This is a genomic window from Buttiauxella sp. AC142, from assembly GCF_979253435.1.
The window spans coordinates 749,731-807,401 of record NZ_CEEDCH010000001.1; the positions used below are offsets into that span (position 1 = coordinate 749,731).

Sequence of the window (57,671 nt, forward strand, 5' to 3'; positions counted from 1 at the left end):
CCATGGCTGGCGCTGGATCCACTATCAAAACCTCGACGAAGCCACAGAGCGTCAGCACATGCACCAGGCGATAGAAATCCTCGAAGATTTGTTCGGCAACAAACCGCTGGGTTGGTACACCGGGCGCGACAGCCCTAATACGCGTCGTCTGGTGGCGGAGAATGGCGGTTTTCTTTATGACAGCGATTATTACGGCGATGATTTGCCATTCTGGAGCAAAGTCACCTGTAGCGACGGCAGCGTAAAACCTCATCTGGTGGTGCCGTATACTCTCGATGCTAACGACATGCGCTTCGCCACCGCGCAGGGTTTTAACACCGCCGAGCAGTTTTATACCTATCTTAAAGACAGTTTTGATGTGTTGTATGAGGAAGGGGAAACCGAGCCGAAAATGATGTCGATTGGTATGCATTGCCGCTTGTTGGGGCGCCCTGGTCGCTTCAAAGCGCTACAACGTTTTCTGGATTATGTGCAGCAACATGACGATGTGTGGATTTGCCGTCGTCAGGATATTGCCGAGCATTGGGTGAAGACGCATCCATTTAAGGAATGACTTGAGTGGCGGGTGCATTGACCCGCCATTCTCTTTAACTCATCAAGCTGACATGGGCTGCCACAATACGCCAGCCATAAGGGAATTTGACCCAGGTCTGCATCTGGCGGCCAATTTTATCGCAACCTTCGCGGGTAAATTCGGTACTGGCAACGGCCATATCATCGCCGTAGGTGGTGATCGTTGTGTTCTGTAAAAGCCGCTCTAACCCCTGTGATGAACGGGTATTTCGGAACGCTCTGATCTCATCGATCCCGTACAGGTTTTCACTGGCTCCGTAGCGCACGGTGCGCGGATCGGACCAGAATAACTCATCCAACACTGCAACATCGTTGCTGATCAACGCCTGTTCGTAGCGGTAAAAAGCGGCACTCACCTCATTGACGATTGCCGGGCGATCAATATTATCTCGCATCATAGTATTTACCTTACCTGGTGATTTTCCCTGCCAGCATACCCTGTATTTCAAGCCGATGGGCGGCTCTCAGGCAGATATCTTCTCGCCAGGGCGGCGCAATGAGCTGCACGCCAATAGGAGTGCCACTTGCGGTCATTAACGGCACCGTCACCACTGGTAAGCCGAGGAAAGAAATTGGCTGTGTCAGCATTCCCATGCTGGCTTTTACAGGAAGGTCTGTGCCGTTGATTCGCATGGTCTGCTGGCCGATAAGTGTTGCGCTGCATGGCGTAGCCGGGGCAATCAACACATCAAAATCGTCAAATATCGGTAGCATCTTATCGCGAAACCAGGTGCGGAAACGTTGCGCCTGCGTGTACCAGGCGGATGGCGTCATTGCGCCTGCCAATAAACGTTCGCGAGAATTAATCTCAAAACGTTCGGCCTGTTCGCGTAGTGCGGGAAGATAATGATTTCCTCCTTCAGCGGCAGAGAGTAAAAATGCCGCGGAGCGTGCTAATTCGGCTTGTGGCAGCGTGATGCATTCCAGCGCCTCGAGCGTGTGAGCCACTTGCGTCACGGCATTTTTGGCATCCACATCGCACCACTCCTCAAAAAAACCGCCGAGCACCGCGCAACGTAAATGTGTGGCTTGCTCTAGTTGATTGGCGACGGGTTCCATGCTTCGTGCAGACTGGAAATGATCGGCAGGATCAATACCCTGGAGCGCATCATATACCTGCGCCAGATCGTCCACGCTGCGTGCAAGGGGGCCGATATGATCGAGGCTGGCAACAAAAGGCTGGCTGCCGCTGCGTGAAAGACGCCCGAAGGTCGGCTTCAGGCCAAACACGCCGCACAGCGAAGCCGGGACGCGAATCGAGCCGTTGGTGTCGGTTCCAAGCGTAAAATTTACCATTCCAGCCGCGACGGCAGCGGCAGAACCGCCGGATGATCCCCCCGCAATGCGGGCAAAATCATGTGGATTTCGGGTCGCGCCGTAATGGCTATTTTCCGTGGTAAAACCGTAGGCGTAGGCATCCATATTCAGCGCGCCAGAAAGCATGGCTCCGGCGGCGCTTAATTGTTTGATGGCGAAGGCATCCACACTGGCAGGAGGTTGTGTGCTAAAAAGCTCGGCACCGGCAAGAGTTGTCACACCTTTAATATCAAAAAGGTTTTTTACCGCATAAGGCACGCCAGCTAACGGTGGCAGCGTTTCCCCGCGGGCGCGACGTTCGTCAATGTTCGCTGCTTCTTGCAGTAAACGCGGGGCGGTTATTTCAGTGAAAGCGTTAATATCAGGATTCGATTGCTCTATTTTTGCAAGCGTAAGGCGCGCCAGTTCCTGGGCTGAAAACTCACCGCTTGCTAATCCTTGCTGAATATCGCGAATGGAAAGCGCGTTCATAGTTTATAAACCCCCGCGACTTCCTGGCGTTCAGGCAAGGGAAAATCCATTAACGGCTCTGCCAGTTTCTCCATGCGAGTCAATTGCACTTCAAGTTCCTGGCGGCGTGGCTCATCAACGGGAACGTCGAGCAGTTGCTCCATGACTTTGATGTACGCGGGCCAGTCGATAGAATTTAATAGCATTTTGTTCTCCTTAGAATCCTGTGGCGCTGCCGTTACTGCGTGGGTCATATGCGCCTTCAAGCATGCCATTGATGTGGCGCACAATGGCTCCGGCGTGGCCGACGGCCTCACTAAAATCAGGCAACGCTTCCACGTCATGTCCCAATTCGCGTAGTGCTTTGAACGTTTCCGGGCTGTATCGGCCTTCTAATTTCAGGCTGTCGGAGGCTTGCCCCCAGGTTCTGCCTAATAACCAGCGTGGCGCGGTCACGGCTTCTTGTAATGGCATCCCCTGAATAACGTGGCGGGTAAAAATGGCGGCCTGAGTCTGCGGTTGCCCATCGCCGCCCATTGAGCCATAAACCATCGTGCGCCCGTCAGCCAGCCGTGCGGCGGCTGGGTTCAGCGTGTGGAACGGCTGTTTCCCAGGAGCCAGACTCAGCAAGCTTTCAGGTTGGAGGCTGAACGCCGCGCCGCGGTTTTGCCACAAAATGCCGCTTTTTGGCAGCACAACGCCGCTGCCAAACTCGTGATAAATGCTCTGAATAAATGACACCGCCAGTCCGCTGCTATCAATCACACCCATCCACACCGTGTCGCCTGGGCCTTTGCCGGTTCCCCATTCTGCGGCTTTATTGTCGTCAATTTCTGCGGCCAGTGCGGCAAGGGGTTCTGGCTCGAGCAGGCTTTGGATTGAGGTGGTAATGTGGCGAGGATCGGTAATGTATTTGTCTCGCAGAGCAAAGGCTTTTTTGGTCGCTTCAACGATGCGATGAACGGTTTGAGTTTCATCGGCTTGCGCCATATCCAGATTCTCGGTGATCCCAAGGATTGCCAACGACACCAGGCCCTGAGTCGGTGGCGTCATATTATAAACATCACCCAACTCATGGCTCAGATGCAGCGGAATGCGGCGTTTCGCACGTTGGGCGGCGAGATCTTGTAATGTGATGGGCATGCCTAAATCAGCAAGTTCTTTGGTAATCAGCGCGGCTAACGGGCCGCGATAAAAACTATCGAGTCCTTCAACGGTCAGGCGCGTCAATGTTTCAGCCAGGCGGGGTTGAGTGAAACGGCTACCTGCGCGCGGAATTTCACCCCGGTCCAAAAACGTCTCGGCAAACCCCGCGATATTGACCAGTTCGTCATATTTGCTGTGCGTCGCCTGCGCCTGGGATTGCGTGACCGGAATACCATCTGCCGCATAGCGAATGGCGTCGGCCAGTAAACGCGAAAGCGGTAATTGCCCGCCCCCAAGTTGTGCCGCAATCTTCAGCGCTTCATCCCAGCCGCTAAGGGTTCCAGGAACGGTCAGCGCCGCTTTGGGGCCACGATGCGGGATTGAGGAAGCGCCTGCATAAAATTCTAAAGATGCGAGAGAACCCGCAGCACCGCTGGCATCAATCGCAATCGGTTCGCCCTCTGGCGGAACAATCAGCCAGAAACCGTCACCGCCAATACCATTCATATGGGGATAAACAACGGCAATGGTTGCCGCTGCAGCCACCATCGCTTCGATAGCGTCACCACCATGGCGCAGCACGGATAACGCAGTTTCACTGGCTAAATGATGTGGAGTGACCGCCATACCGGAAGGAGCCATATTGCTTTGCATCATCGTTTTATCTCTCAGAATGGAAGCTCAGGGATCTCTCTAGCAAGAGATGTTCCAGGTTGACTCTGTTCGTTTCACTGTGCCAGGCTCGAGTGAAACAAAAGTTACAGAGGTCATAATGAAACAATTAGATGAGCGCTTAAGGGCGACATATGAACAGCTTTCCCCACAAGAACAGCGAGTTGCTGCATTTATTGTCGATCATTTTGATGACCTGATTAGCTACAACAGCGCCGAGTTAGCCCGCCTGTCAGGGGTATCCAAAGCGACGGTTAGCCGCTTATTCAAACGTCTTGGCTATGACCGCTACAAAGATATGCGCGAAGAGTTGCGTAACCTACGCCAGAGCGGGATGCCGCTCACCGAAAATCGCGATGCGGTACAGGGTAACACTTTACTTGCGCGTCATTACAAGCAGGAAATGGCCAATCTAACGCAGTGGGTTAGCCTGCTCGACACGCAGCAATTTGCCGACGTAGTCACAGCTCTCACGACGGCAAAACGTATTTTTATTATTGGGTTAAGAAACTCATGGCCGGTTGCGATGCACTTGCGCCAGCAGCTATTGCAGGTTCGTAGTGACGTCTGGCTATTGCCGCAGCCAGGGCAGACGCTGGCCGAAGAGGTGGTGGATATCAGTGAACAAGATTGTGTTATCGCCATCGCGTTTCGTCGACGCCCGCGCATTATCAAACCGCTGCTGGCAAATTTGCATCAACGCCAGGTGCCGCTGCTGGTGATGAGCGAAGCGCAGGGATCAGGCCTCACACCTTATTGCCGCTGGCATTTTGCCGCGCCGCTCGACAGTGTTTCGGCCTTTGATAGCTACAGCAGTGCGATGAGTCTGGTGAATCTATTATCCAACGCTGTACTCCACGAAGCGTTAACCACAGGCCGTCAGCGTATTCACCATATTGCTGAATTGTATTCTGAGTTTGATGAACTGGAACAACGTTAATGCACTTTAGTGGTGCGTTTGCACGCATCATGGGAACCATTCTGGTTCAGAGATGAAGAGTCAGTGAACGGGTTTTGTAGGGTGGATAAGTGGCAGCGTCATCCACCATTTTCGCCGCTTTTGTCGGATGACGCTGCTGCTTATCCGACCTACGAAGAGGTATGTCATCTGTCTCGTTTTCTTCTTTGTCTTTCGCGAAAATTGGTGGCACATTAGTTGCAGAATATTTTAATTAAGAATCTTTTGTTTCACGCAGAATAAAAGGAAATACCATGTTTGATATTCAGCACTTCTCACAAATCAATCCACCGCATCGCTTGTTAATGGGGCCGGGGCCAATCAATGCAGATCCCCGCGTATTACGCGCGATGGCGAGTCAGTTGATTGGGCAGTATGACCCGGTTATGACCGGTTATATGAACGAAGTGATGGTGCTGTATCGCGAACTTTTCCGCACGCAAAACCGCTGGACGATGCTGGTGGATGGGACTTCCCGCTCCGGTATCGAAGCGATTTTGCTGTCTGCCATTCGTCCCGGTGACAAAGTCCTGGTCCCGGTGTTTGGGCGCTTCGGCCATCTGCTGTGTGAAATTGCCCGTCGTTGTCGCGCAGAAGTTCACACCATAGAAGTGCCGTGGGGTGAGGTTTTCACGCCCGACCAAATCGAAGATGCTATTAAAACGGTGAAACCGCGTTTGCTGCTAACCGTTCAGGGCGACACGTCTACCACCATGCTACAACCGCTGGAAGAATTGGGTGACATCTGCCGTCGCCACGGCGTGTTGTTTTATACCGATGCCACAGCTTCATTTGGCGGCAACAAACTGGAAACCGACACCTGGGGTTTAGATGCGGTTTCTGCCGGTTTGCAAAAATGCCTCGGCGGCCCGTCGGGCAGCTCACCGATAACCTTGAGTGCGCAAATGGAAGAGGTTATTCGCCGTCGCAAATGTGTTGAAGAAGGGATCCGAACCACAGCCCATCAGGATGGCGATGACGAAATGATCTACTCGAATTATTTCGATCTCGGCATGGTGATGGATTACTGGGGACCGGAGCGACTCAACCACCATACTGAAGCCACCAGCATGTTGTTCGCCGCCCGGGAGTGCGCACGCATTATTCTCGAAGAGGGGCTGGACGTGGGCATCGCGCGCCACGAATTGCATGGCCGTGCGCTGGTGGCCGGAATTCAGGGCATGGGGCTGGAAACTTTCGGCAATCTACAACACAAAATGAACAACGTACTTGGCGTTGCGATCCCGTCCGCTGTTCACGGTGAAGAGGTGCGCAAAATGCTGCTCGAAGATTTCCATATCGAAATTGGCACCTCATTTGGCCCGCTACAAGGCAAAATCTGGCGCATCGGCACCATGGGCTATAACGCGCGTAAAGATTGCGTACTGCAAACCCTAACGGCGCTTGAAGCGGTGCTTAACCGCCTCGGTTTTAAATCGACGCAAGGGGCTGCAATGCAGGCCGCGTGGGATGTTTATGCGCAGGAAAGTCGCTGATGGTTAAACATGTCATGAACGCCATGCAGGCGAGTTTTGCCGCTCGCCGAATTATGCAGCGAGCAGATGAACTGGCGCAGGTTAGCGAAACGCCGGAACAACTTACTCGAGTCTATCTTTCACCTGAGCATCTGCGCGCCAATTATCTGGTGGCAAGCTGGATGGAACAGGTGGGAATGACCACCTGGCAAGATGCGGCGGGCAACATTTGCGGACGCTATGAAGGCGCAAGAGAAGGCGCTCAGGCTGTTTTACTTGGCTCACATCTTGATACCGTACGCAATGCCGGGCGTTACGATGGCATGTTGGGTGTCTTAACCGCGCTGGAAGTTGTCGCTTTTCTCCATGAACATAATCTTCAATTAGAGCAGGCGATTGAAATCGTTGGCTTTGGGGATGAAGAAGGTACGCGTTTTGGCATCACATTATTAGGCAGTCGTGGCGTGACCGGGACGTGGCCGGATAACTGGCTGGCGTGTGAAGATGCCGCAGGTATCAGCGTTGGGCAAGCACTGGTGAATGCCGGTTTTGACCCTTCGCGTATTCAGAGTGCGGCGCGTGGCGCGGAAGAGTTCAGTGCTTATCTGGAACTGCATATCGAACAAGGGCCGGTGCTGGAGCGCGAAAATCTGGCGCTCGGCGTGGTGACTGCCATAAACGGCGCTCGTCGTCTGAAATGCCGCTTTGTTGGCGAAGCAGGGCATGCAGGTACGGTGCCGATGACCATTCGTAAAGATGCGCTAGCAGCCGCCGCGAATTGGATGACTTACATCGAAAGCACGACTGCCAGTTACGCCCCAGATATTGTTGCGACTGTCGGCTCGCTGCAATGTTTACCGGGCGCGGCGAATGTGATTCCGGGGGAAGTCCTGCTCACGCTGGATATCCGCAGTCCGCGAGATTCAGATATCGAAGCGCTGCTTGAAAAACTCTTAAGCGAAGCGCTGCAAATCGCCGCTCAACGAGGTGTGGCGTTCGACTCTGAAATCTATTATTCGATTCCCGCCACGCCATGTGACGCGAGTTTGCAGCGCCAGTTAACATCAGCCATCACTTCGGTGCAGGGGCGTAGTTTATCGCTGCCAAGTGGCGCAGGGCATGATGCGATTGCCATCGCTGAACTCTGGCCGGTGGGCATGATGTTTGTGCGTTGCGATCGTGGGATTAGCCACCATCCGGCAGAATCTGTCACTGAGGCTGATGTGATGCAAGCGGTGCAGGCATATACACAAACGGTGGTGAATTTGGCTTCAATGAATCCACTGGCAGAGTTTAACCATGCAACGGAAAGCGAAGCGCTAAGCCTGATAACACCCTGTGTTGCGATACCCGCATGGGTTGAAAATCTGGTTGCCGCCCGGCCTTATGCGACCGTCAATGTGTTGCAGCATTATGCCTCGCAACTGACACTGGATTGGGGGCGCAATGAACTGAACCAGGCGCTTAGCGCGCATCCACGGATTGGTGAAAAAGCGCAGGGCAGCAGCAAAGAGGCGGCGTTGTCAAAAGGTGAACAGTCTGCTGTCGATACGCAAAACAGCGCGTTAACGCTCGCGCTGGCGCAGGGGAATGCTGATTATGAAGCGCGGTTTGGACGAGTATTTCTTATTCGAGCCAAAGGGCGCAGTGGCGAAGACATTCTCGGGGAGCTTAAGCGTCGCCTGAATAATTCGCCAGCCGAGGAAGAAGCTGAAGCGCTGGAGCAATTACGCCAAATCACGTTGTTACGCCTGGAAGGAGTGTTTGCATCATGAGCCAGTTGAGTACACATGTTCTTGATACTGCGCTCGGGAAACCGGCGACAGGTGTGGCGGTTTGCCTTGAACAGCAGCTTGGTGACACCTGGGAAACGGTGGCGCAGGGGGTCACTGACTCTGACGGGCGGCTGAAAGATTTCACACCTGCGGCATTGGCGGCGGGGCGGTATCGTCTGACGGCAGAAATCGGGCTTTATTTTGCCGCAACACACAGAGAAACACTGTATCCCACCGCGCAAATTGATTTTGTGATACCGCAAAACGGCGGGCACTATCACCTGCCGTTTTTGATTTCCCCGTGGTCGTGGTCGACCTATCGGGGAAGTTGATTACAAACTGAAGGGATCGGCATCCTGCCAGGCGGGGAATTTCTCGCGATATTCCTGTAATGCAATCAATGACAAATCGGCATCGAGGCGCATCGCCTGATGGGCTTCGCCATTCGCCAGGATTTCACCCTGTGGGTTAATAATTTTGCTGTCGCCACGGTAATGATGCCCGTTACCGTCGGTGCCGACGCGGTTGCAGCCTGCGACATACGCCTGGTTTTCAATGGCTCGAGCGACCAGCAGGCTTTGCCAGTGCAAGGAACGCGGTGCAGGCCAATTCGCAACGTATAGCGCCAAATCGTAATCGTTGCGGTTGCGCGAAAACACCGGGAAGCGTAAGTCGTAACACACCTGCGGCAGAATGCGCCAGCCACGCCATTCAACGATCACTCGTTCATTGCCTGCCTGATAATGATGATGTTCATCCGCCATGCGGAACAGATGACGTTTATCGTAGAAATGAACTTTGCCATCTGGCTGTACCAGCAAGAACCGGTTTACCGGCCCGCGATCGGTCTGGAGTGCGGCACTTCCGGCTATCATGGCCTGAGTTTGCTGGGCTTTAAACTGCATCCAGTCAATCACTTCTTCTTCAGCAAGCGATTGAATGGCGGCTTCCATCGCGAAACCGGTGGTGAACATTTCCGGCAAGACAATCAGATCGCGGCCATGAATAGCGTCCAACTGTACATCGAAATGGCGCAAGTTTGCCGCGCCGTCCATCCAGACCAGCGGTTGTTGTAGAACGGTAATTTTCAAACCAGACACAATCGGAAGCCTCGTGATAAGCAGTGTTCCATTCACTTTAGCATGAGTTCGCTGGCTTTTGTTGGGCAATAAAAAACCCCGCGAGCGGGGTTTTTAGAGCATAACTTGCTTATGCAGCTTCAATCTTACGATGCTTTTCCGGCACCTTTACTGGCATGGTTGCCAGCTCCTCCGGTTCAAACTCATCGACGTTGATACTGCGCAGACGGCTTGCTTCAGCTTTGGTCAAAATCGCCGCTTCTTCTGCGTTGATTTTCCCTTCAGCCAGCCACTGTTTCGCTTGCTCATCAAGTCGAGTGAACGACAGGTTACGCCCGGTTTCTTTGCAGATGCGCAGATGAATTGGCTCGGCGGCCATAACATCCATCAATGCTTCTTCCAACAGGCCCGCAGGGTTGAACTCGCTTGGCGTCAGATACTGACCACGGCCAATGCGTGAACGAGTCGCTGATGGGATCTGCATGATCTTCGCCAGTTTATGATCCAGCTTGTCTGATGGCGCGTCGTAGCGGCGGCCCAGCGGGAAGATCACCACACGTAACATGCCAGCCACAAACGCATTCGGGAAGTTACGCAGCAGGTCGTCAATCGCCTGTTCAGCCTGATACAGCGCATCCTGAACGCCCCAGTGAACCAGGGGTAAATCGGCTTCGTTACGACCTTCGTCGTCGTAGCGTTTCAGCACCGAAGACGCCAGGTACAGCTGGCTCAGAATGTCACCCAGACGCGCAGAGATACGTTCGCGACGCTTGAGACTGCCACCCAGAACCGCCATGGAAACGTCTGACAGCAATGCCAGGTTGGCGCTCAGGCGGTTCATATATTGGTAGTAACGTTTGGTTGAATCTTTGGTCGGTGTGGCGCTGGTCAAACCGTTGGTCAGACCGAGCCACAGGCTGCGCATTTTGTTGCTGCCGACGTGGCCGATATGCTTGAACAGCAGCTTATCAAAGGCGTTAACGTCATTGTTTTGCGCCGCATTCATTTCGTCGAGAACATACGGATGGCAACGAATAGCGCCCTGGCCGAAGATAATCATGCTGCGGGTCAGGATATTTGCGCCTTCAACGGTGATAGCAATTGGTGCACCCTGATACGCTCGCGCCACAAAGTTAGAATTACCCAGCATAATGCCTTTACCACCGACAATATCCATCGCATCCAGAATGGCGCGCTGGCCGCGGTGGGTACAGTGGTACTTCACGATGGCGGACAGAACAGCGGGTTTTTCGCCAAGCATAATCCCGTAAGTCACCAGTGATGCAGCTGCGTCCATTACATAAGCGTTACCGGCAATACGCGCCAGTGGTTCTTCAATCCCTTCCATTTTACCGATAGAGATTCTGAACTGACGACGGATATGAGCATAAGCGCCCGTAGCCATTGCGACAGATTTCAAACCACCGGTTGCGTTCGATGGCAGGGTAATACCACGACCAACTGACAGACATTCCACCAGCATACGCCAGCCCTGACCGGCCATTTTCGGGCCACCGATGATGTAATCAATCGGGACGAAAATATCTTTACCGCGAGTTGGGCCGTTCTGGAATGGTACGTTAAGCGGGAAGTGGCGTTTGCCGATTTCCACACCCGGCGTGTGTGTTGGGATCAACGCACAGGTAATACCGAGATCTTCTTCATCGCCCAGCAGTTTATCCGGGTCAGACAGTTTGAATGCCAGACCTAAAACGGTAGCGATTGGTGCCAGCGTTATGTAGCGCTTGTTCCAGGTCAGACGCATCCCAAGAACTTGCTGGCCCTGCCATTCGCCCATACACACGACGCCAGTATCAGGAATCGCACCCGCATCGGAGCCTGCTTCAGGACTTGTCAGAGCAAAGCATGGGATCTCTTGCCCACGAGCCAGGCGCGGCAGGTAATGATCTTTCTGTTCTTCTGTACCGTAATGTTGCAGCAATTCGCCTGGGCCTAATGAGTTAGGCACACCGACGGTAATGGCCAGAATCCCGGAAACACCCGACAGCTTTTGCAACACACGAGCCTGAGCGTACGCAGAGAACTCCAGGCCGCCGTACTCTTTCTTGATGATCATCGCGAAGAAGCGATGCTCTTTTAAATAGGCCCACAGCTCTGGCGGCAAATCTGCCATTTCGTGTGTGATTTGGAAGTCATTTGCCAGGCGACAAGCTTCTTCAACCGGGCCGTCGATAAAGGCTTGTTCTTCTTCAGTCAGTTTTGGCTGCGGATAGTTGTGCAGCTTTTCCCAGTCTGGTTTACCGCGGAACAAATCACCTTCCCACCACGTTGTCCCCGCGTCGATAGCTTCTTTTTCAGTACGCGACATTGGCGGCATGACTTTGCGGAAGCTGCGGAATACCGGGGCGGAAATCAAAGATTTGCGAATCGGGGTGAAGACAAACGGCACCAGAATAATCGCCAGTGGAACCAGTACCCAGATAGACCAGATACCAGCAAAACCAAGCGCGGCTGTCCACGCCAGTAGAATTGCGCTACTGAGCAGCAAATTGACCTGGTGATAGAAAAGCACACCGAGGAGAACAACGGTTGCGACAATACTCAAAATCAACATAAAGGAAACTCCCTTGCTTGTAGGAGGTCTGACCACTTGGATGTATTGGTTTTAGTTCATGTGGTTTTTTTTAGCAATATATTCACAAAATAATTACAACTCAGCTCACATTGTTACCGCACAGAACAGCAAAAGCAGGAGGATATGGCGCTTCTCGCGCTATCCGGTAAACTGCTTGGGTTAATCAATCAAAAAATGCTGAAGGACATCCTCATGTACCAGGATCTTATTCGTAACGAATTGAATGAAGCGGCAGAAACGCTGGCTAACTTCCTGAAAGATGACGCTAACATTCACGCAATCCAGCGTGCAGCGGTGCTGTTGGCTGATAGCTTTAAAGCAGGCGGTAAAGTACTTTCTTGCGGTAACGGTGGCTCACATTGCGATGCAATGCACTTTGCTGAAGAACTGACAGGCCGTTATCGCGAAAACCGCCCGGGCTACCCGGCGATTGCGATTTCTGACGTGAGCCATATCTCTTGCGTCGGCAATGATTTTGGTTACGACCACATTTTCTCTCGTTACGTTGAAGCGGTTGGCCGTGATGGCGACGTGTTACTGGGCATCTCCACTTCGGGTAATTCCGGCAACGTCATCAAAGCGATTGAAGCCGCTCGCGCGAAAGGCATGAAAGTCATCACTCTGACCGGGAAAGACGGCGGCAAAATGGACGGTAGCGCCGATGTAGAAATTCGTGTGCCGCACTTTGGTTATGCTGACCGCATTCAGGAAATTCACATCAAAGTGATTCACATCCTGATCCAGCTTATCGAAAAAGAGATGGTTAAAGCTTAAGTTTTGCCTGAACTTGTATCCTCTCCCTCAGGGAGAGGATTAGGGTGAGGGTGGTTAAAAGTGGTGGGAGGTTAATATGTGCGAACTGCTCGGGATGAGCGCCAACGTACCAACGGATATTTGCTTTAGTTTTACCGGTTTGGTGCAGCGTGGCGGGGGAACGGGGCCGCATAAAGACGGCTGGGGCATTACCTTTTATGAAGGTAAGGGCTGTCGTACGTTCAAAGATCCGCAACCCAGCTTTAACTCACCCATCGCTAAATTAGTGCAGGATTACCCCATCAAATCTTGCTCTGTGGTCGCCCATATTCGCCAGGCGAACCGCGGAAAAGTCGCACTTGAAAATACGCACCCGTTTACCCGTGAGTTGTGGGGGCGCAACTGGACTTATGCGCACAACGGGCAGCTTAAAGGCCATCGTTCATTAGATACCGGCCCGTTTCGCCCGATTGGTGAAACCGACAGCGAACAAGCATTTTGTTGGCTGCTGCATAAGCTGACTCAACGCTATCCGCGAACCCCTGGCAACATGCAGGCGGTGTTTCGCTACATCACCGAGCTTGCGGTGCAATTGCGTGAGAAGGGCGTGTTCAATATGTTGCTGTCCGATGGGCGTTACGTGATGGCGTTCTGTTCCACCAATTTATACTGGATTACCCGACGGGCACCGTTTGGTGTGGCAAAACTGTTGGACCAGGATGTGGAAATTGATTTTCAGGAAGAGACCACACTGAACGATGTGGTCACTGTCATTGCGACACAACCCCTGACCGGAAATGAAACCTGGCACAAAATTGCGCCAGGTGAGTCGGAATTATTTTGTCTCGGAGAGCGTGTAGTTTGACGCCAGTTGCGGTTGTGTCGTTGGCACAACCGGCTGACTAATCACATAATTACCGCTAATGACCGAAACGCCCGGCGGCTGATGATTCGCCATGAAGTAGTCATAACCCGGCTTCAGTTGTTTCCAGAAATTGATGTAGTAAGAGTACTTGTGGCGTTGCATGTTCGCGTCTGTCATCCGGAACGGATAGATACTGACTTGTACACTTGGCTGGCCAAATACCAACGCGCCGGTCACAAACTGGAAAATCTCATCAATATTGGTGTCAGTCATGGCATAGCAGCCAACAGACACGCAAGCACCGTGAATCATCAAATACTGGCCTTGATAACCGTGTTGGCGATCAAACTCGTTCGGGAAGCCAATATTAATGGCTTTATAGAAACGGCTATCAGGTTTTAGCTGGCTACGGGTCACATTGTAGAAGCCTTCAGGACTCTTAAAATCACCCTGACGCTGTTTGGGACCTAACCCACCGGAATAGTTACAGATGCTATAGCTGTCGAGCAGTTGGAACTTTTCGCCCATCTTGACATATAGCTCTAGCGTGCGCTCTTCCTTAAATATTTGAATATAAACAGGAGAGCCCATGAGTTGTTGCTTGAATTCTTTGCTGACAGGCGTGGTTGACGAATTGCTGCTTAACAAGCTGGCAAACGAAAAGCACGGGATCAGAAGCATCGCAATAACGAGTGCGATCTTACGCATACTGCTTTATTCCTTGATAAAACTTATATCGAATGCCAGGACGGCAAAATAGGGACCCGAAATCAGATTACTCTGGATTAGGAGCGCTCACATTATCATCGTTATGATTTTTCGCAAGCCCAAAGCAGGGGATGCAAAGTTATAAATTTGGACTTTATACAATACTTTTGGAAAGGGGAAGGATTAGCTTTTTGCGTAACAGCTCCCATAGCTGCATATCTATGTGTTGTTTTGTGCCCCTTCCAGCCTCTAATGATGCTAAAATCCCCGCCGAATGTTGACCTGCGGATATGAACGGAAACTATCCATAAGTCAGTTGTCCCGGTTGTCCGGGCGGCTTATACCTCCCTCTCGCAATAGTGAATGGATGCGTTTCCTGTTTTCACCGCTTTATGTGTCGCATCGGTTGAACGTTAATTCAACCCATCCGTTGTCGGCTACAGTTTTTTGTCGGTATGTTTAAGCCAATTTTAAACGTGATAACCTTATGATAAAAATCAAAAAAGGTCTGGATTTGCCTATTGCCGGTTTGCCGGAACAGCAAATCTATGACGGCCCAGCGATACCTTTCGTGGCCCTGCTCGGTGAAGAGTATGTCGGCATGCGCCCCTCCATGCTGGTGCAGGAAGGCGACAAGGTATTGAAAGGCCAGCCTCTCTTCGAAGATAAAAAGAACCCAGGCGTTCTCTTTACCGCTCCTGCGAGTGGAACGGTATCAGCGATTAATCGTGGTGAGCGTCGAGTACTGCAATCTCTGGTTATTGAAGTCCAGGGTGACGAGCAAGTTGTTTTTGAGCGTTTTGCTCCTGAAAGCCTTGCCACACTGCCGCGTGAAACCGTCCAGGCGCAATTGCTGTCGTCTGGTTTATGGACTGCGCTGCGTACACGCCCGTTTAGCAAAACACCGCAACCAGCAACAGTTCCAGCCGCCATTTTTGTTACTGCCATTGATACCAACCCGCTGGCAGCGGACCCGCAGCCCATTATTCGTGCGCATCGCGAAATGTTTGATGCAGGCTTAACCGTATTGTCCCGACTGACCGATGGCAAAGTCCATGTCTGCCAGGCAGGCGGCGGTAAGCTGGGCGGTCATCCTGCCGGGCAAGTGACTTTTAATGAATTCGCAGGCCCGCATCCGGCAGGGTTAGTGGGTACACACATTCATTTCCTGGAGCCGGTCAGCCTGCAAAAAATGGTCTGGCATCTTAATTACCAGGATGTCATCGCCATCGGCAAATTGTTCGTGGAAGGCGATTTGTGGGCCGAGCGTGTTATCGCGCTTGCGGGGCCACAAGTGGAAAAGCCACGTCTGATTCGCACACGCCTTGGTGCTTCACTGGAAGTGCTGACGGCGGGTGAACTTGCCGAAGGTGAAAACCGCATTATTTCAGGTTCTGTTTTAAGCGGGACTATCGGGGCGGGGCCTCGCGCCTGGCTGGGGCGTTTCCATCTGCAAGTTACGGTTCTGAAAGAAGGTCGTGAAAAAGAACTGTTTGGATGGGTGATGCCGGGGGCCGATAAATATTCGATTACCCGCACCACTGTTGGCCACTTCCTGAAACGCAAACTGTTTAGCTTCTCGACAGATACCAATGGCGGTGAACGTTCCATGGTGCCCATTGGCAACTATGAGCGTGTTATGCCGCTGGATATTCTGCCGACGATGCTGTTGCGTGATTTGCTGGCAGGAGATACAGACAGCGCACAGGCGCTGGGGTGTCTTGAGCTGGATGAAGAAGATTTGGCGCTTTGTACCTATGTGTGCCCGGGTAAATATGAGTACGGCCCGGTACTACGCGAGGTATTAACCCGCATCGAGCAGGAAGGATAAGTCATGGGCTTGAAGCATTTATTTGAAAAACTAGAGCCGCACTTCACGCAAGGCGGAAAGCTAGAAAAGTACTACCCGCTCTTTGAAGCGACGGCGACACTGTTTTATACACCCGGTATCGTTACGCCTGGTGCTTCCCACGTTCGTGATGCAATCGATCTGAAACGCATGATGATCCTGGTGTGGTTTGCGGTGTTCCCGGCCATGTTTTGGGGTATGTACAACGTCGGGCTACAAACGATTCCGGCCCTGAACAAAATGTACGGCGCGGAACAACTCCAGCAGGTGATTTCATCTGACTGGCATTATGTTGTCGCGCAGTGGCTGGGGGTGAACTTCACGCCGGATGCTGGCTGGTTAAGCATGATGACCCTTGGGGCCGTGTTCTTCCTGCCAATTTACATCACGGTATTCCTGGTAGGTGGTTTCTGGGAAGTGCTGTTTGCCATCATCCGTAAACATGAAGTTAACGAAGGTTTCTTCGTGACCTCCATCCTGTTTGCGCTGGTGGTTCCTCCGACGTTACCTCTCTGGCAAGCCGCGCTCGGTATCAGTTTTGGCGTGGTGATTGCGAAAGAGATCTTCGGTGGCACGGGGCGTAACTTCCTCAACCCGGCACTGGCGGGGCGCGCGTTCCTGTTCTTCGCTTACCCTGCGCAAATCTCCGGTGATTTGGTGTGGACGGCGGCAGATGGTTTCTCCGGCGCGACCCCACTTTCACAGTGGTCACATGGCGGCGGTGAAGCGCTGGTTAATGTTGTCTCTGGCCAGCCTGTAACCTGGATGGATGCTTTCCTCGGTAACATTCCGGGTTCCATTGGTGAAGTTTCCACGCTGATGATCCTGATTGGTGGCGCGATAATCCTGTTTGGCCGCGTCGCTTCCTGGCGCATCGTGGCGGGTGTTTTGCTTGGCATGATTGCCACTGCCACTTTGTTTAACTTCATTGGTTCTGAAACCAACCCGCTATTTGCGATGCCGTGGTACTGGCATCTCGTGCTGGGTGGTTTTGCTTTCGGCATGATGTTCATGGCAACCGACCCGGTTTCAGCCTCGTTTACCAATAAAGGTAAATGGTGGTATGGGGCGCTTATCGGTGTGATGTGTGTCCTGATTCGAGTTGTAAACCCGGCCTATCCAGAAGGGATGATGCTGGCGATCTTGTTCGCCAACCTCTTTGCACCGCTGTTCGATTATCTGGTGGTGCAAGCCAATATCAAGCGGAGGAAGTCGCGTGGCTGAAGTAAAAAGTAACGATAGCATTGGCAGAACGCTGCTGGTGGTGCTGGTGCTTTGCCTGGTGTGTTCCGTTGTGGTGGCTGGCTCTGCTGTGGGGCTGAAAGCTCGCCAGCAGGAGCAAAAAGCGCTCGATAAGCAGCGTAACATCCTGGATGTTGCTGGCTTAGCAACGCCAAAAATGACCGGCGAAGATGTCAAAACAATCTACGAATCACGTATTACACCGCGTTTGCTCGATCTGAAAAGTGGTGAGCTGCTGGATAAAGACTCGTCTAAATTTGACCAGGCTGCGGCGCTGCGTGACCCTGAACAAAGCGTCACGCTCTCTTCAAGCGAAGACCGCGCCGGGATAAAACATCGCAGCAATATCGTTGAAATTTATCTGGTGCGTGATGAGCAAAACAAAGTGAAGGAAGTCGTGTTGCCAGTTTATGGCAAAGGCTTGTGGTCGATGATGTATGCCTTTGTTTCGCTGCAAACTGATGGCCGGACGGTGAAAGGCATCACTTACTACGACCAGGGCGAAACCCCAGGGTTGGGTGGTGAGGTTGAAAACCCGAACTGGCGTGCGCAATGGATTGGCAAGAAATTGCTGGATGATAACGGTCAGCCTGCGCTACGCGTGGTGAAAGGCGGAGCGCGTCAGGGCGATGAATATAGTGTGGATGGTTTGTCTGGCGCGACGCTGACGGCAAACGGGGTACAACATACTTTTGATTTCTGGATGGGTGAACTTGGTTTTGGTCCTTTCCTGAAACAAGTACGTGAAGGAGCGCTCAATAATGGCTGATATTTCAGACATGAAAGAGGTCAAACGGGTTCTGGTTAGTCCTCTTGTGGATAACAACCCAATTGCCTTGCAAATACTCGGTGTCTGTTCGGCGCTGGCGGTCACGACTAAGCTGGAAACGGCATTCGTAATGACCATCGCGGTAACAGTGGTGACGGCATTCTCCAGCATGTTCATCTCAATGATCCGTAACCTGATCCCTAACAGTGTGCGAATCATTGTGCAGATGGCGATCATTGCTTCGTTAGTTATCGTCGTGGATCAGATCCTGCGTGCTTATGCTTACGAGATTTCCAAACAGCTTTCCGTCTTCGTCGGCCTGATCATCACTAACTGTATCGTGATGGGACGTGCTGAAGCCTACGCCATGAAGTCACCGCCGCTGGCGAGCTTTATGGATGGTATTGGCAACGGTCTGGGCTATGGCGTGATTCTGTTGCTGGTTGGCTTCCTGCGTGAGCTTATCGGCAGCGGTAAACTCTTTGGTATCACGGTGCTGGAAACGGTTCAGAACGGTGGCTGGTATCAGCCAAACGGGATGTTCCTGTTAGCGCCGAGTGCGTTCTTTATTATCGGCCTGCTGATTTGGGCCTTGCGTACGCTTAAGCCTGCGCAGCAGGAAAAGGACTAACTGACTATGGAACATATGATTAGTCTGTTTGTGCGCGCAGTGTTTATTGAAAACATGGCGCTCGCGTTCTTCCTTGGTATGTGTACCTTCCTTGCAGTTTCCAAAAAGGTTTCCACTGCATTTGGATTGGGTATCGCAGTGACCGTGGTGTTAGGGATTGCTGTACCTGCGAACAACCTGGTTTATAACCTGGTGCTTCGTGACGGCGCACTGGTTGAAGGCGTTGATCTCAGCTTCCTCAACTTCATCACCTTTATCGGTGTGATTGCGGCGTTAGTTCAGATTCTTGAGATGATCCTCGATCGTTTCTTCCCGGCACTTTATAACGCGTTGGGTATCTTCCTGCCGCTCATTACCGTTAACTGCGCTATCTTCGGTGGCGTGTCGTTTATGGTGCAGCGTGATTACAGCTTCGGTGAATCCATTGTCTACGGCGTGGGCTCAGGAGTGGGCTGGATGCTGGCCATCGTTGCGATGGCGGGGATCCGCGAAAAGATGAAATATGCCAATGTGCCCGCAGGATTGCGTGGCTTAGGAATTACCTTTATCACCACTGGATTGATGGCGCTGGGCTTTATGTCATTCTCCGGTGTGCAGCTATAAGGGCATAAACGTATGGAAATTATTCTTGGCGTGGTGATGTTCACGCTAATTGTTTTGGCTCTGGCGTTGTTGATTTTGTTTGCCAAGTCAAAGCTTGTTAACTCCGGCGATGTGCTGATTGAGATTAACAACGAAGCAGACAAACAGTTCCATGCTCCGGCTGGCGACAAGCTGCTGAATACGCTTTCAAACCAAGGGATTTTCATCTCTTCGGCTTGTGGTGGCGGCGGTTCATGTGGGCAATGCCGTGTGACCATTAAAGAGGGGGGCGGTGATATTCTGCCGACCGAGCTTTCGCACATCACCAAGCGTGAAGCGAAAGAGGGTTGCCGTCTTGCGTGTCAGGTCGCTGTGAAACAGGACATGAAAATTGAGCTGCCGGAAGAAATATTCGGCGTGAAAAAGTGGGAGTGTGAAGTTATCTCTAACGATAACAAAGCAACTTTCATCAAAGAGCTCAAGCTGCGTATTCCTGATGGCGAAGTTGTGCCGTTCCGTGCCGGTGGGTATATCCAGATTGAAAGCCCGCCTCATGAAGTTAACTATCAGCACTTCGATGTGCCGCAGGAATATCGCGGTGACTGGGATAAGTTTAACCTTTTCCGTTTCAAATCAGTGGTGAAAGAGCCGTGTGTCCGCGCTTACTCGATGGCGAACTATCCGGATGAAGCAGGCATCATCATGCTGAACGTACGTATTGCTACGCCACCGCCGAATGTACCAGATGCTCCTCCAGGCATAATGTCCTCGTACATCTGGTCGCTGAAAGCGGGCGATAAAGTGACAATTTCCGGGCCGTTCGGTGAGTTCTTTGCCAAGGAAACGGATGCGGAAATGGTGTTTATTGGCGGTGGGGCCGGTATGGCGCCAATGCGTTCACACATCTTCGATCAGCTCAAACGCCTTCATAGCACCCGCAAAATCAGCTTCTGGTACGGCGCTCGTTCTCTGCGTGAAATGTTCTACGAAGATGAGTTTGAAAAACTGGCGCAGGAAAACCCGAACTTTACCTTCAATGTGGCACTTTCTGATCCGCAACCAGAAGATAACTGGACGGGCTACACTGGCTTCATCCACAACGTATTATTGGAAAACTATCTTCGTAGCCATCCAGCTCCAGAAGACTGCGAATTCTATATGTGTGGGCCGCCAATGATGAATGCTGCGGTTATCAAAATGCTCAAAGACCTGGGTGTCGAGGATGAGAACATCATGCTTGATGACTTTGGCGGCTGACGGGAGCCATTATGCTGACAGTATTTTTAGCCACCTTTACCATTTTTATTCTGGTGATTTTCGGCATGTCGCTGGGCGTGATCGTAAAGCGTAAAACGCTTCAGGGTAGCTGTGGTGGTATTGCCGCGCTAGGCATGGACAAAGTCTGCAATTGCCCTGAACCTTGCGATGCACGTAAGAAACGAATCGCAAAAGCGGAGCGGCAGGCAAAACTTCAGCAAAACCGCATTATTTAAACCTTCTGAAACCTCCTGCATCTGCGGGAGGTTTTCTTTCTGTCTTTCCTCAATCATAGTTTAACTGTATACTTATCCAGTATAAAAACTGGTGTGAAAAAGTATGCGTAAAATCATTCATGTTGATATGGACTGCTTTTTTGCAGCCGTTGAGATGCGTGATAACCCGAGCTTGCGGGATATTCCATTGGCTATCGGTGGTAGTGCGCAGCGGCGTGGGGTTATCAGCACAGCAAATTATCCAGCGCGTAAATTTGGCGTGCACAGCGCAATGTCGACTGCCATGGCACTCAAATTGTGCCCACATCTGACACTTTTACCTGGGCGTTTTGACGCATATAAAGAAGCTTCCAACCATATCCGCGAAATATTTAGCCGCTACACCTCGCTTATTGAACCTCTGTCTCTGGATGAAGCATATCTGGATGTGACCGCAAGCATGAACTGCCACGGTTCGGCCACTCTCATGGCGAAAGAAATTCGCCAGACCATTTCAGATGAACTTAATCTCACAGCTTCAGCGGGGATCGCTCCGGTCAAATTTCTCGCGAAAATAGCGTCAGACCTTAATAAGCCAGACGGGCAATACGTCATCACTCCAGAAGAAATTCCTGCGTTTTTGCAAACTTTGCCGCTTGGCAAAATTCCAGGCGTTGGCAAAGTGACTGCGGGTAAACTGGAAAGCCTCGGCTTGCGGACGTGTGCCGATGTGCAGAAAACGGATTTAGCGTCTTTGCTCAAACGCTTTGGTAAGTTCGGGCGGATACTTTGGGAGCTAAGCCAGGGTATTGATGAGCGCGAAATTAACAATGAGCGTCAGCGCAAATCGGTAGGTGTTGAGAAAACATTGGCCGAAGACATCCATGATTGGCAGGAGTGTGAAGCCATCATTGAACAACTTTATGCTGAACTTGAGCGACGTCTGAAAAAGGTGAAACCAGATTTATTGATTGCTCGTCAGGGAGTCAAACTCAAGTTTAATGATTTCCAGCAAACCACTCAGGAACATGTCTGGCCCCAGCTCAATAAAGCCGATTTAATCGCTACCGCGAAGCAAACTTGGGAAGAGCGGCGGGGAGGGCGAGGCATAAGGCTAGTGGGGCTGCATGTCACGTTACTGGACCCGCAGTTGGAGCGCCAACTGGTTCTGGGAATATAAAAAAACCCTCTCAATGAAAGGGTTTTTATCTACACGTATTTGGCTTACTTAGCTGGAATTGCTTTTAGCAACTCAGTCAGCAGGATCCAGTACTGGCCTACGCTTGCGATATGAACTTGTTCATCCGGGGAGTGTGGACCCGTAATGGTCGGCCCAATAGAAACCATGTCCATCTCAGGATAAGGTTTTTTGAACAGCCCACATTCCAGACCGGCATGGATAACCATGATGTTTGGCGTTTTGTTGAACAGCTTCTGGTAAGTTTCACGTACCAGCCCCATCACCGGGGAGTCAGCGTCGGGCTGCCAGCCTGGGTAGCTGCCTTTGGCAACACTTTGTGCGCCAGCCAACTGACCCAATGCCTCGAGCATGCCGACCACATAGTCTTTGCCGCTATCAATCAGGGAGCGAATCAGGCAGATAATTTCTGCGCTTTCATCAGTCATTGAGACCACACCCACGTTCAGTGAGGTTTCCACTACACCTTTAACCGCGTCTGAATTACGGATAACGCCGTTTGGCATGGCATTGAGCAGGTTAATGAAAGCATCACGGCTTTTTGCTGTTAGCGCAGCTTTGTCGGTGGTGGTTGCTTCAACCAGGACGGTGGTATTTTTCTCAACGGCACCCAATTCATTTTGCAGAATTGACAGGAACTTAGCTGCCAGATCTTTGAACTGTGCTGCTTTGTCGGCAGGGACTGCGACAATTGCAGAGCCTTCGCGCGAAATAGCGTTACGCAGCGTGCCACCGTTCAAATCAATCAAACGAGCGTCCAGTTCAGCCGCATGTGCAAACAGGAAGCGCGCCAGCAATTTGTTGGCATTGCCCAGACCCAGGTGAATTTCAGCACCTGAGTGACCGCCTTTCAGGCCTTTGATGGTCAGCTTGTAGGTTTCGTAACCCGCAGGAACTGCTTCGCGTTGCAGCGGCAGCGTGGAGATAAAATCAATCCCGCCCGCGCAACCCATATAGATCTCACCTTCTTCTTCAGAATCGGTGTTGATCAGAATATCAGCTTGCAACCAGCCCGCTTGCAGGCCAAATGCGCCATCCATACCGGCTTCTTCGGTCATGGTCAGCAGAACTTCTAATGGACCATGAGCGACAGTCTCATCAGCCAGCACTGCGAGTGCAGAGGCCATACCGATGCCGTTATCGGCACCCAGTGTCGTACCGCGCGCTTTAACCCATTCACCATCAATATATGGCTGAATCGGGTCTTTGGTGAAATCATGGACAGTGTCGTTGTTTTTCTGCGGCACCATATCAAGGTGAGCTTGCAGGACGACCGCTTTACGGTTTTCCATACCCGCTGTTGCAGGTTTACGGATCAGGATATTGCCAACCTGGTCGCGCTCAACATGCAGGCCTTTTTCTTTTGCCCAGGACAGAATATGTTCCGCGAGTTGCTCTTCATGATAAGAAGGGTGCGGAATAGAACAGATTTTGGCAAAAATATCCCACAGTGGTTGCGGAGATAATTGAGACAATTCAGACACGATAAGTCTCCTTGACATCGACTCTGCTGACATTTTTTATTCGTGCAGAGCGGGATTGAACTTAATGAAATACAACACAAGTAAGCATTGTGCGCTGGCTTGAGAATACCACTATAACTGAGGTTGTGACGACCTAAAGCACGTAAAAACCAGAAGGACAGGCCTGCAGCACTGGTTTTTAGTGCGCCAGATCTCTATAATCTCGCGCAACCAAAACCCCTTTGAACATTTTTAAGCCGTTAATAACTGGCTGGGATAATTTCACATGAGCGAAAAATACATCGTCACCTGGGACATGTTGCAGATTCACGCACGTAAGCTTGCAAGCCGTCTGCTTCCTGCTGAACAGTGGAAAGGCATTATTGCTGTTAGCCGTGGCGGCCTGGTTCCTGGCGCATTGCTGGCACGTGAACTGGGGATTCGTCATGTTGATACCGTTTGTATCTCCAGCTATGACCACGACAACCAGCGCGAGCTGACCGTTCTGAAACGTGCTGAAGGTGATGGCGAAGGCTTCATCGTGATTGATGACCTGGTAGACACCGGCGGTACCGCCGTTGCTATTCGTGAAATGTATCCAAAAGCGCATTTCGTGACTATCTTCGCCAAGCCTGCTGGCCAGCCTTTGGTTGACGATTATGTTATCGATATCCCGCAAGATACCTGGATTGAACAGCCATGGGATATGGGCGTTGCATTTATTCCGCCTTTAGCCGGTCGTTAATAGCCTGAGAATTTGCACTGATTTACGCCCGGCATTGCCGGGCGTTTGTGTTATTTAGCCACCGACAGAGTACAATAGCCCCATTCCTGACGTTTGTATGGAGGCAGAAACGATGTCGCAGGCCAATCTTAGCGAAACGCTATTTAAACCCCGATTTAAGCATCCCGAGACGTCGACTTTAGTTCGTCGCGCTCATCATCAAACTGCCCCTGTTATCCAGTCTGCGCTGGACGGCGCAACAGTGCCTCACTGGTATCGCATGATTAACCGCCTGCTTTGGGTCTGGCGTGGCGTCGATGCGCGTGAAATTCTTGAAGTGCAGGCCAGAATTGCAGCCAACTCGGGTGAGCGAACCAATGATGATTTGTATGATACGGTGATCGGCTATCGCGGCGGCAACTGGATCTATGAATGGTCGAAGCAGGCCATGATGTGGCAACAGCGTGCCAATCAGGAAACGGATAAAGTAAAAAGCGGCAAATACTGGTTACAGGCTGCCAATCTTTATAGCATCGCGGCGTACCCACATCTGAAAGGCGATATGCTCGCGGAACAGGCTCAAGTTCTGGCAAATCGCGCATACGAAGAAGCGGCTCCGCGGCTTTCTGGTGGTTTACGTGAGCTGGAGTTTACCATTCCTGGTGGTGGGGCGATTACTGGCTTCCTCCATGTTCCAAAAGAAGGGCAAGGGCCATTCCCGACGGTACTCATTTGTGGTGGCCTGGACGCATTACAAAGCGACTATTACACCTTGTTTGAGAAATATTTTGCGCCTCAGGGCATAGCGATGCTGACCATCGATATGCCATCGGTCGGGTTCTCATCAAAATGGAAATTGACTCAGGACTCTAGCCTTTTACACCAGCATGTTCTCAAAGCGTTGCCGAACATTCCCTGGGTTGATCACACTCGCGTCGCGGCGTTTGGTTTCCGTTTTGGCGCGAATGTTGCGGTACGATTAGGTTATATCGAAGCGCCTCGCCTGAAGGCGGTCGCGTGTTTAGGCCCCGTCGTTCATAGCTTATTGAGCGATGCATCACGCCAGGCACAGGTACCAGAGATGTATATTGATGTGCTGGCAAGCCGTTTGGGAATGAATGATGCGTCTGACAGCGCATTGCGCGTGGAATTGAACCGCTATTCGCTCAAAACTCAGGGGCTATTAGGGCGTCATTGCCCAACGCCAATGTTATCTGGTTACTGGGAAAACGATCCGTTCAGTCCAGAGATTGATTCGCGATTAATCACTTCGTCATCATCGGATGGTAAGTTATTGGCGATCCCGTTTAATCCGGTGTATCGCAACTTTGACAAAGCGTTGAAAGAAATTACCAGTTGGATCAAGCAGAGATTACGTTAATGATTTGCTAAATTTCATTGGTTTGGTAAAACAGTTGCTTCACAACAGGAGATCGCAATGACGTTACCGAGTGGACACCCGAAAAGTAGATTGATTAAAAAATTCGCCTCGCTTGGCCCATATATCAGGGAAGAGCAATGTGAAGATAACCGTTTCTTCTTCGATTGCCTGGCTGTGTGCGTCAATGTGAAGCCTGCACCAGAGAAACGTGAGTTCTGGGGCTGGTGGATGGAATTAGAAGCGCAGGAAAAGCAATTTACCTACACCTACCACTTTGGTCTTTTCGATAAAGAAGGTAAGTGGACCCAAACGGCAGCAAAAGACAAAGAAGTGGATGAAAGACTTGAGCAAACACTGCGTGGTTTCCACGAACGTTTACGAGAGTTACTCAGCACGCTAGGTCTTAATTTGGTGCCAGCGGAAAATTTTGCAGAAAAGCCGGTTAAGCTTTCTGCATAAACAAAAAAAAGCCCTTCTCTAATGAGAAGGGCTTTTTATTTACAGACTAGAACTGATAAACCATGCCTAATGCGACGATATCATCGCTGCTAATACCCAGCGGGTTATTATCATCCAGTTGGTTGATTTTATAATCAACGAAAGCAGACATGTTTTTATTGAAGTAGTAGGTTGCGCCAACATCAATGTATTTAACTAAATCAGCATCGCCAATTCCTTCGATTTCTTTGCCTTTCTGCTGCACGTAACCCAATGATGGGCGCAGGCCAAAATCAAATTGATATTGAATCACAGCTTCAAAACTTTGCGTTTTATTTGCAAAGCCGCCTGAAATTGGCGTCATATTACGTGTTTCAGAATACATTGATGCGACGTAAATATTATTCGCATCATATTTTACACCAGTGGCCCAGGAATCAGCTTTATTGCCTTGACCACGAGCCATAGCCTGTTGTGCGTCAGTACGGTCTGACGTGGTATATGCGCCGCCCAGTTGGAAATCACTGCCGCCAAAATCGTAAGTCAGGGCGGTGCCGAAACCATCACCGTTCTGTTTAGAAACGTCACGGTTTTCGTTTTTGCCCTGATATTGCAGAGTCATGTTCAGGCCATCTACTGCACCAAAGAAATCAGTGCTGCGAAACGTTGCCAGGCCTGATGCTCGCTTAGTCATAAAGTTATCTGTTCTGGCTGAAGAGTCTCCGCCAAATTCAGGGAACATATCAGTCCAGGCTTCCACGTCGTACAACGCACCAAGGCTACGACCATAATCAAATGAACCGAAATTAGCATATTTCACACCAGCAAAAGCATAACGCGTTTTCGTGGTGGAACTGCCTTCGTCTTTATTTCCTGAAAACTCAGCTTCCCATTGACCATAACCTGTTAATTGATCATTAATCTGAGTTTCCCCTTTAAAACCGAAGCGAACATAGGTCTGGTCGCCATCCTTAGTGTTGTCATCGCTTAAATAATGCATCGCTTTGACTTTTCCATAGACATTAAGCTTGTTGCCATCTTTATTATATATTTCCGCAGCCTGAGAAGATGCTGATGCAACAATGCCCAATACCATTAATGCCAGAGTGGTCTTTTTCATTTTTCATCCCAATAGTGTTTACGCGCTAAATTTAATCGGGAAATATCCCGTTAAAAAACGCAGAGAGTTTTATCGTTTTGAGATGAAAGATTTATGACAGAGTAAGATAAAGTTTAAATAAAAGTAATAAATTTTAATTGTCATAAATATGTCAAATTTTGCCGCTACGTTACTCAGTCCATTACGCAAACTTCGCTGTTTTCCTTGCCGGGACGGTTGGCAAGCCGCATGACTCCTGTTACAACGTCATCTGACATTTTACTCGTCATGCTTCAAGCTACAGGGTCGTTGGCTGCATTCTTTCACCCCAGTCACTTACTTTAGTAAGCTCCAGGGGATTCAATCTCTTGCCGCCTACCTGTAACTCGAAGTATTTAGAGTATAATTTTTCCAATTTCGTTTAAACGGCAGAGAATCATGAGTGACAGCCAGACGCTGGTGGTTAAACTAGGCACTAGCGTATTAACCGGTGGCTCGCGCCGCCTGAATCGGGCTCATATCGTTGAGCTGGTGCGTCAGTGCGCACAACTCCATGCCTCAGGGCATCGTATTGTTATTGTCACCTCCGGGGCGATTGCCGCGGGGCGCGAGCATTTGGGATACCCCGAACTCCCCGCAACCATCGCCTCTAAGCAACTGCTTGCGGCGGTAGGGCAAAGCAGGCTGATTCAACTTTGGGAACAGCTGTTTTCTATCTACGGCATTCATGTTGGGCAAATGCTCCTGACACGTGCTGATATGGAAGATCGCGAACGCTTCCTGAACGCTCGTGACACCCTTCGTGCGCTGCTAGATAACAATATTGTGCCGATAATCAACGAAAACGACGCTGTCGCAACAGCAGAAATAAAAGTCGGTGATAACGATAACCTTTCCGCGCTGGCCGCGATCCTGGCGGGCGCTGATAAACTATTGTTGTTGACGGATCAACAAGGTCTGTTTACTGCTGACCCGCGCAATAATCCTGCTGCTGAATTAATCAAAGAAGTCCACGGTATTGATGACGCATTGCGTGCCATCGCTGGCGACAGTGTTTCCGGCCTCGGAACTGGTGGAATGGGTACGAAACTGCAAGCGGCGGATGTTGCTTGCCGTGCGGGTATCGATGTTGTGATTGCAGCAGGCAGTAAACCCGGTGTTATTGGTGATGTGATGGCAGGCGTTTCTGTCGGAACCCGTTTCCATGCGCAGCAATCACCGCTTGAGAACCGTAAGCGTTGGATTTTTGGTGCGCCTCCTGCGGGTGAAATTACTGTTGATGACGGAGCTCTGGCCGCGATTCTTGAGCGAGGTAGTTCTTTACTGCCAAAAGGCATCAAGAGTGTAAAAGGCAACTTCTCGCGTGGGGAAGTTATCCGTATCCGCAGCCTGGAAGGGCGCGATATTGCCCACGGTGTATGCCGCTATAATAGCGATGCTTTGCGTCGTATTGCGGGTCACCACTCTCAACAAATCGATGAAATCCTGGGTTATGAATATGGCCCGGTTGCCGTTCATCGTGATGACATGATTGTTAACTAAGGAGCTGGCAATGCTGGAACAAATGGGCAAAGCAGCCAAAGCAGCCTCTTATCAGATGGCACTGCTCTCGAGCCGCGAAAAAAACCGTGCGCTGGAAAAAATCGCAGATTATTTGGAAGAACAAGCAGAGAGCATTTTAACTGCCAATGAGCAGGATTTGGTGGAAGCAAAAGCGAGCGGCTTAAGTGAAGCAATGCTTGATCGCCTGCAACTGACACCGGCGCGTTTAAAAAGTATTGCTGATGATGTTCGCCAGGTATGCAATTTAGCTGACCCTGTAGGCCAGGTTATTGATGGTGGTCTACTGGACAGCGGCTTGCGCCTCGAGCGTCGTCGCGTGCCTTTAGGCGTGATTGGTGTGATTTATGAAGCTCGCCCTAACGTCACTGTTGATGTTGCCTCTCTGTGCCTGAAAACAGGTAATGCGGCGATCCTACGTGGTGGGAAGGAAACGTGGCGCACAAATGCCGCGACGGTAAAAGTGATTCAGCAAGCGCTGACGGAATGTGGATTACCCGCAGCTGCAGTGCAGGCGATTGAAAGCCCGGATCGTGCTCTGGTGAACGAATTGCTGCGTATGGATAAGTACATCGATATGCTGATTCCGCGCGGTGGGGCGGGTCTGCATAAACTCTGCCGCGAGCAATCCACTATTCCTGTTATCACCGGTGGAATAGGCGTTTGCCATATTTTTGTTGATGGAAGCGCTGAATTTACTCCAGCACTCAATATCATCGTTAATGCGAAAACACAGCGGCCGAGTACCTGTAATACGGTTGAAACGATTTTGGTACATCAGGGCATTGCCGGGGCTTTCTTACCGGTATTTAGTCAGCAAATGGCAAAATCCGGTGTCACGCTACATGCGGATGAAAAATCTTTGCCTGTTTTGCAAAATGGCCCTGCAGAAGTGGTACCGGTGAAAGCAGAAAATTATGACGACGAATGGTTGTCGTTGCATCTGAATGTGAAAGTTGTTGCAGATATAGATGGCGCGATTGAACATATTCGCGAGCATGGCACACAGCATTCCGATGCGATCCTGACGCGTACGTTAAGCCATGCAAATCGTTTTGTGAATGAGGTTGATTCTTCAGCAGTGTATGTGAACGCTTCAACTCGTTTCACCGATGGTGGCCAGTTTGGACTGGGTGCGGAAGTGGCAGTGAGTACACAGAAACTTCATGCTCGTGGCCCGATGGGACTTGAAGCTTTGACGACATACAAATGGATCGGCTTCGGCGACGATACTATCCGCGTTTAATCTATATAAAGGTAATACATCTAAATCTGGAAATTATAAGATGATGTATTACCTCTTTTGATTTCAGTCATCACTTTTACTCACTATTCTTCTTGAAGTTAGGATGTTTTTTTAAAACATACCTCTCAATTAACATTCTATTTTTTCCAGTTAATTAAATTGCTATATTAAATAATTGGTTATTTATATTTTCGAAGTTGTGGGAAAAGAGGGTTTGTTATTTGTGTGGTTTATGTTTTTATTTTTGTTGGTCACGTTGTGTTATTAGTCTGTTTCCGTACTTAATCAAGAAACTAATTGAACGAATTGCTTTAGGAACATAATAATCCTCCTGGCTAATACAATTACACGTATTGGTGTTAACTGCTTACTGCATTGACTATTGATGGACCAACATAAGATTAAGTCCCTTGGGAGGGATGACAAATGCATTCTTGGAAAAAGAAACTCGTTGTATCTCAACTAGCAGTGGCCTGCACTTTGGCAATTGCCTCTCAGGCAAGTGCTGCAAGTAATGATGTCTCCGGTACGACATACAATACTTTCGTTCACTACAATGATTCTACTTATACCGATGGTGTTTACTATCAGGGATATACCGGCTGGAATAACTATGATACTGATAGCTTCTACAATGGTGATATTTATCCGGTAATCACTAACTCTACTGTAAATGGTGTTATTTCCACGTACTATCTGGATGATGGTATTTCTACCAACACCAATGATAATAGCCTGACAATCAAAAACAGTACCATTCACGGTATGATCACTTCTGAGTGTATGACCACGGACTGTGCCGATGGTCGTACAGCGGATTATAACTATGACCGACTAGCATTGACCGTTGATAATTCAACAATTGATGACAACTACGAATATTACACCTACAACGGCACGTATAATGACGCAGCAGATACGCATGTTGTAGATGTATACGATATGGGTACGGCGATCACTCTGAATCAGGAAGTTGATCTTGTCATTCAAAATAACTCACACGTCGCGGGCATAACCCTGACTCAGGGCTATGAGTGGGAAGATATTGATGACAATACTGTTAGCACTGGCGTAAACAGTGGTGAGGTGTTCAATAACACAATTACTGTCGCTGATTCTACCGTGACTTCCGGTTCCTGGACGGATGAAGGTTCATCTGGGTGGTTTGGAAACACTGGCAATGCAAGTGATTATAGTAACACTCCTACTGCTGATGATGTTGCGATCGCAGCTATTGCGAGCCCGTATGCTGACAATGCCATGCAGACAACCGTAAACCTCAGCAATTCTACGCTGATGGGTGATGTTTTCTTCTCAAGCAACTTTGATGAGAACTTCTTCCCGAACGGTGCTGATTCTTATCGTGATACCGATGCCAATGTTGATACTAACGGTTGGGATGGCACTGATCGCATGGATGTTACCCTGAATAACGGTAGCAAATGGGTTGGCGCAGCCATATCTGTACATCAGGTTGAAATTGATACTGATGAAGATGGTGTCAATGACTCTTATACTTATGCACCAGGCACTGATGCAACTGCAACACTAATCGATATCGCAGCTAATAGCCTGTGGCCATCATCAACTTACGGTATCGATAACGCTGATACTGCATATGATGAAGGTCATGTTGCTGGTAACGAAGTTTATCAGAGCGGCCTGTTCAACGTAACGCTGAACGGTGGTTCAGAATGGGATACTACCAAAGCATCTCTGATTGATACGCTGAATATTAACAGCGGTTCTCTGGTAAATGTGGCTGATTCCTCTTTGGTTTCTGACTCGATTACTCTGACCGGCGGTTCTGCTCTGAAAATCGGGGAAGATGGTCATGTTGCAACTGACTCTTTGACTATCGACAACAGTACCGTATCTCTGGCTAATGATGTTTCTGCTGGCTGGAATGTGAGTGATGCTGCTTTGTATGCAAACACCATCACTGTAACCAACGATGGTCTGTTTGATGTGAATACCGATCAGTCAAGCTCAAGCTCATTCCGTACTGATGTACTGAACGTGACCAGCACTACTGATGCTTCCGGTAATATCCACGCGGGTACTTTCGACATTCACAGCAACCGTTATGTGCTGGATGCTGACTTGAGCAATGACCGTACCAACGACACTTCTCAGTCTAACTACGGCTACGGTGTTATTGCCATGAATTCTGATGGTCACTTGACCATTAACGGTAATGGCGACGCTTATGATGTTGATCAGTCAGAAGCAGGTCAGAACGAAGTCGATAATGTTGGTGACAACGTTGCTGCCGCAACCGGTAACTATAAAGTGCGTATTGACAACGCAACTGGTAAGGGCTCAGTCGGTGACTATAACGGTAATGAGCTGATCTATGTGAACGACAACAACAGCACTGCGACCTTCTCTGCGGCCAACAAAGCAGACCTGGGTGCTTACACTTATCAAGCTGAGCAGAACGGTAACAGCGTTGTTCTGAAGCAGGATCGATTGACTGACTACGCCAACATGGCGTTAAGTATCCCTTCTGCAAATACTAACATCTGGAACCTGGAGCAAGATGCTCTGGCAACACGCCTGGCAAATGGTCGCCATACGCCAACAGCTGATGCTGGCGGTGCATGGGTCACTTACATCGGTGGTAGTTTCTCCGGCGATACTAACGTCTTGAACTATGACCAGGATGTTAATGGCATCATGGTTGGCCTGGATACTGTGGTTGAAGGTAACAGTGCTAAGTGGACTGTTGGTGCTGCGGCAGGTTTTGCTAAAGGCGATATCAGTGATAACAGCGGCCAGGTTGATCAGGACAGCCAGTCTGCCCGTATCTATTCCTCTGCTCGCTTCCAGAACAACATCTTCCTTGATTCAACGTTGAGCTATAGCCATTACAGCAATGATTTATCGGCTACCATGAGCAACGGTGCTGCGGTTAGCGGAGATGCTTCTTCTGATGCCTGGGGCTTTGGTATGAAGCTGGGCTACGATCTGCAACTTGATCAGCACGGCTATTTGACTCCATATGCTTCTATCTCTGGCCTGTTCCAGGATGGTGACAACTACCAACTTAGCAATGATATGAAAGTGGGTAGCCAGTCTTACGATAGCATGCGTTATGAGTTAGGTATGGATGCTGGTTATACCTTCGACTATGGTGATCAGGCTCTGACCCCGTACTTCAAACTGGCTTATGTCTATGACGATTCAAACAGCAATAGTGCTGATGTGAATGGTGATAGCATAGACAATGGAGTTGAAGGTTCTGCCGTTCGTGTAGGATTAGGTACTCAGTTTAGCTTCACCAAAAACTTCGCTGCTTATGCTGACACTAACTACCTGGGTGGTGGTGATGTTGATCAAGACTGGTCTGCGAATGTGGGTGTGAAGTACACCTGGTAATAATATAGAAATAGCTTAGTTCAGAGATATAATTTCTTGCGCCTCATTAATATTATATCTAATCCGAGTTAAATGTTTATAATAAATGCCTGTCTCTAATAGTGACGGGCATTTTATTAACCTCCCCCCAAGATAAAGGAATATCTATTATGTATACAAAACCATTGACCCAGCTCGAAAGTATTCGCAGCAGGTTGGTGGGGGTTGGCAAGATGTTTACCGTGCCAGCGGACAGTGAATTTAGTATGTTCAATGAAAAAGGCGAGGCATTAATATTGTTTTTTAGTGAGGGGAGTATTCTATTACACAGAGAAAAAAATGATGTTTTGATGGAGCTTGTTTCTTCACCAACATTAATCGGCATGGCGAATGTATTTCATAAGTCTCATATTGAATATCGCATAACAACTCAAACCGATTGTCAGGGCTTTTCTCTTCCAGTAAGTCAGGCTTTTGAGGTCATAGAAAAAAATAAATTATGGCAACAAGCATGTCACTGGACAACATATCTTTTACGCAGTTTTGAGCAGCGTGATGCTAACTTCGTCGGAGCCACTACTTATTCACAAATTCGGGCCACTTTACTTTTGATGGACTCATGGAGTCCCGATCTTCGAGCCCGTACAGGCGTGATTAATTTTATACAAAAAAGAACAAAAATATCACGCTCAGTCATTGCGGAAATATTGTCCGCGCTTCGCAAAGGAAACTATATTGAGATGGAAAAAGGCAAGCTGAAATCAGTGAGTCATTTACCAAGTAGTTATTAAAAAAGCAGGTCGATTTATCGACCTGCTCAGTTATTAAGATGCTGGATTTACTTGTGGTATGAAACCGCTTAATTCTGAAACTAAATCATTCACACCGTCACTCATATTCACAAAACGAGTTAATGGTGAGCGAGTGACAACGACAAAAACACCCACATTACTTTCTGGAACCATCGCCATATAGGTGATAAAACCGCCTCCGCCGCCAGTTTTCTGCACAATACCCGGACGACCCTTTTTAGGTGCCATATACACCCAACCCAGTCCTAAAGCATCTGCTTTTCCCGGTACATCCATACCAATAACTTTAGTCAATTGCGCACGTTGATAGATAAGAGTCTGCATTCTGTCGGCTTGGGTATTGCGACGGTGGAAGTCAGAAGTCAGGAATTGTTGCATCCAACGCATCATATCGTCTGGCGTGGAATAAACTCCGCCGCTACCAATGGCTGCGAGAGTGTTATCACAAGGGCTGGCTCCTTTTTCCGCCACCATCAAGCGTTTGCACTGATCGGGCGAGGGCGTGAATGTGGTGTCCTTCATGCCGAGGGGACGGGTAATCTGTTCTTCAAATAAAGCGGGATAAGGCTTCCCGGCTGCACGTGCCAACGCGTCCGCAAGCAAATCAAAAGCTAAATTTGAATAAGAGGCGATAGTTCCAGGAGCACTTTTTAAACTCGCAGTGGCAAGCCAATTCCAACGTTGATCGCGCGTGGGCCAAGTAAACACGGTGCGATGAGCGGCACCGCCGGGCTGTTCGCGAGGTAAAGCACTGGTATGTGTTGCCAGATTCACCAGAGTGATAGGTTTACCGTTGTATGTGGGAACTCTGGCACCTGCGGGAGCGTATTTGCTCAACGGATCATTCAGTTGAACTTTGCCCTGATCTAACATTTTGACCAACATTTCGCTGGTCATTAGCTTGCTCAGGGAAGCAATGCGGATAACCGAGTCCAGTTGCGGGCGAACGTTATTGCCAGGCCTGGTTTCACCGAAGCTTCTGAAAACGCGCTGATTACCATCGATCACCACCATCGCCATACCAGTCGCACCAGTACCGTAATAAATATGATTGGCATAACGGTCTGTAATATCTGAAGCAAAAACAGGATCGGGTGAAGTTTGTGCAAAGCTCAAAATTGGCAGCGCGGCAATAACGAGCGCAGCTAAGCGCGGGAGACGAATTTTCAACGCAGGTAACCCATTAGACGAAGTGGAGCGATATTGATTGATCGTATTTATACTACTCTACAGCGCTGCGCAAACGTGGAAAATGAGGAATGTGATGAGAAAAAACGTAACGTGGCATTTCAGCGAGTTTTTTGTGCGTTAATTCGCCTGCGCTGCCAACAAAGTAAAAGATAAAATCAGACATTCTTAGGTTCTTTTATGAGCGACAAACAGCTTATAACTCCTATAACTGACGGAATAGGACGAAATTCGCAAAAAAACTGACAACATCTATACATGGCTTGATTAGAAAATGCGTATCATCAGAGCCACTATAATGACCGTGCTGCAACTATTACCGCCGGGTGGCGTCTTAGTCATGGCAATCGCTGTACCGCTAATGATTCAGTTCCTTATGCGATACACACTAATCACGCATACAGAAGTTGATAATGTCTAGCAAACAGTTTTTCCGAAAAGATCTCCTTCACCCCCGCTATTGGCTGACGTGGTTTGGTCTGGCTATTTTGTGGCTTTGGGTACAACTACCCTATCCCGTATTACTGAAAATGGGTGACGTAATTGGCCGGGCGTCAATGCGTTTCCTTAAACGCCGGGTTTCCATTGCCCGCCAGAACCTCAAACTTTGCTTCCCACACTACAGCGACGAGCAAATTGATAAACTCGTAAAGCAGAATTTCTCCTCGCTGGGGATGGGGTTGATTGAAACGGGTATGGCCTGGTTCTGGTCTGATGCGCGGGTTCGCAAATGGTTTGATGTCAGCGGGCTTGAGCATATCACCGCCGCTTGCGACAAAGGGAAAGGCGTGCTGGCTATCGGCGTGCATTTTATGTCGCTGGAACTAGGGGGCCGTGTGATGGGTCTTTGCCGTCCAATGATGGCGATGTATCGCCCGCATAACAATAAAGCGATGGAATATGTTCAAACCCGTGGGCGTTCGCGTTCCAATAAAGCCATGATCGACAGACGCAACTTAAAAGGCATGGTGAAGGCGCTGAAATCCGGTGAAGCGGTGTGGTTTGCACCCGATCAGGATTACGGCCCGAAAGGCAGTTCATTTGCACCCTTCTTCGCCGTACCGCAGGCTGCAACGACCAACGGGACTTACACCATTGCCCGTCTGGCAAAGCCCGCACTTCTCACGATTGTGCTATACCGCAAATCTGATGGCTCAGGCTATCAGCTGGTTATTGGGGCGGAAATGGACGATTACCCGCTTGATGATGAACAAGCTGCCGCTGAGTACATGAACCGTAAAATTGAACACGAAATCATGCGTGCACCTGAACAGTACCTGTGGTTGCATCGTCGTTTCAAAACCCGACCACCTGGCGCACCTAAACTTTATACCGTTTAATGCTCAAACCGGGTTGTGCTACGCTCTTTCCTTCTGAGACGAAGAGAGCGAAATCATGGCAGCCCTACGTGTACTAATGGTTATTGATATGCAAAATGGGGTGTTTGATGCCCCTCGTCATAATCGTGAAATGTGTACAAAACGTATTAACCAGCTGATCAACGCCGCCGATAAAGTCATTTTTATCCAGCATACTGAACAAGGGCTGGAACAAGGGACAGCGGCATTTGCTTTGTTGCCCGAACTTCATCAACCTGCTGATGCGCTTTATGTCACCAAAACTGCATGCGATGCGTTTTATCGCACAGACCTTGAAGAAGTTCTCACCCGTCATCAAATAAACGAATTTGTGGTGTGTGGTTGTGCAACGGATTATTGCGTTGACGCTACTATTAAAAATGGAGCCAGCCGTGGTTATGCTATGACTGTCGCCCTTGATGCCCATACCACAGCAAATCGTCCGGCGGCTCTTGCCGAAGTGTTGATCGAGCATTACAACGATGTCTGGCGCAACTTTACGATTCCGGGAAATACTCTGCGAGTAAAAACGACCGCAGATATCCTCACCGACTGGTAAAGCACCCTTAGCCTGACATCTCTTGATACAACATTGAGCGAGCCTTATCGCGCCCGGGTGGTCATAACAATAAGAGTTTGTTTTCAGGAGTGTTGTAGATGTTTAAATCGTTTTTCCCTCGTCCGACAGCCTTTTTTCTGTCGGCTTTTATTTGGGCGATGATCGCCGTTGTTTTCTGGCAAGCTGGCGGAGGCAATTGGCTTCAACGTTTGGGTGGAGCCTCAAATGAGGATCCTATTAGTGCTGCGCGTTTTTGGTCATTAAAATCGCTGGTTTTCTACGGTTTCTATGCTGTTAGTGTGGGCTTGTTTTATCTATTTTGGTCTATTTATTCCCCGCATCGTTGGCAGCGCTGGTCGATACTTGGTTCAGCACTCATTGTGTTCGTCACCTGGTTTTTAGTGGAAGTGAGCGTTGCCATTAACGCCTGGTATGCGCCATTTTACGATCTGATTCAGCAGGCGCTCAGTGCTCCTCATAAAGTCACTATCAGCCAGTTTTACAGTGAGCTAGGTATTTTTCTCGGCATTGCGTTAATTTCAGTGACCGTTGCGGTGTTAAATAACTTCTTTATTAGCCACTATATTTTCCGCTGGCGTACGGCAATGAACGAATATTATATGGAGCATTGGCAACGCCTTCGACATATTGAAGGTGCTGCGCAGCGTGTGCAGGAAGACACCATGCGCTTTGCTTCTACGCTCGAAGATATGGGGGTCAGCTTATTGCAGTCGATCATGACCCTGATAGCCTTTCTTCCTGTGCTTGTCGCGCTTTCTCCGCACGTGCCAGAACTGCCGCTCGTAGGGCATTTACCGTATGGGCTGGTTATTGCGGCGATTGTCTGGTCTGTGATGGGAACCGGCCTGTTGGCGGTTGTGGGGATTAAATTACCTGGATTGCAGTTCAATAATCAGCGTGTTGAAGCTGCTTATCGTAAAGAGCTGGTTTATGGCGAAGATGATCCATCACGCGCAGCGCCTCCGACGATTAAAGCTCTCTATAATGCGGTGAGAGAGAATTATTTTCGCCTTTATTTCCATTACACCTACTTTAATATTGCCCGTATTCTCTATCTGCAAGTCGATAATATTTTCGGGCTCATTTTGCTGTTCCCGTCTATTGTGGCCGGAACGATTACCCTCGGTCTAATGACGCAAATAACCAATGTGTTCGACCGCGTGCGCAGTGCATTCCAGTATCTAATTAACTCGTGGACTACGCTGGTGGAACTGATGTCCATCTACAAGCGTCTGCGCAGTTTCGAGCGCACTTTGCACGATATACCTGTCGAAGAAGCGGGTGAGATAGTCTAAAAGAAAACGGGCGGATAAATTCCGCCAGTTTGATTTAATGCCCTGCAGATGGTGCGCTCGGTGCGCCCGAACGAACAAACGGCGGCCGGGCAAACCAAATCACGATAATCAGCGCCATAAACCCCCAACCTAAAATCCAGAAGTAGTCGATGGTCGACATCATGTAGGCCTGCTGCTCAATGGTTTTGTCTATAAACGCCATGTGTTGCTGCGTTGCTCCACCCATTTTATCCAGATAATCCACCGCTGCTGGATTGTAGTTGGAGACGCTCTCAGTAAGGTTCGCATGGTGGAAGACTTCACGGCGCGACCAAATCCAGGTCGTCAATGACGAAGCGAAAGAACCACCCAGCACGCGGAAGAACGTTGCAAGGCCTGAACCTTCCGCGACTTCTGCACCGTTCAGATTCGACAGCACAATGGTGGTAATCGGCATAAAGAAGAACGCCACGCCAATCCCCATAAACAGCTGCACTTCAGCGATGGTGCGGAAATCCACGTCGGTATTAAACTGCGCGCGAATCAGGCACGAAGCCCCCATTGTCAGGAATGACAGCGAGGCCAGAATACGCAGGTCGAACTTGGTTGCGTAACGCCCGATGATCGGCGTCATGATAAGCGGCAGCACACCCATTGGTGCGGCAGCAAGACCAGCCCAAATCGCTGTGTAACCCATCTGCGTTTGTAACCACTGCGGCAGAATAATGTTGATGGCGAAGAACGCCGCATAGCCCAATGTCAGTGAAAGCGTACCGATAGCAAAGTTCCGATCTTTGAACAGGCGCAGGTTCACAATCGGGTGCCGCTCGCCCAGCTCCCACATAACAAACGACACCAGCGAAATCGCCGAAATCACCGACATAATGATGATGTGCGTCGAGGAGAACCAGTCCAGATCGTTGCCTTTATCCAGCACCACCTGCAACAGCCCCACGCCCAGAACCAATAGCGCGATACCGATATAGTCGATTGGCGCGTGAGTCGTGGTTTCTTCGCGAGCACGCATCTGCGTCCAGACCACAATCGAAGCAAATATCCCAATCGGTACGTTGATATAGAAAATCCATGGCCACGAGTAGTTATCGGTAATCCAGCCGCCGGTAATCGGGCCGACAATAGGCGCAACGACCGTCACCATCGACAGCAACGCCAGCGCCATACTGCGTTTGCTGGAAGGGAAGATCACCAGCAATAACGTCTGGCACATTGGAAACATCGGCCCGGCGAAGAAACCTTGCAGAGCACGAAAGAAAATCAGCTCGGTCATACTGTGGGCAAAGCCACACAGGAACGAGGTGAGGGTGAACATCACCACCGAGCCGATAAACAGCTTCAGTTGCCCGAAGCGACGGGTAAACCAGCCGGTTAACGGCAGAGCGATGGCGTTACATACCGCAAACGAGGTGATGACCCATGTGCCTTGATCCGCACTCACACCGAGATTACCGGCAATAGTGGGCAACGCCACGTTTGCGATGGTGGAGTCCAGCACCTGCATAAATGTTGCCAGCGATAGCGCGAGCACCGCCAGCCACATATTGGGAGGCGTGAATGCAGCCTTATCTTGCATAACGTCTCTCTTAATGGGCGCTTGATGCTACCGCATTACTGTTGTCATGAAGGATTTTCGTCACCAGTTTGTCAGCCGCTTCCAGCGAATCTTGATAGACATCCGTGGTGAAACGAGGCGTGCTAACCGTTTGCTGTGGCAGCAAATGACCCTCTTCATTATTGCGAATATCTACGCGGACATTCATCGACAAACCCACACGCAGCGGATGCTTCTGCATATCATGCGGATCTAGCGTAATACGCACTGGTAAACGCTGAACAATCTTGATCCAGTTGCCGCTGGCATTCTGAGCTGGCAGCAGGGAAAACGCGCTGCCGGTACCAATGCCCAGGCTCTCAATGGTGCCGTGATATTCCACGTCATCACCGTATAAATCGGCGTTGATCGTGACTTTTTGCCCCAGACGCATCGTGTTCATCTGACTTTCTTTGAAGTTGGCGTCCACCCAAACTTCATTAAGCGGCACGATGGCCAGCAGCGTTGTGCCTGAAGTGACGCGCATACCCAGTTGCACCGCGCGTTTAGCGACGTAACCGCTAACAGGGGCCACAATCGTGGTACGTGCATTATCAAGGTAACGCTGGCGAAGCGTTGCAACGGCGGTTTTGATTTCCGGGTGGGTATCAATCACGGTATCGTCGACCATCGCAAGGTTGGTCCGCAATGTCTGTTGCGCGGCGGCTAAATCACTTTGTGCGCTGGTAACTGCATCGCGGTAATGCGAAAGATCTTCTGCAGCAATTGCGCCAGTTGAGAAAATTTTCTGACGACGCGCATAGTCATTTTGAGCGGTTTGCAGGGCCACCTGTTTCGCGGCAACTTGCGCCCGGTAGTTATCCGCGGTGCTGTATAAACCACGAACCTGCCGTACAGTATTTGCCAGACTGGCTTCCGCTTGTTGCAGTGCTATTTTGGTATCGCTGGGATCAAGCAAAACGAGCGGTTGGCCTTTCTCAACGTAATCCCCTTCGTCAGCCGTCACTTGCGTCACCGTGCCGTTAATTTGCGGAGTGAGCATGACCTGATTGCCGTTTACATAGGCATCGTCTGTCGACTCGTAGTAACGCGCATATAACAGATACCAGGCCAGACAACCCGCGGCTGCCAGCACTAGAATCAGGATAAAAATAATAAAATTACGTTTGCGCTTGCTGGAACGCTTAACGTGCACTTCTGGATTGGTTTCCATCTTTTGGCCTTTATACGGTGTTATCGATGTGGCGCAGTAATGTCATCTGGCAGCATTTTTGTAATCAATGCGACCAGTTGCTGGGATTCATCCTGCGTCAGGCGTGCGGTAAGGTCACTGATGATTGAGGCAAGCGCTTCATTTTGAAAACGATCGCAGATCAGCTGGCCTTTATCGGTTAGAGCCAGAATCACCTGGCGCTTATCCTGCGGATTTGGGTAACGAACAATCAGTTCACGCTTGACCATACGCTCAATCATGCGGCTCATGGCACCAGCATCCATCACCAGGTTTTTGCTGATAATAACGGGGCTGGTTACGCCTTTATAGATACTAATCAACACCTTAAATTGTGCCGCAGTAATATCCATGCCGGAGAAATACTGGCTGATAAGCTGATCTTTAAATTGATTTGCGAGATGAATGAGTAAACCGAGGTGGAATTTGTTGTCGATTTTATCGTCGCTAAAATTCAGATTGTTGCTCATGAATTAGTTGCCTGGTCAGTAATTACATTTGAAATTACTGACCAGGCAACTAATTGTCAAGTTTGTGTCAAGAAAAGCGCACATTTTGTCAGTGCCAGGAGGTTTATTAACTATAAGCCAAACTCTGATAAACGCCTTGCCGCATAACTGTTATTGTTTCGTCTGACTCGATAAAAACAATCAAAATGGAACGATATGAGTATGTTAAACAGGCAACATGGTCTTTTTGCTTTAAGCCTTAGCGCGCTTTTCGTGCTGGCGGGTTGTACCACTAAAACTGCGCCTTCCGTTTCGGAAACCACTAAACCGGTTGATGTCGAAACAGTGGTAAAGCAAAAAATCCCTGTCAGCGTAAAAGACAGAAATAGCTGGGCGAAAGATTTAGCAACCACGTTTAAGAGCCAGGATATCGCCCCAAGCGAAGAGAATATCTGCTCTGTGCTGGCGGTGGCGCAGCAGGAGTCTAATCTCGTGGCTGACCCGGCAGTCCCCAATTTGAGTAAAATTGCCTGGAAGGAAATTGACCGCCGTGCTGAAAAAATGCATATCCCAGCGTTTCTGGTTCACACCGCGTTACTCATCAAATCACCCAACGGCAAGAGCTACAGCGAACGACTGGATAACGTTAAAACCGAGGGGCAACTGAGCGCAATTTTTGATGATTTCATCGATATGGTGCCGATGGGGCAAAAACTGTTTGGTAATCTCAATCCGGTTCATACCGGTGGCCCTATGCAAGTCAGCATCGCGTTTGCCGAACAACACACCAGCGGCTACCCGTGGAAAATGGAAGGAACCGTGCGGCAGGAAGTGTTTACTCGTCGCGGCGGGTTGTGGTTCGGCACTTACCATCTGCTGAACTACCCGGCGAATTACACTCAGCCACTATATCGCTTTGCAGATTTCAATGCGGGATGGTACGCCAGTCGCAACGCGGCGTTCCAGAATGCCGTCAGCAAGGCAACCGGTGTAAAACTGGCGTTAGATGGCGATTTAATTTTGTATAACACCGACAAAGCGGGCAGCACTGAGCTGGCGGTCAGGAAGCTGGCAAGCAAGCTTGATATGAGCGAAAGCCAAATTCACCGGGCTTTGCAAAAAGGCGACAGCATAGACTTTGAAAAAACGGATTTATATCAGCAGGTTTATGCGATAGCAGAGAAGAAATCCGGTAAGAAATTGCCGCGAGAAATGTTGCCGGGAATTACGCTGGAAAGTCCGAAAATCACCCGTAATCTGACGACGGCATGGTTTGCAAAGCGGGTCGATGAACGACGGGCAGCGTGTATGAAACGTTGATATTTGACTGCGCAGGGCAGATAGCCCTGCGTATATTCATTGATTTAACTATGGATTGATTTAAAAGTGAAAACGATGGTGGAACTTCAGCACCAGGCTCACCACACCCAGTAGTGCACAACCGGCGAGAAACGGCACTACACCAAATACAGTGCTGACGATGAACCCCATTTCAATGCGTGGGCGGGTAGTATCATTACCTTGGGCAAGGTGCTCAAGCACGCCCGGGGCGTGAGCCATCAGACTCAGAATCTGCATTCCAACCCAAAAGCACAGCAAAATGAACGCAGCGTATGCCAGATTACTCCGGGTAGATCTCTCTGTTTTGGTTGTTGAAATCGTGGTTATTACAGGAACAACCTGTTTCGACAAACTCATATCAGCCATCACGACCTCCCATGCAACAGTAAAACGATTCAGGCTGCGGCCTGATACTTCAATTGCGTTGAGTTTGGCAGGTCATATGCATTGTCAATATCAGATTGTTGGTAATTTAACGTGCGGAATGCTCCTGGTTTGTGAATGTATGTCTGAGATCACATATCTGTAACTTATGTGAAATTCACGTAACAAAATCCTGTTTAACCCGCATTTACGTGCGGTTTCTCGCCGTGGGCTATGCCACAATAAGCCCTCTCTTTATCCTGACGGGTTGCATCATGTCTGCTAAAACATTGTCTTCAAAAATGCGCCGTGACTGGCACTACTATGCCGTGGCGATTGGTCTCATCTTTATTTTGAACGGTGTGATTGGCTTGTTGGGGTTTAAAACCGAAGGCTGGCAGAATTATGCAGTCGGGTTGGTAACCTGGGTGATTTGCTTCTGGTTGGCGGGATTTATTATTCGCCGCCGCCCGGAACCTGAAGAACCGACGACGGCGAAAGAGTAAGCCTTAGGCGGTAATTGAACTTTTCAACGCGCAATCTTGCAGGTTTCGCTCGAGAGCCAGTTCAATCAAACGTGTAATCAGCGTTTGATAATCTAAGCCGCTCGCCTGCCAGAGTTTTGGATACATACTGATATTCGTAAACCCTGGCAGCGTATTGATCTCATTGATAATAACTTCATTATCGTCAGTCAGGAATACGTCAACACGCGCCATTCCACTGCATTCCAGCGTCTGATAAGCACGCACCGCAATGTCACGAATTTTATCGTTGATGTCGGCTGAAATCGCCGCCGGCACAACAACTTGTGCGCCTTTATCATCAATATATTTAGTGTCATACGAATAAAAATCGCTGCTTACCACGACTTCGCCGCAGGTACTTGCTTGCGGTTCGTCATTGCCTAATACCGCGCATTCAATTTCACGGCCTTTAATCCCGGTTTCAACCACAACTTTATGGTCGAACTCGAAAGCTAAGGCGACAGCTGTTTCATATTGTGCCGCGTTATTCACTTTGCTGACGCCGACGGATGAACCCTGGTTGGCAGGTTTGATAAACAGTGGCAGGCCCAGTTTCGCATCAATTTCTGCGAAGCTAATCTTGTTGCGGTTGGCGCGGGTCAGCGTGATAAACGGAGCGATATTCAGCCCGGCATCGCGTAGCAGACGCTTGGTCACGTCTTTATCCATGCTTACGGCTGAACCTAACACGCCAGAACCGATAAACGGAAGGTTCGCCATGCGTAGCATCCCTTGCAGGGAGCCATCTTCGCCCAACGTGCCGTGAACTATCGGGAAAATAACGTCTACAGGCGCTACAAACTGTGCGGAGGAGGACTCAATCAGCTGATTTTCTGTTTGGCCTGGCACCACGGCAACATTGGTTCCTGAGCGATTCAGGGCAATCAATGCTGGGTTTTCTGCATTTAACAGATAGTTGGACGCATCATTGACATGCCACTGGCCTTTTTTATCAATGCCCAGTAACACCACCTCAAACTTTGATTTATCAATGGCGTCGACAATATTCTTCGCCGACTGTAGCGATACTTCGTGTTCAGCTGACTTGCCCCCAAACACAATCCCAACCCGCAGTTTTGCCATGCCCAAACCCATCCTTAAACAGTACAAAGGCGGACAACATACCACGCTCATTACGAGGATTCATGTGCTTCCTGACGCTTAAAACGGCTCAACTTCTATAATGATTATTCCGTAAACAATATCAGGTGATGGGATGGTGAAAGGAGTGACGATTGTTATTGGCATGGTCATCGTGGCCGCGACAGGCTTTTGGCTCTATGAGCGTTTGCCTGCGCAGTACAATCCCTTTGCTCCGCTTTCTATTGACGACCCGCCGACGCTTGTCACACGCTACAAACTCCGGGCTTTGGCTAACCATCCGCAGGCCTGTCTCGCCCTGTTACAACAGGCGAAACAACGCGGGCAACTCAATTTCCGTAGCGTGTCCGATACCACAGGAAATTGCCCGCTGACCGATACCGTACGCGTGCAAAATTTTGGCAGTGTTGCGCTCAGTAGTAGTTTTCTGGCCAGTTGCCCATTGGCACTGAGCAGCACGATGTTTGTTCATCAACGCGCCGTACCGTTAGCGCAGAGTGAATTTGGCAGCCGACTCACTCATATCAATCATTTAGGGAGTTTTGCCTGCCGCAACATTTACAATCGTGAAGGCGCGCGTTTGAGCGAGCATGCTACGGCGGATGCGCTCGATATCAGCGGATTTGGCTTTGCCAACCAGCAACAAATCAGCATTCTGAAAGGCTGGCGTTCAGATGGGAAAGGGCGGGAATATCTTCACGCTGCGTTTGAAAACGGCTGCCCATATTTTGGCAACTCACTCGGCCCGGAATACAATGCGGCACATGCTGACCATTTCCACCTGGGTATGCGGGGTTATGGCCTTTGTAGATAACAACTATTTGTATGATAAACTTCACAGTATTCAGCCTGGCTTTTTTTACCCCACTAATTAAGCGTGCCCCGTATGGAATCCTGGAAGGTCAATATTATCTCGGTGTGGTTCGGTTGTTTTTTTACCGGCCTCGCCATTAGCCAAATTCTTCCTTTTTTACCGCTCTATGTTGAGCAGCTCGGCGTGACTTCTCACGAAGCGTTATCCATGTGGTCCGGGCTTACATTTAGCGTAACCTTTCTGGTCTCAGCGATAGTGTCGCCGATGTGGGGCAGCCTTGCCGATCGTAAAGGTCGAAAACTGATGTTACTGCGAGCCTCGCTGGGTATGGCGGTGGCTATTTTATTGCAGGCGTTTGCGACCAACGTCTGGCAATTGTTTATTTTACGCGCCGTGATGGGGCTGACTTCCGGATATATTCCCAATGCCATGGCATTAGTGGCTTCTCAAGTTCCGCGTGAGCGCAGCGGCTGGGCTTTGAGCACACTTTCTACGGCGCAAATCAGTGGGGTGATTGTCGGCCCACTTTTGGGAGGCTATATGGCCGACACCCTTGGTTTGCGGATGGTGTTTTACGTCACCGCGGCATTGTTGATGGTCAGCTTTTTAGTGACATTATTTCTGATCAAAGAAGGGGGGCGTCCTAATATCAGCAAAGCAAACCGTTTATCCGGCAAAGCAGTATTCGCTTCCTTACCCTATCCCAAATTAATGATTAGCCTGTTTGTCACCACCATGGTCATACAACTTTGTAATGGCTCTATTGGCCCGATACTCGCGCTTTTTATCAAACATCTGTCTCCGGAAAGTAACAACATCGCGTTTATTAGTGGATTTATTGCCGCAGTGCCGGGTATATCCGCGCTTATTTCTGCCCCCCGACTCGGAAAGTTAGGCGACAGAATCGGTACAGCTCGAGTATTAATGGCGACGCTAATTTTTTCAGTGATATTATTTTTTGCTATGTCATGGGTGACATCCCCGATGCAGCTAGCTGTATTACGCTTTTTACTTGGTTTTGCTGATGGGGCTATGTTACCGGCTGTGCAAACCTTGTTGGTGAAATATTCAAGCGATCAGGTGACAGGCCGGATATTTGGTTATAATCAATCGTTTATGTATCTTGGTAATGTTGTCGGGCCATTAATTGGGGCCGGTGTTTCTGCGATGGCCGGTTTTCGATGGGTATTTATTGCAACGGCAGTGGTGGTATTGCTCAACGTTTGGCAATTAGCTGTAATGTTGCAGCGTAAAAAGCAACAAGACGAAAAAAGAAATGAGATCGCGCCATGATTTCAGAGTTATTTTTAGATGCTAAATAACGGGTAATACTATTTTTTTTGCTCTCTGACACATATTTGCAGAGCCGTATAAAAATAGTCTCGCCTCCCTCTATGCAACATGAAATCAGAATGTTAACGTCATGCTTCGTATCCCTTTGGGCAATAAATATGAAGAATCTCATCTCTGAGTTACTGTCTAAACTCGCCGAAAAAGAAGAAGAGTCAAAAGAGTTTGTCGCACAAATTGAAGCCCTGGAAATAGTTGTTACTGCCATGCTTTGCCGAATGGATAAGAATGATCGGCAGGCCATGGTCACCCATATTCAAAGCGCGCTAAATGAAGTCCGACCTACCGAAGCGGTAACGGAGCGTGATACTGACCTTCTGAAGCAATATTTAGATAAGCTGTTAACCCAACCGCGTAATTGATTGCCTGCGTCACTATCTCTGAATTTTTTTATTATTAAGGGAAGTTAAAGTAAAACGACAGTTCATGGTTTTATTCTTTAACTAAACCCATTTAATTTCCCTTATAGCGTTGGGATATTCGCCTTTTCGGAAACCTCGACCCAAAATTAAAGCACCACAATAAAAAGGATGGTGCTATGAAAACAGTATTAATGATGGTGTTACTGGCAGGTGTTGTTGGGGCCGCAACCGCAGCAGATAAAGCAATGACTCCGCAACAGCAACGCATGACTTCATGTAACCAGCAAGCCACATCACAAACCCTGAAAGGTGATGAACGCAAAACTTACATGAGCAACTGCCTGAAGAACAGCCAGTCAGAGCCAGCAGATAAGAGTCTGACTCCGCAGCAGCAGAAAATGAAAGATTGTAATGCTCAGGCGGGCAAACGGACATTATCAGGCGATGCGCGAAAAACTTTCATGAGTAATTGCCTGAAAAAACAAATCAAATAACCTAAATGGGTGAGTCGGTTCGCTGACTCACCCGAAAAATCATACTTCCCCCCTGGCTCGAGTTTCTATAATTACGGCAAATGTTTCAGAATATTCCTAAATATCATGAATGATGAATTCAGCTCTGGTAGATGGCTTCCTGGGGGAATTATGGAAAGCTCAACGTACCTTGACGAAGACAGGCACCGCTCGGGTCGACGGTTCGCCCGCCGCCTGTACATCCCAAGAATCATTGGCTTAGCGACAGGTTTTTTCTGTGTCTCTTCGGTATTAGTTTTGCAGCCAGTGTCCGGTTGGTGGTGGTTGTTATTGGTTGCTTATGGCTTTATCTGGCCGCATTTTGCCTGGCAAACTGCCGATCGCTCGAGCGACCCGGCCCGGGCAGAAATCCGCAATTTAATGGTTGATTCATTAATGGGTGGCGTGTGGATTGCCGTCATGGGGCTGAATGCGCTTCCTTCGGCATTGATTTTCACCATGTTGTGCATGAACAACGTGGGCTGTGGTGGGGTAAAATTGTTTGGGATGGGGCTTGGGGTGATCTTGCTGAGTTGCCTGTTAACGCTAGGGTTGGCACGCATTCCTCTTAATCTGGAAACCATGCCATCACAGGTATGGATTTGCCTGCCGTTTCTGCTTGTTTATCCCGTTTACTTTGGCCTCGTCAGTTACCGCACCGCGCTCAAACTTTCGGAACATAAACGCAGGTTGATGCAAATGAGCACTCGCGATGGTATGACTGGGGTATATAACCGCCGTCACTGGGAGCATTTGCTGCACGGCGAGTATGACAACTGCCAACGTTATCAACGTAGTGCGACGCTATTGCTCATTGATATCGACCACTTCAAATCGATTAACGACTCATTTGGACATGATGTGGGTGATGAAGCCATTCTCGCCATTACTGAACATTTGCAGCTTAGCCTGCGAATTACCGATGTGATAGGGCGGTTCGGTGGCGATGAGTTTGGGGTCATTATGTCAGGGACACCGCAAGAAAGTGCAATCCAGGCGATGGCTCGCGTTCGTGACTATCTCGACGAGTTTCGTTTACCGCGAGCACCTCATGTACCGCTGCGCATAAGCGTGGGCGTTGCGGAGTTCAATAAGCACATGGTGAACTATCGAGAATGGTTAAAAGCGGCAGATGTGGCGTTGTATAAAGCTAAAAAACTTGGACGAAGCCGTACTGAAGTGGCTGATATAGCAGCATAAAGCCCTCACCTGAAAGCAGGAGAGGGCATAAGGATTACGATTTACCTAAATGCTCAGACTTCGCCATACACTTCACCACGGCTTCCATCACAGCAGCTCTGAACCCTTTTTCTTCCAGAACTTTTACCGCTTCAATCGTTGTTCCGCCGGGTGAGCAGACCATATCCTTCAACTCGCCCGGATGCTGGCCGGTTTCCAGAACCATTTTCGCCGAACCCATAACCGCTTGTGCCGCGAACTGATAAGCCTGCTTACGCGGCATTCCGCCCAGTACCGCAGCATCAGCCATCGCTTCAATAAACATAAACACATATGCCGGGGCGGAACCGCTCACGCCCACAACCGGGTGAATCATGGTTTCCGACACCACCTCAGCAAGACCAAAGCTGCGGAAAATATTCACCGCATCGGCAATATCTTCAGAGGTGACTAACGCGTTTGGCGTAATTGATGTCATCCCGGCATTCACCAGGGCTGGCGTATTGGGCATGGCACGGATAATTTTACGGTCGTGTCCCAGGGCTTTTGCCAGCGAATCCAACGTGATGCCTGCGGCAATGGAAATCACCACCGTATCTTTATTCAGGCTGGAATTGACTTCACCCAGCACTTTTAGCATCACATTGGGCTTCACCGCACCGAAAACGATATCGGCAATTTGAGCAACTTCCTGTGCACTTTGCGCGGCATTAATACCGTATTGCTCGCGCAAGGCATCGACTTTATCGGGCGATGGCGTATAGACCCAGATGTTGCCTGGAAGCACTTGCCCACTGGCTATCAGACCACCAAGAATGGCTTTTCCCATATTGCCGCAACCGATAAATCCAATTTTCTTATCCAAAGTCTCACTCCATCGTTTTGAGTTGTGTGATGAGCATAGCTTAACGTGATTTCACTGGCTTCGGCTAACAGCAGGCAAAGATAAAGTTTGCGATTCTGAAAAAGCACGGCAAGATCCCTCCATTAGCGTCGGCAATCAGGAGTCGTGATGCAAATTTGGGTGGATGCAGATGCGTGTCCAAAAGTGATAAAAGAAGTGTTGTTTCGTGCCGCTGAGCGCACGCAAACCATGGTAACTCTGGTGGCAAACCAGGGAATGAAAACGCCGCCTTCGCGTTTTATCCGTAGCCTGCAAGTGGCATCGGGTTTTGATGTAGCTGATAACGAAATTGTCAGGCGCTGTGAAAAAGGCGATTTAGTGGTGACGGCGGATATTCCTTTGGCTGCCGATGTGCTGGAAAAGGGCGCGATTGCACTCAATCCTCGCGGCGAACTTTACACTCCTGCCACCATTCGAGAACGCCTTACGATGCGTGATTTTATGGATACATTAAGAGCCAGTGGTGTGCAGACCGGCGGGCCTGACAGCCTTAATCAGCGTGACCGTCAGTTATTTGCGAACGAACTCGAAAAGTGGCTGCTTGTTGCCAGTCGCTCTAAAAGCGCTTAATACCGATGTAATTCTACACCGCGTACTAGCTTGCTGGTATGATGACACTCTTTGGCGGACTTCTAAGGATTAGCCACCGATGACTCAACCCATTTATTTAGTCGGCGCACGAGGTTGTGGCAAAACAACCGTGGGTGTTGCATTAGCGCAGGCATTGGGCTGTAACTTTGTTGATACCGACCATTACCTTTTAACGACCACCAAAATGAGCGTTGCCGATATCGTCGCACAAGAAGGGTGGGACGGTTTTCGTCGCCGTGAGTCTGGTGCGCTGCAAAGCGTTACGGCGCCAGGTACGGTTATTGCGACCGGGGGCGGCATGGTGCTGGCCGAAAGCAATCGTCAGTTTATGCGCGAGCACGGCGTGGTTATCTACCTGCGTGCACCGGCGCAAATCCTGGCCTCACGCTTAGAAGCCTTCCCGGAAGAAGGCCAGCGTCCTACGCTTACCGGTAGGCCGATTACCGATGAAATCGTCGAAGTGCTTGCGGCCCGTGAAGCGCTCTATAACCAGGCCGCACACCATATTGTTGATGCCACGCGTTCCCCTGAAGAAATTGTCGCCGCGGTGCTGGCGGCATTGCATACGGCTCATGCCAGCTAATCATTGTCTATACTTAACGCTCATCCATAACCTAAGGAAGAGCGATGGCGAGCAATCCTCCATATCCACGGGAAGCGCGAATTGTTGCCGTTGAAAAAGGCGCAACGGACCAAACAGTGACCTGGTATCAACTTCGTGCCGACCATCCCCATCCTGACACGCTAATTAGCGAGCATGAAACAGAATAAGAAGCGCGGGATGCTAAGCGGCGTTACGAAGATCCGCAAAAAACCTAGTGTCACTGGCAAGGATGCCGCATCTTCTCCCTCTTTTGAATTAACTCAATGACCTGCGATAAATCACATCTTTCAGTTAATCCATTTGTTAAAAAATAATTATCGTGATGTTGTACTAATGTCGTTGGCGTTTCGTTGAATATTCCGGCAGATGCTCTGCAATTATGCTGCTACGCTTTGTGGTTAATTATTGAACGACCTTCAGCAGAGTATCATTCACAGGAAAGATACCAGCGCAGCAGTGAGGGGCTGATATGGGACAAGGGCGGAACGAAACATGAAACAAACATTGGCAATTATCACCATCGGCGTTGTTCCGGTCAGTGAAATCCTGCCGCTACTCACGGATCACATTTCTGCTGATCAAATCAAACTATTCAGCTTGCTTGGTAATCTTTCGCATGACGAAGTGATGGCGGAATATGCTCCGGAGGCAGGTGAAGAACCTTTACTCACTCTTTTATCCGGTAATCTTCTGATTTCTTTGGGGAAGCAGAAAGTAGAGCGTGCGTTACAGGACGTGCTTGAAGTGCTGGATAACCAGGGTTTCGATGTCATTTTACTCATGAGTTCACACCGTTTTGCCAATCTAACGGTACGCAAAGGTATTTTGCTGGAGCCAGAGCGCATCATCCCGCCGCTGGTAGCCTCGATTGTCGTCGGGCATCAGGTCGGGATTATTATCCCGGTGCCTGAAATGCTTAAATTCCAGAGCCAAAAATGGCAACTTTTAGAGAGTGAACCGCTGTATGAATTGGCGAATCCGATTCATGGAACGGAACAGGATTTAATCGATGCAGGTAAGAAACTGGTAGCAGATGGTGCGGATGTACTGCTTCTGGATTGCCTGGGCTTTCATCAAAAACATCGTGATTTGCTGCAAAAATCATTGGATGTTCCGGTATTGTTATCGAACGTGCTGATTGCTCGGCTGGCGTCGGAATTGCTCGCTTAACGGCAGGCAATAATTTGCGTGACAGGCTCTTAAGTTCCCCTCTATATTGTTTTTTCAACTATTTTTAAAAGGGCCTGGTCATGCTTCAAAGTAATGAGTACTTTTCCGGTAAAGTGAAATCTATTGGGTTTACCAGCAGCAGCACTGGCCGCGCAAGTGTTGGGGTCATGGCTGAAGGTGAATATACTTTTGGCACAGCTCAACCAGAAGAAATGACAGTGGTGAGTGGGGCATTGCATGTTTTACTGCCGGGCGAAACCGAATGGAAAACGTATGCTGCGGGCACCGTGTTCCATGTTCCCGGACACAGTGAATTCCATTTACAAGTCGCTGAACCGACTTCCTATCTTTGCCGTTATCTGTCTGATAAATAATGTATTTATTTCCCTCTTCCCCATAGGGAAGAGGGAACGGACTTTAGCGCTGGGCTTCGCCGCCTAACGCTTCAACCAGATTCTTAATCAACGCCGCTAATTCCCCTGTCATCAGAATAAAATCAGCATCAAAACGTTGGCCAAAATCTTCGCGGTCGATGTCATCGTTCTGTTCACGAATGGTGTCCGCAAATTTCAAACGCTTAATCGAACCGTCGTCAGCAATTAAAAACTGAATACGTTCTTGCCAGTCAAGAGCCAGTTTAGTGACCACTTTATCGGCTTCGATATGTGCGGCAATTTCGTCGCAAACCAGGTCCTGCTGCTTGCAACGAATCACACCGCCGCCTTCAAGAATGGCTTTCAGCTCGGCTTCATCCATTAGTGCAAAGCCGGGAGGTACGTCGCCAGAGCGAACCCATTCGGTCAGTGTCAGCTCAATTGGGTTTTCGAGCGCAAGCGGCACGACTGGCAACGAACCAAGACTTTTACGCAGCAACGCCAGAGTATCTTCTGCTTTCTTGGCACTGGCACAATCCACCATGATTAAACCGTTTACGGTATCAATCCACATCATGGTTTGATTGAAACGACTAAAAGCGCGTGGCAGCAAAGAATGCAGCACTTCATCTTTCAGGGAATCTTTCTCGGTTTTTTTCAGCTTACGAGCTTGTTCGGCTTCAAGGCGGCTGATCTTCGCTTCCAGTTCTTGTTTAATCACCGGAGCCGGGAGAATTTTTTCTTCTTTACGGGCGCAAATCACAATCTGCCCGTTGGCAACATGGGTTAATGCATCGCTGTGCGAACCCATCGGCGACACCCAGCCGGTCTTGGCCATATCCTGGCTACCGCAAGGGGTGAAAGTAAACGCGGCCAACTGTTTTTCCATGTCATCCGCTGAAAGCGTGATGTCACGGCTTAAACGGTAAACCATTAAATTTTTGAACCACACCATGATTATTTCCCGGACTGTCAGTTAAACGCAGCGGGCATGATAACGAATCGGGCGCTGTGTTTCATTGCCTTTACGGGGCTGCACTTCTATTCTATTGATAACAATAATTAAATGAGGGCATCGCCGTGCGTATTGGTATCGACTTAGGTGGAACAAAAACAGAAGTTATCGCTCTGGCCAACGACGGGAAACAACTTTTCCGCCATCGCTTGCCAACGCCGAAAAACGATTACCAGCAGACTATCGGCACGATTGTTGAGCTGGTGCGCCTGGCAGAAGAGGCCACTGGTGAGACTGGAACCGTAGGTATCGGTATACCCGGTTCGATCTCGCCTTATACCCGCGTGGTCAAAAATGCCAACTCAACCTGGCTTAACGGCCAACCTTTCGATAAAGATCTGTGTGATGCTCTGCAGCGTGAAGTTCGTCTTGCTAATGATGCTAACTGTCTGGCGGTTTCTGAAGCAACCGACGGGGCTGCAGCCGGTGCGGCAATGGTTTTCGCGGTGATCATCGGTACAGGCTGTGGATCGGGCATCGCCATTAACGGGCGTAGCCTGATTGGCGGCAACGGTACGGCGGGTGAGTGGGGCCATAACCCTTTACCATGGATGGATGAAGACGAATTGCGTTTTCGCGAGGAAGTGCCTTGCTACTGCGGCAAACAAGGCTGTATCGAAACCTTTATTTCCGGCACGGGCTTCGGTACAGATTACCTTCGTTTGAGTGGTCATGCCCTTAAGGGTAATGAGATCATGCATTTAGTCGAGCAACAGGATCCGGTTGCAGAACTGGCGATCGCTCGCTACGAAATGCGCCTGGCAAAATCACTGGCCCACATTGTCAATATTATTGATCCCGATGTGATCGTGCTCGGCGGCGGTATGAGTAACAACGAACGTTTGTACAAAACAGTGCCGCAGCTAGTGAAGCCGTGGGTCTTTGGCGGTGAATGCGAAACCCCGATTCGCAAAGCGGTTCATGGCGACTCCAGCGGCGTACGCGGTGCGGCGTGGTTGTGGCCGCTGGAGAAGTAAAAGCTGGTGGATGACGCTGCGTTAATCCGTCCTGTGAGATCTCATACTTAGGTCGGATTAGCGTTAGCGACATCCGGCAAAAAATAATCTATTGAACGCCTGAACCATTTGTAGGTTTCCCTATTTTCTTTTATGTGACACCTGTCACAGTCATCTCGCTCTTCCAATCTTATCTTTCACGTCCATTATATTGTTGATTTTATTATATTTATCAGGGTAATGATTCAGTTTCGACTATGTGCTCTGGTCAATAACTCCACGGACAGGAAAGGACTTCCCTCATGGCCTCAGACGGCACCCGCTTTACCTTCACCGCGGGGCGCACTCCGGCGGACACCTTTGCGGTGGTGGGCTTTAAATTAAAGCAGTCTCTCTCTTCGCTATTCACTCTGGATATCTCCGTCGCCTGCAATGACCCGGCGATTGGCTTTAAAGCCATTCTCGACGAATACGGGGTTCTCACCATCTGGCAGGGCGAGGTGATTAAGCGCCGGGTGCGAGGTATCGTCACCTTCTGCGAGCAGGGCGATTCCGGCAAACACCAGACGATTTACCGCATGACGGTACGCCCGGAGTTCTGGCGCAGCTCCCAGCGTCAGAACTGCCGCAGTTTTCAGAATTACGACATCCAGTATATTTTTGCCAAACTGCTCAAAGAAATGCGTATCCGCACGCATGACGCACTGTTCCGCCGCCCGCATCCGGCGCGGGAATTCTGCGTGCAGTTTATGGAGTCGGATTACGATTTCATCGCCCGTCTTGCCGCCGAAGAGGGGATTTTTTTCTTCGAGGATGAATATCTCGATGACAGCGACCAGAAACTGAGCTTCACCGATGACCGCTGCAACCTGCGCGGCCTCGGGGCTTTCCCGTACAACCCGAATGCTGCCTCGGAATCGTCCACGTACTGCATCAACACCTTTTGCCGCAGCGCGCAAATCCGCCCGGCCAAAGTCACCACAAAGGACTACACGTTCACCGCCCCCGGCTGGCAGGCGCAGTACCAGGAAGAAGGGGCAGACCTGTCGTATCAACGCCCGGACTATGAAATATTTGATTATCCGGGGCGTTTTAAGGATGAACAGCACGGTGCGGATTTTGCGAAATATCAGGTGGAAGGCTGGCGCAATAACGTCGATTTTGCCAGTGGCACCAGTAATTGCCCGCAGCTCCAGCCGGGGCGCTGGTTCACCCTCACTGACCATCCGCGGGAAGATTTAAACAGCCCGTGGCAGGTGGTGTCATGCGAGATGAACGGTAGCCAGCCGCAGGCGCATATCGGCAGCGCCGGCCAGGGCACCACGCTCACCAACCGCTTTTATGTTATTCCGGCCACCCAGACCTGGCGCCCGACACCGTTGCCGAAACCGCTGGTGGACGGCCCGCAAATCGGCATTGTCACCGGTCCGGCCGGGGAAGAAATCTACTGCGACGAGCACGGGCGCGTGACGGTGAAATTTGCCTGGGACCGCTACAACAAAACCAACGAAGAAAGCTCGTGCTGGGTGCGCGTCTCCCAGGCATGGGCAGGCACCGGATTCGGCAACATCGCCATTCCGCGTGTCGGCCAGGAAGTGATTGTCGATTTCCTGAATGGCGACCCCGACCAGCCGATTATCACCGGGCGCACCTATCACGCCGCTAACCGCGCACCGGGCGACCTGCCGGGGACGAAAACCCAGATGGCGATACGCTCGCAGACGTATAAGGGTAATGGATACAACGAACTGATGTTCGACGACCAGACAGGCCAGGAGCTGCTGTCGATGCATGCCCAGAAGGACATGAAAACGGTGGTGCTGAATAACCGTGATACGAATGTGAAAATCGACCATACGGAAACCATCGGCAACAACCAGAAGGTCACGGTCGGGCTGGGGCAGACGGTGAAAATCGGCAAGGAGAACGCCGCCGGGCACGACCAGAACATCACCGTGGCGCACGACCGCAGCATCACCGTCCGCAATGACCAGACGCTGAAAGTCACCCGCGACCGAGCGGTAAACAGCGGGCGCGATGACAATCTGTATGTGGAGCGCGACCGTAAAGTCACGGTAAAAGGCAGCAAGCAGCACAGCACGACAAAAGACCATATCAGCCTGGTGAAGGGCCATCACAGCCTGGAAGTGAAAGGCGACCTGGCACAGAAAGTGGCGGGTGCGCTGGGTATGGATGCGCAGGGCGATATTGTGCTGCAGAGTGGGAGCAAAATCACGCTGAAAATGGGCAGCTCATTCATTGTCATCCACCCCGGCGGCGTGGACATCACCGGGCTGAAAATCAATCTCAACGGCGGGGGGAGCCCGGGGACAGCGGTGAAAACCCTGGAGGCGGCGGTACTGAGCCGTCTGGGCGATGAGGATGATTCGGCAGATGAGTCGCCGGAGGATAGTGACGAAGGTGGTGGTGGAGATTCCGGTGGCGATAACTCAGGTGAGCAGGATGAGCCAAAAGATGAGGATGAACCTGATGAATATAAGATCTTGTTTAACTTTAAAGATACTGATGGGTCTCCTTATATCGACATAAAATATATTGCTTATTTCGCTGATGGATCACAGAAGGAAGGAGTAACAGATAAAGAGGGTAATACGGAATTATTTATACAAGATGATGACAACGAGATAGAAATTAAACTGTTTAG

Annotated in this window: 55 protein-coding genes and 2 pseudogenes (2 of these 57 only partly in view); 40 read left to right on the forward strand and 17 right to left on the reverse strand. The window is 49.8% G+C overall.

Going from position 1 to position 57,671, the window contains the following annotated elements:
- A protein-coding gene (gene puuE, locus AC0IWZ_RS03375; protein WP_471678157.1) for an allantoinase PuuE crosses the window boundary here: on the forward strand, nt 1-553 show its 3' portion. 404 nt of this gene lie to the left of the window's left edge; only the last 553 of its 957 coding nucleotides appear in the window; the start codon falls outside the window, past its left edge; the stop codon is at nt 551-553.
- 34 nt (nt 554-587) lie between these two features.
- Here puuE and hpxZ read toward each other — a convergent pair whose 3' ends face one another.
- The 4 genes from hpxZ to AC0IWZ_RS03395 are packed head-to-tail and all read right to left on the reverse strand — an operon-like array spanning nt 588 to nt 4,143.
- Nucleotides 588-971: an oxalurate catabolism protein HpxZ gene (gene hpxZ / locus AC0IWZ_RS03380; RefSeq protein WP_034493573.1), complete on the reverse strand. Its 384-nt coding sequence runs from the start codon at nt 969-971 to the stop codon at nt 588-590.
- A gap of 10 nt (nt 972-981) precedes the next feature.
- Nucleotides 982-2,361 (reverse strand): AtzE family amidohydrolase, encoded by a 1,380-nt coding sequence (locus AC0IWZ_RS03385; protein WP_471678156.1) that lies wholly within the window; start codon nt 2,359-2,361, stop codon nt 982-984.
- The gene (gene hpxX, locus AC0IWZ_RS03390; protein WP_034493575.1) at nt 2,358-2,546 is read right to left on the reverse strand and encodes an oxalurate catabolism protein HpxX; all 189 of its coding nucleotides are present in this window, start codon (nt 2,544-2,546) and stop codon (nt 2,358-2,360) included. The genes AC0IWZ_RS03385 and hpxX overlap by 4 nt, the downstream gene beginning before the upstream one ends.
- Before the next feature lie 10 nt (nt 2,547-2,556).
- Nucleotides 2,557-4,143 carry a gamma-glutamyltransferase family protein gene (locus AC0IWZ_RS03395; protein WP_471678155.1) on the reverse strand — a complete coding sequence of 529 codons (1,587 nt, stop codon included), beginning with the start codon at nt 4,141-4,143 and terminating at the stop codon, nt 2,557-2,559.
- Between the two features lie 115 nt (nt 4,144-4,258).
- Between AC0IWZ_RS03395 and AC0IWZ_RS03400 the strand changes: the two genes are divergently transcribed.
- From AC0IWZ_RS03400 to uraH, 5 genes and pseudogenes are all read left to right on the forward strand, one after another.
- Nucleotides 4,259-5,098 carry a MurR/RpiR family transcriptional regulator gene (locus AC0IWZ_RS03400; protein WP_410372408.1) on the forward strand — a complete coding sequence of 280 codons (840 nt, stop codon included), beginning with the start codon at nt 4,259-4,261 and terminating at the stop codon, nt 5,096-5,098.
- Between the two features lie 272 nt (nt 5,099-5,370).
- On the forward strand, nt 5,371-6,612 hold the full coding sequence (locus AC0IWZ_RS03405; protein WP_471678154.1) for a pyridoxal-phosphate-dependent aminotransferase family protein: 1,242 nt from the start codon (nt 5,371-5,373) through the stop codon (nt 6,610-6,612).
- Nucleotides 6,612-7,862 (forward strand): annotated as a pseudogene (hpxK, locus tag AC0IWZ_RS03410) (allantoate amidohydrolase); the annotation flags it as partial. The gene AC0IWZ_RS03405 and the pseudogene hpxK, both read left to right, overlap by 1 nt.
- A 3-nt stretch (nt 7,863-7,865) precedes the next feature.
- Entirely contained in the window at nt 7,866-8,366 is a 501-nt protein-coding gene (gene uraD / locus AC0IWZ_RS03415) for a 2-oxo-4-hydroxy-4-carboxy-5-ureidoimidazoline decarboxylase (RefSeq protein WP_471679091.1), read from the forward strand.
- A complete protein-coding gene (gene uraH / locus AC0IWZ_RS03420) occupies nt 8,363-8,698 on the forward strand; it encodes a hydroxyisourate hydrolase (protein ID WP_471678153.1) in 336 nt (111 codons plus the stop codon). Before uraD ends, uraH begins: the two co-directional genes overlap by 4 nt.
- Here uraH and AC0IWZ_RS03425 read toward each other — a convergent pair whose 3' ends face one another.
- Both AC0IWZ_RS03425 and fadE read right to left on the reverse strand, forming a co-directional pair.
- Entirely contained in the window at nt 8,699-9,466 is a 768-nt protein-coding gene (locus AC0IWZ_RS03425) for an amidohydrolase (protein WP_034493581.1), read from the reverse strand.
- Between the two features lie 109 nt (nt 9,467-9,575).
- Nucleotides 9,576-12,020, reverse strand: coding sequence for an acyl-CoA dehydrogenase FadE (fadE, locus tag AC0IWZ_RS03430; RefSeq protein ID WP_471678152.1), 2,445 nt, complete (start codon nt 12,018-12,020; stop codon nt 9,576-9,578).
- A 213-nt stretch (nt 12,021-12,233) separates the two neighbouring features.
- On the opposite strand from fadE, the gene lpcA reads away from it, so the two are divergent.
- Together lpcA and AC0IWZ_RS03440 are read left to right on the forward strand one after the other, a co-directional pair.
- Nucleotides 12,234-12,815, forward strand: coding sequence for a D-sedoheptulose 7-phosphate isomerase (gene lpcA / locus AC0IWZ_RS03435; protein ID WP_034493624.1), 582 nt, complete (start codon nt 12,234-12,236; stop codon nt 12,813-12,815).
- Between the two features lie 76 nt (nt 12,816-12,891).
- Complete coding sequence (locus AC0IWZ_RS03440; protein WP_034493585.1) at nt 12,892-13,659, forward strand: class II glutamine amidotransferase; 768 nt, start codon at nt 12,892-12,894, stop codon at nt 13,657-13,659.
- Here the strand turns inward: AC0IWZ_RS03440 and dpaA are convergent.
- Nucleotides 13,630-14,367: a peptidoglycan meso-diaminopimelic acid protein amidase gene (gene dpaA / locus AC0IWZ_RS03445; RefSeq protein WP_034493586.1), complete on the reverse strand. Its 738-nt coding sequence runs from the start codon at nt 14,365-14,367 to the stop codon at nt 13,630-13,632. The genes AC0IWZ_RS03440 and dpaA overlap by 30 nt on opposite strands.
- A gap of 487 nt (nt 14,368-14,854) precedes the next feature.
- Between dpaA and AC0IWZ_RS03450 the strand changes: the two genes are divergently transcribed.
- From AC0IWZ_RS03450 to dinB, 8 genes are all read left to right on the forward strand, one after another.
- A complete protein-coding gene (locus AC0IWZ_RS03450) occupies nt 14,855-16,198 on the forward strand; it encodes a Na(+)-translocating NADH-quinone reductase subunit A (RefSeq protein WP_034493590.1) in 1,344 nt (447 codons plus the stop codon).
- Nucleotides 16,199-16,201: 3 nt separating this feature from the next.
- Nucleotides 16,202-17,440, forward strand: a complete 1,239-nt coding sequence (locus AC0IWZ_RS03455; protein ID WP_471678151.1) for an NADH:ubiquinone reductase (Na(+)-transporting) subunit B — start codon at nt 16,202-16,204, stop codon at nt 17,438-17,440.
- Entirely contained in the window at nt 17,433-18,227 is a 795-nt protein-coding gene (locus AC0IWZ_RS03460; protein ID WP_034493592.1) for a Na(+)-translocating NADH-quinone reductase subunit C, read from the forward strand. The genes AC0IWZ_RS03455 and AC0IWZ_RS03460 overlap by 8 nt, the downstream gene beginning before the upstream one ends.
- A complete protein-coding gene (locus AC0IWZ_RS03465) occupies nt 18,220-18,858 on the forward strand; it encodes an NADH:ubiquinone reductase (Na(+)-transporting) subunit D (protein ID WP_081908371.1) in 639 nt (212 codons plus the stop codon). The genes AC0IWZ_RS03460 and AC0IWZ_RS03465 overlap by 8 nt, the downstream gene beginning before the upstream one ends.
- A 6-nt stretch (nt 18,859-18,864) precedes the next feature.
- Complete coding sequence (gene nqrE / locus AC0IWZ_RS03470) at nt 18,865-19,461, forward strand: NADH:ubiquinone reductase (Na(+)-transporting) subunit E (protein WP_034493595.1); 597 nt, start codon at nt 18,865-18,867, stop codon at nt 19,459-19,461.
- 12 nt (nt 19,462-19,473) lie between these two features.
- Nucleotides 19,474-20,697: an NADH:ubiquinone reductase (Na(+)-transporting) subunit F gene (gene nqrF / locus AC0IWZ_RS03475; protein ID WP_471678150.1), complete on the forward strand. Its 1,224-nt coding sequence runs from the start codon at nt 19,474-19,476 to the stop codon at nt 20,695-20,697.
- 11 nt (nt 20,698-20,708) lie between these two features.
- On the forward strand, nt 20,709-20,933 hold the full coding sequence (gene nqrM / locus AC0IWZ_RS03480) for a (Na+)-NQR maturation NqrM (protein WP_410372404.1): 225 nt from the start codon (nt 20,709-20,711) through the stop codon (nt 20,931-20,933).
- A gap of 103 nt (nt 20,934-21,036) precedes the next feature.
- Nucleotides 21,037-22,092 carry a DNA polymerase IV gene (dinB, locus tag AC0IWZ_RS03485; protein ID WP_471678149.1) on the forward strand — a complete coding sequence of 352 codons (1,056 nt, stop codon included), beginning with the start codon at nt 21,037-21,039 and terminating at the stop codon, nt 22,090-22,092.
- 44 nt (nt 22,093-22,136) lie between these two features.
- Here dinB and pepD read toward each other — a convergent pair whose 3' ends face one another.
- A complete protein-coding gene (gene pepD, locus AC0IWZ_RS03490) occupies nt 22,137-23,594 on the reverse strand; it encodes a beta-Ala-His dipeptidase (protein WP_471678148.1) in 1,458 nt (485 codons plus the stop codon).
- Nucleotides 23,595-23,859: 265 nt separating this feature from the next.
- On the opposite strand from pepD, the gene gpt reads away from it, so the two are divergent.
- From gpt to crl, 3 genes are all read left to right on the forward strand, one after another.
- A complete protein-coding gene (gene gpt, locus AC0IWZ_RS03495) occupies nt 23,860-24,318 on the forward strand; it encodes a xanthine phosphoribosyltransferase (protein ID WP_034493602.1) in 459 nt (152 codons plus the stop codon).
- Nucleotides 24,319-24,430: 112 nt separating this feature from the next.
- The gene (frsA, locus tag AC0IWZ_RS03500) at nt 24,431-25,678 is read left to right on the forward strand and encodes an esterase FrsA (protein WP_034493604.1); all 1,248 of its coding nucleotides are present in this window, start codon (nt 24,431-24,433) and stop codon (nt 25,676-25,678) included.
- A gap of 57 nt (nt 25,679-25,735) precedes the next feature.
- Nucleotides 25,736-26,137: a sigma factor-binding protein Crl gene (gene crl / locus AC0IWZ_RS03505; RefSeq protein ID WP_034493607.1), complete on the forward strand. Its 402-nt coding sequence runs from the start codon at nt 25,736-25,738 to the stop codon at nt 26,135-26,137.
- Nucleotides 26,138-26,183: 46 nt separating this feature from the next.
- Here the strand turns inward: crl and phoE are convergent, their stop codons facing one another.
- Nucleotides 26,184-27,236: a phosphoporin PhoE gene (phoE, locus tag AC0IWZ_RS03510; protein ID WP_034493609.1), complete on the reverse strand. Its 1,053-nt coding sequence runs from the start codon at nt 27,234-27,236 to the stop codon at nt 26,184-26,186.
- A gap of 417 nt (nt 27,237-27,653) precedes the next feature.
- Between phoE and proB the strand changes: the two genes are divergently transcribed.
- From proB to AC0IWZ_RS03530, 4 genes are all read left to right on the forward strand, one after another.
- A complete protein-coding gene (proB, locus tag AC0IWZ_RS03515) occupies nt 27,654-28,757 on the forward strand; it encodes a glutamate 5-kinase (protein WP_471678147.1) in 1,104 nt (367 codons plus the stop codon).
- A gap of 10 nt (nt 28,758-28,767) precedes the next feature.
- Nucleotides 28,768-30,021, forward strand: a complete 1,254-nt coding sequence (gene proA, locus AC0IWZ_RS03520) for a glutamate-5-semialdehyde dehydrogenase (RefSeq protein WP_410372400.1) — start codon at nt 28,768-28,770, stop codon at nt 30,019-30,021.
- Nucleotides 30,022-30,447: 426 nt separating this feature from the next.
- A complete protein-coding gene (ehaB, locus tag AC0IWZ_RS03525) occupies nt 30,448-33,402 on the forward strand; it encodes an autotransporter adhesin EhaB (protein WP_471678146.1) in 2,955 nt (984 codons plus the stop codon).
- 149 nt (nt 33,403-33,551) lie between these two features.
- The gene (locus AC0IWZ_RS03530; protein WP_034493630.1) at nt 33,552-34,172 is read left to right on the forward strand and encodes a helix-turn-helix domain-containing protein; all 621 of its coding nucleotides are present in this window, start codon (nt 33,552-33,554) and stop codon (nt 34,170-34,172) included.
- Between the two features lie 33 nt (nt 34,173-34,205).
- On the opposite strand, the gene ampH is transcribed toward AC0IWZ_RS03530, so the two are convergent.
- Entirely contained in the window at nt 34,206-35,363 is a 1,158-nt protein-coding gene (ampH, locus tag AC0IWZ_RS03535) for a D-alanyl-D-alanine-carboxypeptidase/endopeptidase AmpH (protein WP_034493632.1), read from the reverse strand.
- Nucleotides 35,364-35,794: 431 nt separating this feature from the next.
- On the opposite strand from ampH, the gene lpxP reads away from it, so the two are divergent.
- The 3 genes from lpxP (at nt 35,795) to sbmA (ending at nt 38,614) form a co-directional block, all read left to right on the forward strand.
- On the forward strand, nt 35,795-36,721 hold the full coding sequence (gene lpxP, locus AC0IWZ_RS03540; protein WP_259268175.1) for a kdo(2)-lipid IV(A) palmitoleoyltransferase: 927 nt from the start codon (nt 35,795-35,797) through the stop codon (nt 36,719-36,721).
- A gap of 55 nt (nt 36,722-36,776) precedes the next feature.
- Nucleotides 36,777-37,298 carry an isochorismatase family protein gene (locus AC0IWZ_RS03545; protein WP_471678145.1) on the forward strand — a complete coding sequence of 174 codons (522 nt, stop codon included), beginning with the start codon at nt 36,777-36,779 and terminating at the stop codon, nt 37,296-37,298.
- A gap of 98 nt (nt 37,299-37,396) precedes the next feature.
- Nucleotides 37,397-38,614 carry a peptide antibiotic transporter SbmA gene (gene sbmA, locus AC0IWZ_RS03550; protein WP_471678144.1) on the forward strand — a complete coding sequence of 406 codons (1,218 nt, stop codon included), beginning with the start codon at nt 37,397-37,399 and terminating at the stop codon, nt 38,612-38,614.
- 34 nt (nt 38,615-38,648) lie between these two features.
- Here sbmA and AC0IWZ_RS03555 read toward each other — a convergent pair whose 3' ends face one another.
- Genes AC0IWZ_RS03555 through AC0IWZ_RS03565 form a run of 3 tightly spaced genes read right to left on the reverse strand, consistent with a single transcriptional unit; the run spans nt 38,649 to nt 41,864 of the window.
- Nucleotides 38,649-40,184 carry a DHA2 family efflux MFS transporter permease subunit gene (locus AC0IWZ_RS03555; RefSeq protein ID WP_034493641.1) on the reverse strand — a complete coding sequence of 512 codons (1,536 nt, stop codon included), beginning with the start codon at nt 40,182-40,184 and terminating at the stop codon, nt 38,649-38,651.
- Nucleotides 40,185-40,194: 10 nt separating this feature from the next.
- Complete coding sequence (locus AC0IWZ_RS03560) at nt 40,195-41,376, reverse strand: EmrA/EmrK family multidrug efflux transporter periplasmic adaptor subunit (RefSeq protein WP_471678143.1); 1,182 nt, start codon at nt 41,374-41,376, stop codon at nt 40,195-40,197.
- A gap of 20 nt (nt 41,377-41,396) precedes the next feature.
- Nucleotides 41,397-41,864, reverse strand: a complete 468-nt coding sequence (locus AC0IWZ_RS03565) for a MarR family transcriptional regulator (RefSeq protein ID WP_471678142.1) — start codon at nt 41,862-41,864, stop codon at nt 41,397-41,399.
- Between the two features lie 201 nt (nt 41,865-42,065).
- On the opposite strand from AC0IWZ_RS03565, the gene AC0IWZ_RS03570 reads away from it, so the two are divergent.
- The gene (locus AC0IWZ_RS03570; protein ID WP_471679090.1) at nt 42,066-43,163 is read left to right on the forward strand and encodes a DUF1615 domain-containing protein; all 1,098 of its coding nucleotides are present in this window, start codon (nt 42,066-42,068) and stop codon (nt 43,161-43,163) included.
- Nucleotides 43,164-43,223: 60 nt separating this feature from the next.
- Here the strand turns inward: AC0IWZ_RS03570 and AC0IWZ_RS03575 are convergent, their stop codons facing one another.
- A complete protein-coding gene (locus AC0IWZ_RS03575; RefSeq protein ID WP_034493647.1) occupies nt 43,224-43,550 on the reverse strand; it encodes a DUF2755 family protein in 327 nt (108 codons plus the stop codon).
- A gap of 272 nt (nt 43,551-43,822) precedes the next feature.
- On the opposite strand from AC0IWZ_RS03575, the gene AC0IWZ_RS03580 reads away from it, so the two are divergent.
- Complete coding sequence (locus tag AC0IWZ_RS03580) at nt 43,823-44,053, forward strand: DUF2754 family protein (RefSeq protein WP_115630607.1); 231 nt, start codon at nt 43,823-43,825, stop codon at nt 44,051-44,053.
- A 3-nt stretch (nt 44,054-44,056) separates the two neighbouring features.
- On the opposite strand, the gene ddlA is transcribed toward AC0IWZ_RS03580, so the two are convergent.
- Nucleotides 44,057-45,157, reverse strand: a complete 1,101-nt coding sequence (ddlA, locus tag AC0IWZ_RS03585; protein ID WP_471678141.1) for a D-alanine--D-alanine ligase — start codon at nt 45,155-45,157, stop codon at nt 44,057-44,059.
- Between the two features lie 133 nt (nt 45,158-45,290).
- Between ddlA and AC0IWZ_RS03590 the strand changes: the two genes are divergently transcribed.
- From AC0IWZ_RS03590 to adrA, 5 genes are all read left to right on the forward strand, one after another.
- Nucleotides 45,291-45,989, forward strand: a complete 699-nt coding sequence (locus tag AC0IWZ_RS03590; RefSeq protein ID WP_471678140.1) for an extensin-like domain-containing protein — start codon at nt 45,291-45,293, stop codon at nt 45,987-45,989.
- Between the two features lie 72 nt (nt 45,990-46,061).
- Entirely contained in the window at nt 46,062-47,282 is a 1,221-nt protein-coding gene (locus AC0IWZ_RS03595; RefSeq protein ID WP_034493654.1) for a multidrug efflux MFS transporter, read from the forward strand.
- 158 nt (nt 47,283-47,440) lie between these two features.
- On the forward strand, nt 47,441-47,701 hold the full coding sequence (iraP, locus tag AC0IWZ_RS03600) for an anti-adapter protein IraP (RefSeq protein ID WP_034493823.1): 261 nt from the start codon (nt 47,441-47,443) through the stop codon (nt 47,699-47,701).
- 176 nt (nt 47,702-47,877) lie between these two features.
- A complete protein-coding gene (locus AC0IWZ_RS03605; RefSeq protein WP_471678139.1) occupies nt 47,878-48,195 on the forward strand; it encodes a PsiF family protein in 318 nt (105 codons plus the stop codon).
- A 90-nt stretch (nt 48,196-48,285) separates the two neighbouring features.
- On the forward strand, nt 48,286-49,413 hold the full coding sequence (gene adrA / locus AC0IWZ_RS03610; RefSeq protein ID WP_410372456.1) for a diguanylate cyclase AdrA: 1,128 nt from the start codon (nt 48,286-48,288) through the stop codon (nt 49,411-49,413).
- A 34-nt stretch (nt 49,414-49,447) separates the two neighbouring features.
- Here adrA and proC read toward each other — a convergent pair whose 3' ends face one another.
- Nucleotides 49,448-50,257 (reverse strand): pyrroline-5-carboxylate reductase, encoded by an 810-nt coding sequence (gene proC, locus AC0IWZ_RS03615; protein WP_034493660.1) that lies wholly within the window; start codon nt 50,255-50,257, stop codon nt 49,448-49,450.
- A 147-nt stretch (nt 50,258-50,404) separates the two neighbouring features.
- Between proC and AC0IWZ_RS03620 the strand changes: the two genes are divergently transcribed.
- The 5 genes and pseudogenes from AC0IWZ_RS03620 (at nt 50,405) to ppnP (ending at nt 53,035) form a co-directional block, all read left to right on the forward strand.
- On the forward strand, nt 50,405-50,866 hold the full coding sequence (locus tag AC0IWZ_RS03620; protein ID WP_034493662.1) for a YaiI/YqxD family protein: 462 nt from the start codon (nt 50,405-50,407) through the stop codon (nt 50,864-50,866).
- A 79-nt stretch (nt 50,867-50,945) separates the two neighbouring features.
- Nucleotides 50,946-51,470, forward strand: coding sequence for a shikimate kinase AroL (gene aroL / locus AC0IWZ_RS03625; RefSeq protein ID WP_471678138.1), 525 nt, complete (start codon nt 50,946-50,948; stop codon nt 51,468-51,470).
- Nucleotides 51,471-51,514: 44 nt separating this feature from the next.
- Nucleotides 51,515-51,655, forward strand: a pseudogene (locus AC0IWZ_RS03630) (YaiA family protein); the annotation flags it as partial.
- A 328-nt stretch (nt 51,656-51,983) separates the two neighbouring features.
- Entirely contained in the window at nt 51,984-52,661 is a 678-nt protein-coding gene (locus AC0IWZ_RS03635) for an AroM family protein (protein WP_034493666.1), read from the forward strand.
- Nucleotides 52,662-52,741: 80 nt separating this feature from the next.
- Entirely contained in the window at nt 52,742-53,035 is a 294-nt protein-coding gene (ppnP, locus tag AC0IWZ_RS03640; RefSeq protein ID WP_471678137.1) for a pyrimidine/purine nucleoside phosphorylase, read from the forward strand.
- A gap of 43 nt (nt 53,036-53,078) precedes the next feature.
- Here the strand turns inward: ppnP and rdgC are convergent, their stop codons facing one another.
- Nucleotides 53,079-53,990 (reverse strand): recombination-associated protein RdgC, encoded by a 912-nt coding sequence (gene rdgC, locus AC0IWZ_RS03645; RefSeq protein ID WP_471678136.1) that lies wholly within the window; start codon nt 53,988-53,990, stop codon nt 53,079-53,081.
- Between the two features lie 125 nt (nt 53,991-54,115).
- Between rdgC and mak the strand changes: the two genes are divergently transcribed.
- Both mak and AC0IWZ_RS03655 read left to right on the forward strand, forming a co-directional pair.
- Nucleotides 54,116-55,027: a fructokinase gene (gene mak, locus AC0IWZ_RS03650; RefSeq protein WP_034493669.1), complete on the forward strand. Its 912-nt coding sequence runs from the start codon at nt 54,116-54,118 to the stop codon at nt 55,025-55,027.
- 281 nt (nt 55,028-55,308) lie between these two features.
- Nucleotides 55,309-57,671, forward strand: the 5' portion of a protein-coding gene (locus tag AC0IWZ_RS03655) for a type VI secretion system Vgr family protein (protein WP_471678135.1). It continues 40 nt past the right edge of the window; 2,363 of the gene's 2,403 nt are visible here — the first part of the coding sequence; it begins with the start codon at nt 55,309-55,311; its stop codon lies beyond the right edge, outside the window.

Bases quoted from the DNA above. Each gene is read 5' to 3' on its own strand.
- hpxZ (WP_034493573.1), bottom strand. From the start codon at position 971: ATGATGCGAGATAATATTGATCGCCCGGCAATCGTCAATGAGGTGAGT.
- AC0IWZ_RS03385 (WP_471678156.1), bottom strand. From the start codon at position 2,361: ATGAACGCGCTTTCCATTCGCGATATTCAGCAAGGATTAGCAAGCGGT.
- hpxX (WP_034493575.1), bottom strand. From the start codon at position 2,546: ATGCTATTAAATTCTATCGACTGGCCCGCGTACATCAAAGTCATGGAG.
- AC0IWZ_RS03395 (WP_471678155.1), bottom strand. From the start codon at position 4,143: ATGATGCAAAGCAATATGGCTCCTTCCGGTATGGCGGTCACTCCACAT.
- AC0IWZ_RS03400 (WP_410372408.1), top strand. From the start codon at position 4,259: ATGAAACAATTAGATGAGCGCTTAAGGGCGACATATGAACAGCTTTCC.
- AC0IWZ_RS03405 (WP_471678154.1), top strand. From the start codon at position 5,371: ATGTTTGATATTCAGCACTTCTCACAAATCAATCCACCGCATCGCTTG.
- uraD (WP_471679091.1), top strand. From the start codon at position 7,866: ATGAATCCACTGGCAGAGTTTAACCATGCAACGGAAAGCGAAGCGCTA.
- uraH (WP_471678153.1), top strand. From the start codon at position 8,363: ATGAGCCAGTTGAGTACACATGTTCTTGATACTGCGCTCGGGAAACCG.
- fadE (WP_471678152.1), bottom strand. From the start codon at position 12,020: ATGTTGATTTTGAGTATTGTCGCAACCGTTGTTCTCCTCGGTGTGCTT.
- lpcA (WP_034493624.1), top strand. From the start codon at position 12,234: ATGTACCAGGATCTTATTCGTAACGAATTGAATGAAGCGGCAGAAACG.
- AC0IWZ_RS03440 (WP_034493585.1), top strand. From the start codon at position 12,892: ATGTGCGAACTGCTCGGGATGAGCGCCAACGTACCAACGGATATTTGC.
- dpaA (WP_034493586.1), bottom strand. From the start codon at position 14,367: ATGCGTAAGATCGCACTCGTTATTGCGATGCTTCTGATCCCGTGCTTT.
- AC0IWZ_RS03450 (WP_034493590.1), top strand. From the start codon at position 14,855: ATGATAAAAATCAAAAAAGGTCTGGATTTGCCTATTGCCGGTTTGCCG.
- AC0IWZ_RS03455 (WP_471678151.1), top strand. From the start codon at position 16,202: ATGGGCTTGAAGCATTTATTTGAAAAACTAGAGCCGCACTTCACGCAA.
- AC0IWZ_RS03465 (WP_081908371.1), top strand. From the start codon at position 18,220: ATGGCTGATATTTCAGACATGAAAGAGGTCAAACGGGTTCTGGTTAGT.
- nqrE (WP_034493595.1), top strand. From the start codon at position 18,865: ATGGAACATATGATTAGTCTGTTTGTGCGCGCAGTGTTTATTGAAAAC.
- nqrF (WP_471678150.1), top strand. From the start codon at position 19,474: ATGGAAATTATTCTTGGCGTGGTGATGTTCACGCTAATTGTTTTGGCT.
- nqrM (WP_410372404.1), top strand. From the start codon at position 20,709: ATGCTGACAGTATTTTTAGCCACCTTTACCATTTTTATTCTGGTGATT.
- dinB (WP_471678149.1), top strand. From the start codon at position 21,037: ATGCGTAAAATCATTCATGTTGATATGGACTGCTTTTTTGCAGCCGTT.
- gpt (WP_034493602.1), top strand. From the start codon at position 23,860: ATGAGCGAAAAATACATCGTCACCTGGGACATGTTGCAGATTCACGCA.
- frsA (WP_034493604.1), top strand. From the start codon at position 24,431: ATGTCGCAGGCCAATCTTAGCGAAACGCTATTTAAACCCCGATTTAAG.
- crl (WP_034493607.1), top strand. From the start codon at position 25,736: ATGACGTTACCGAGTGGACACCCGAAAAGTAGATTGATTAAAAAATTC.
- phoE (WP_034493609.1), bottom strand. From the start codon at position 27,236: ATGAAAAAGACCACTCTGGCATTAATGGTATTGGGCATTGTTGCATCA.
- proB (WP_471678147.1), top strand. From the start codon at position 27,654: ATGAGTGACAGCCAGACGCTGGTGGTTAAACTAGGCACTAGCGTATTA.
- proA (WP_410372400.1), top strand. From the start codon at position 28,768: ATGCTGGAACAAATGGGCAAAGCAGCCAAAGCAGCCTCTTATCAGATG.
- ehaB (WP_471678146.1), top strand. From the start codon at position 30,448: ATGCATTCTTGGAAAAAGAAACTCGTTGTATCTCAACTAGCAGTGGCC.
- AC0IWZ_RS03530 (WP_034493630.1), top strand. From the start codon at position 33,552: ATGTATACAAAACCATTGACCCAGCTCGAAAGTATTCGCAGCAGGTTG.
- lpxP (WP_259268175.1), top strand. From the start codon at position 35,795: ATGTCTAGCAAACAGTTTTTCCGAAAAGATCTCCTTCACCCCCGCTAT.
- AC0IWZ_RS03545 (WP_471678145.1), top strand. From the start codon at position 36,777: ATGGCAGCCCTACGTGTACTAATGGTTATTGATATGCAAAATGGGGTG.
- sbmA (WP_471678144.1), top strand. From the start codon at position 37,397: ATGTTTAAATCGTTTTTCCCTCGTCCGACAGCCTTTTTTCTGTCGGCT.
- AC0IWZ_RS03555 (WP_034493641.1), bottom strand. From the start codon at position 40,184: ATGCAAGATAAGGCTGCATTCACGCCTCCCAATATGTGGCTGGCGGTG.
- AC0IWZ_RS03560 (WP_471678143.1), bottom strand. From the start codon at position 41,376: ATGGAAACCAATCCAGAAGTGCACGTTAAGCGTTCCAGCAAGCGCAAA.
- AC0IWZ_RS03565 (WP_471678142.1), bottom strand. From the start codon at position 41,864: ATGAGCAACAATCTGAATTTTAGCGACGATAAAATCGACAACAAATTC.
- AC0IWZ_RS03570 (WP_471679090.1), top strand. From the start codon at position 42,066: ATGTTAAACAGGCAACATGGTCTTTTTGCTTTAAGCCTTAGCGCGCTT.
- AC0IWZ_RS03575 (WP_034493647.1), bottom strand. From the start codon at position 43,550: ATGGCTGATATGAGTTTGTCGAAACAGGTTGTTCCTGTAATAACCACG.
- AC0IWZ_RS03580 (WP_115630607.1), top strand. From the start codon at position 43,823: ATGTCTGCTAAAACATTGTCTTCAAAAATGCGCCGTGACTGGCACTAC.
- ddlA (WP_471678141.1), bottom strand. From the start codon at position 45,157: ATGGCAAAACTGCGGGTTGGGATTGTGTTTGGGGGCAAGTCAGCTGAA.
- AC0IWZ_RS03590 (WP_471678140.1), top strand. From the start codon at position 45,291: ATGGTGAAAGGAGTGACGATTGTTATTGGCATGGTCATCGTGGCCGCG.
- AC0IWZ_RS03595 (WP_034493654.1), top strand. From the start codon at position 46,062: ATGGAATCCTGGAAGGTCAATATTATCTCGGTGTGGTTCGGTTGTTTT.
- iraP (WP_034493823.1), top strand. From the start codon at position 47,441: ATGAAGAATCTCATCTCTGAGTTACTGTCTAAACTCGCCGAAAAAGAA.
- AC0IWZ_RS03605 (WP_471678139.1), top strand. From the start codon at position 47,878: ATGAAAACAGTATTAATGATGGTGTTACTGGCAGGTGTTGTTGGGGCC.
- AC0IWZ_RS03620 (WP_034493662.1), top strand. From the start codon at position 50,405: ATGCAAATTTGGGTGGATGCAGATGCGTGTCCAAAAGTGATAAAAGAA.
- aroL (WP_471678138.1), top strand. From the start codon at position 50,946: ATGACTCAACCCATTTATTTAGTCGGCGCACGAGGTTGTGGCAAAACA.
- AC0IWZ_RS03635 (WP_034493666.1), top strand. From the start codon at position 51,984: ATGAAACAAACATTGGCAATTATCACCATCGGCGTTGTTCCGGTCAGT.
- ppnP (WP_471678137.1), top strand. From the start codon at position 52,742: ATGCTTCAAAGTAATGAGTACTTTTCCGGTAAAGTGAAATCTATTGGG.
- rdgC (WP_471678136.1), bottom strand. From the start codon at position 53,990: ATGGTGTGGTTCAAAAATTTAATGGTTTACCGTTTAAGCCGTGACATC.